This window comes from Nocardia pneumoniae NBRC 100136, assembly GCF_000308755.1.
GTDB classification, from domain to species: Bacteria; Actinomycetota; Actinomycetes; order Mycobacteriales; family Mycobacteriaceae; genus Nocardia; species Nocardia pneumoniae.
In genome coordinates this window covers 1-48112 of the sequence record NZ_BAGF01000019.1, presented here as the reverse complement: position 1 = coordinate 48112, position 48112 = coordinate 1, and the positions used below count along the sequence as shown (strand labels likewise).

General features: G+C 69.1%; 38 protein-coding genes and 2 pseudogenes. 19 read left to right on the top strand and 21 right to left on the bottom strand.

What is annotated here, in order from left to right; translation table 11 throughout:
* Window positions 1–657: 657 nt before the first annotated feature.
* Window positions 658–1287: a hypothetical protein gene (locus ON34_RS04975; protein ID WP_157172177.1), complete on the top strand. Its 630-nt coding sequence runs from the start codon at window positions 658–660 to the stop codon at window positions 1285–1287.
* A gap of 215 nt (window positions 1288–1502) precedes the next feature.
* On the opposite strand, the gene ON34_RS04970 is transcribed toward ON34_RS04975, so the two are convergent.
* On the bottom strand, window positions 1503–1922 hold the full coding sequence (locus ON34_RS04970) for a hypothetical protein (protein ID WP_157172176.1): 420 nt from the start codon (window positions 1920–1922) through the stop codon (window positions 1503–1505).
* Window positions 1923–2057: 135 nt separating this feature from the next.
* Between ON34_RS04970 and ON34_RS04965 the strand changes: the two genes are divergently transcribed.
* Complete coding sequence (locus ON34_RS04965; protein WP_505847544.1) at window positions 2058–3458, top strand: NsdA family TPR-like regulatory protein; 1401 nt, start codon at window positions 2058–2060, stop codon at window positions 3456–3458.
* 232 nt (window positions 3459–3690) lie between these two features.
* On the opposite strand, the gene ON34_RS04960 is transcribed toward ON34_RS04965, so the two are convergent.
* The 3 genes from ON34_RS04960 to ON34_RS04950 all read right to left on the bottom strand — a co-directional run bounded on the left by ON34_RS04960 (window position 3691) and on the right by ON34_RS04950 (window position 6693).
* Entirely contained in the window at window positions 3691–4557 is an 867-nt protein-coding gene (locus ON34_RS04960) for a TRADD-N-associated membrane domain-containing protein (RefSeq protein ID WP_157172175.1), read from the bottom strand.
* 64 nt (window positions 4558–4621) lie between these two features.
* Window positions 4622–5314 (bottom strand): RibD family protein, encoded by a 693-nt coding sequence (locus ON34_RS04955; protein WP_040774796.1) that lies wholly within the window; start codon window positions 5312–5314, stop codon window positions 4622–4624.
* Window positions 5311–6693, bottom strand: a complete 1383-nt coding sequence (locus ON34_RS04950; RefSeq protein WP_051022158.1) for a helix-turn-helix domain-containing protein — start codon at window positions 6691–6693, stop codon at window positions 5311–5313. Before ON34_RS04950 ends, ON34_RS04955 begins: the two co-directional genes overlap by 4 nt.
* A gap of 304 nt (window positions 6694–6997) precedes the next feature.
* Here ON34_RS04950 and ON34_RS04945 point away from each other — a divergent pair, with 304 nt between their 5' ends.
* Together ON34_RS04945 and ON34_RS04940 are read left to right on the top strand one after the other, a co-directional pair.
* On the top strand, window positions 6998–7177 hold the full coding sequence (locus ON34_RS04945) for a hypothetical protein (protein WP_040774795.1): 180 nt from the start codon (window positions 6998–7000) through the stop codon (window positions 7175–7177).
* Window positions 7178–7299: 122 nt separating this feature from the next.
* Entirely contained in the window at window positions 7300–8784 is a 1485-nt protein-coding gene (locus ON34_RS04940; protein WP_218003848.1) for a subtype B tannase, read from the top strand.
* Here ON34_RS04940 and ON34_RS04935 read toward each other — a convergent pair.
* Window positions 8774–9352, bottom strand: coding sequence for a TetR/AcrR family transcriptional regulator (locus ON34_RS04935; RefSeq protein WP_051022157.1), 579 nt, complete (start codon window positions 9350–9352; stop codon window positions 8774–8776). The two genes, ON34_RS04940 and ON34_RS04935, sit on opposite strands and share 11 nt — an antisense overlap.
* Window positions 9353–9434: 82 nt before the next feature.
* Between ON34_RS04935 and ON34_RS04930 the strand changes: the two genes are divergently transcribed.
* Window positions 9435–10061, top strand: coding sequence for a hypothetical protein (locus tag ON34_RS04930; RefSeq protein ID WP_040774794.1), 627 nt, complete (start codon window positions 9435–9437; stop codon window positions 10059–10061).
* Between the two features lie 142 nt (window positions 10062–10203).
* Here the strand turns inward: ON34_RS04930 and ON34_RS04925 are convergent, their stop codons facing one another.
* Window positions 10204–11427 (bottom strand): cytochrome P450 family protein, encoded by a 1224-nt coding sequence (locus tag ON34_RS04925; protein ID WP_040774793.1) that lies wholly within the window; start codon window positions 11425–11427, stop codon window positions 10204–10206.
* 40 nt (window positions 11428–11467) lie between these two features.
* Complete coding sequence (locus tag ON34_RS04920) at window positions 11468–12625, bottom strand: EstA family serine hydrolase (RefSeq protein WP_040774791.1); 1158 nt, start codon at window positions 12623–12625, stop codon at window positions 11468–11470.
* Window positions 12626–12868: 243 nt separating this feature from the next.
* On the opposite strand from ON34_RS04920, the gene ON34_RS04915 reads away from it, so the two are divergent.
* On the top strand, window positions 12869–13765 hold the full coding sequence (locus ON34_RS04915) for a sigma-70 family RNA polymerase sigma factor (RefSeq protein WP_040774789.1): 897 nt from the start codon (window positions 12869–12871) through the stop codon (window positions 13763–13765).
* Window positions 13766–13940: 175 nt separating this feature from the next.
* Here ON34_RS04915 and ON34_RS04910 read toward each other — a convergent pair whose 3' ends face one another.
* The gene (locus tag ON34_RS04910; RefSeq protein ID WP_040774788.1) at window positions 13941–17414 is read right to left on the bottom strand and encodes an indolepyruvate ferredoxin oxidoreductase family protein; all 3474 of its coding nucleotides are present in this window, start codon (window positions 17412–17414) and stop codon (window positions 13941–13943) included.
* Window positions 17415–17687: 273 nt separating this feature from the next.
* Here ON34_RS04910 and ON34_RS04905 point away from each other — a divergent pair, with 273 nt between their 5' ends.
* Both ON34_RS04905 and ON34_RS04900 read left to right on the top strand, forming a co-directional pair.
* On the top strand, window positions 17688–18170 hold the full coding sequence (locus ON34_RS04905) for a hypothetical protein (RefSeq protein WP_040774786.1): 483 nt from the start codon (window positions 17688–17690) through the stop codon (window positions 18168–18170).
* 374 nt (window positions 18171–18544) lie between these two features.
* Window positions 18545–19735 carry a lipase family protein gene (locus ON34_RS04900; RefSeq protein WP_444543827.1) on the top strand — a complete coding sequence of 397 codons (1191 nt, stop codon included), beginning with the start codon at window positions 18545–18547 and terminating at the stop codon, window positions 19733–19735.
* A 53-nt stretch (window positions 19736–19788) separates the two neighbouring features.
* Here the strand turns inward: ON34_RS04900 and ON34_RS04895 are convergent, their stop codons facing one another.
* The 3 genes from ON34_RS04895 to ON34_RS04885 all read right to left on the bottom strand — a co-directional run bounded on the left by ON34_RS04895 (window position 19789) and on the right by ON34_RS04885 (window position 22176).
* Window positions 19789–20625: an SDR family NAD(P)-dependent oxidoreductase gene (locus ON34_RS04895; protein ID WP_040774784.1), complete on the bottom strand. Its 837-nt coding sequence runs from the start codon at window positions 20623–20625 to the stop codon at window positions 19789–19791.
* Window positions 20622–21569, bottom strand: a complete 948-nt coding sequence (locus ON34_RS04890; protein WP_040774782.1) for a patatin-like phospholipase family protein — start codon at window positions 21567–21569, stop codon at window positions 20622–20624. Before ON34_RS04890 ends, ON34_RS04895 begins: the two co-directional genes overlap by 4 nt.
* Window positions 21570–21630: 61 nt before the next feature.
* Window positions 21631–22176 carry a histidine phosphatase family protein gene (locus ON34_RS04885; protein ID WP_040774780.1) on the bottom strand — a complete coding sequence of 182 codons (546 nt, stop codon included), beginning with the start codon at window positions 22174–22176 and terminating at the stop codon, window positions 21631–21633.
* A 105-nt stretch (window positions 22177–22281) separates the two neighbouring features.
* Here ON34_RS04885 and ON34_RS04880 point away from each other — a divergent pair.
* The 4 genes and pseudogenes from ON34_RS04880 to ON34_RS04870 form a co-directional block, all read left to right on the top strand.
* A pseudogene (locus ON34_RS04880) lies at window positions 22282–25923 on the top strand (ATP-dependent helicase); the annotation flags it as partial.
* 504 nt (window positions 25924–26427) lie between these two features.
* Window positions 26428–27432 (top strand): annotated as a pseudogene (locus tag ON34_RS38760) (Lhr family helicase); the annotation flags it as partial.
* 28 nt (window positions 27433–27460) lie between these two features.
* The gene (locus ON34_RS04875) at window positions 27461–28243 is read left to right on the top strand and encodes an Fpg/Nei family DNA glycosylase (RefSeq protein WP_040774778.1); all 783 of its coding nucleotides are present in this window, start codon (window positions 27461–27463) and stop codon (window positions 28241–28243) included.
* A gap of 333 nt (window positions 28244–28576) precedes the next feature.
* The gene (locus tag ON34_RS04870; protein WP_040774776.1) at window positions 28577–29428 is read left to right on the top strand and encodes an alpha/beta fold hydrolase; all 852 of its coding nucleotides are present in this window, start codon (window positions 28577–28579) and stop codon (window positions 29426–29428) included.
* Window positions 29429–29529: 101 nt separating this feature from the next.
* Here ON34_RS04870 and ON34_RS04865 read toward each other — a convergent pair whose 3' ends face one another.
* Complete coding sequence (locus tag ON34_RS04865) at window positions 29530–31263, bottom strand: glycerol-3-phosphate dehydrogenase/oxidase (RefSeq protein ID WP_040774774.1); 1734 nt, start codon at window positions 31261–31263, stop codon at window positions 29530–29532.
* A 195-nt stretch (window positions 31264–31458) separates the two neighbouring features.
* On the opposite strand from ON34_RS04865, the gene glpK reads away from it, so the two are divergent.
* Complete coding sequence (gene glpK, locus ON34_RS04860; RefSeq protein WP_040774772.1) at window positions 31459–32958, top strand: glycerol kinase GlpK; 1500 nt, start codon at window positions 31459–31461, stop codon at window positions 32956–32958.
* Between the two features lie 15 nt (window positions 32959–32973).
* Here glpK and ON34_RS04855 read toward each other — a convergent pair whose 3' ends face one another.
* From ON34_RS04855 to ON34_RS04840, 4 genes are all read right to left on the bottom strand, one after another.
* The gene (locus ON34_RS04855; protein WP_040774770.1) at window positions 32974–34149 is read right to left on the bottom strand and encodes an aminotransferase-like domain-containing protein; all 1176 of its coding nucleotides are present in this window, start codon (window positions 34147–34149) and stop codon (window positions 32974–32976) included.
* A gap of 99 nt (window positions 34150–34248) precedes the next feature.
* Window positions 34249–35262: a DUF8176 domain-containing protein gene (locus tag ON34_RS04850; protein WP_040774810.1), complete on the bottom strand. Its 1014-nt coding sequence runs from the start codon at window positions 35260–35262 to the stop codon at window positions 34249–34251.
* Window positions 35263–35335: 73 nt separating this feature from the next.
* Window positions 35336–36352, bottom strand: coding sequence for a hypothetical protein (locus tag ON34_RS04845; protein WP_245547888.1), 1017 nt, complete (start codon window positions 36350–36352; stop codon window positions 35336–35338).
* A gap of 303 nt (window positions 36353–36655) precedes the next feature.
* Window positions 36656–38059, bottom strand: a complete 1404-nt coding sequence (locus ON34_RS04840) for an NAD(P)H-quinone dehydrogenase (protein ID WP_040774768.1) — start codon at window positions 38057–38059, stop codon at window positions 36656–36658.
* Window positions 38060–38234: 175 nt separating this feature from the next.
* Between ON34_RS04840 and ON34_RS04835 the strand changes: the two genes are divergently transcribed.
* Window positions 38235–38711: a gamma-glutamylcyclotransferase family protein gene (locus ON34_RS04835; protein WP_040774806.1), complete on the top strand. Its 477-nt coding sequence runs from the start codon at window positions 38235–38237 to the stop codon at window positions 38709–38711.
* A 359-nt stretch (window positions 38712–39070) separates the two neighbouring features.
* On the opposite strand, the gene ON34_RS04830 is transcribed toward ON34_RS04835, so the two are convergent.
* The 3 genes from ON34_RS04830 to ON34_RS04820 all read right to left on the bottom strand — a co-directional run bounded on the left by ON34_RS04830 (window position 39071) and on the right by ON34_RS04820 (window position 42761).
* Entirely contained in the window at window positions 39071–40213 is a 1143-nt protein-coding gene (locus ON34_RS04830) for a M20 family metallopeptidase (RefSeq protein WP_373291861.1), read from the bottom strand.
* A 116-nt stretch (window positions 40214–40329) separates the two neighbouring features.
* A complete protein-coding gene (locus ON34_RS04825; protein ID WP_083889152.1) occupies window positions 40330–41574 on the bottom strand; it encodes a M20 family metallopeptidase in 1245 nt (414 codons plus the stop codon).
* 488 nt (window positions 41575–42062) lie between these two features.
* Window positions 42063–42761 (bottom strand): enoyl-CoA hydratase-related protein, encoded by a 699-nt coding sequence (locus ON34_RS04820; RefSeq protein ID WP_040774764.1) that lies wholly within the window; start codon window positions 42759–42761, stop codon window positions 42063–42065.
* A 125-nt stretch (window positions 42762–42886) separates the two neighbouring features.
* On the opposite strand from ON34_RS04820, the gene ON34_RS04815 reads away from it, so the two are divergent.
* Together ON34_RS04815 and ON34_RS04810 are read left to right on the top strand one after the other, a co-directional pair.
* A complete protein-coding gene (locus ON34_RS04815) occupies window positions 42887–43666 on the top strand; it encodes a purine-nucleoside phosphorylase (RefSeq protein ID WP_040774803.1) in 780 nt (259 codons plus the stop codon).
* Window positions 43667–45163, top strand: a complete 1497-nt coding sequence (locus ON34_RS04810) for a phospho-sugar mutase (protein ID WP_040774762.1) — start codon at window positions 43667–43669, stop codon at window positions 45161–45163.
* A gap of 36 nt (window positions 45164–45199) precedes the next feature.
* Here the strand turns inward: ON34_RS04810 and ON34_RS34355 are convergent, their stop codons facing one another.
* Together ON34_RS34355 and upp are read right to left on the bottom strand one after the other, a co-directional pair.
* Window positions 45200–45478, bottom strand: a complete 279-nt coding sequence (locus ON34_RS34355; RefSeq protein WP_373291859.1) for a uracil phosphoribosyltransferase — start codon at window positions 45476–45478, stop codon at window positions 45200–45202.
* 79 nt (window positions 45479–45557) lie between these two features.
* Window positions 45558–46181 carry a uracil phosphoribosyltransferase gene (upp, locus tag ON34_RS04805; RefSeq protein WP_040774761.1) on the bottom strand — a complete coding sequence of 208 codons (624 nt, stop codon included), beginning with the start codon at window positions 46179–46181 and terminating at the stop codon, window positions 45558–45560.
* A 153-nt stretch (window positions 46182–46334) separates the two neighbouring features.
* Between upp and ON34_RS04800 the strand changes: the two genes are divergently transcribed.
* From ON34_RS04800 to ON34_RS04790, 3 genes are read left to right on the top strand one after another with little or no spacing between them, the layout of a single operon-like run.
* On the top strand, window positions 46335–46646 hold the full coding sequence (locus ON34_RS04800) for a hypothetical protein (protein ID WP_245547887.1): 312 nt from the start codon (window positions 46335–46337) through the stop codon (window positions 46644–46646).
* A 4-nt stretch (window positions 46647–46650) separates the two neighbouring features.
* The gene (locus tag ON34_RS04795; protein ID WP_040774758.1) at window positions 46651–47763 is read left to right on the top strand and encodes a C40 family peptidase; all 1113 of its coding nucleotides are present in this window, start codon (window positions 46651–46653) and stop codon (window positions 47761–47763) included.
* A complete protein-coding gene (locus tag ON34_RS04790; protein ID WP_040774756.1) occupies window positions 47760–48101 on the top strand; it encodes a hypothetical protein in 342 nt (113 codons plus the stop codon). Before ON34_RS04795 ends, ON34_RS04790 begins: the two co-directional genes overlap by 4 nt.
* Window positions 48102–48112: the final 11 nt, after the last annotated feature.

Below are 48112 nucleotides of genomic sequence, written 5' to 3'. Positions count from 1 at the left end.
ACCGCACCGCACCGCACCGCACCGCACCGCACCGCACCGCACCGCACCGCACCGCACCGCACCGCACCGCACCGCACCGCACCGCACCGCACCGCACCGCACCGCACCGCACCGCACCGCCGGGATGGTGTCCGGCCGGGGCTGGTACAGCGCAGAACGATCGGATTCCGGCCCGGGACAGGCGCCGGGTCGGAGCGGTTCGCCGAACATCGGCGCTCAGCGGAGCGGTCCGAACGGGAGTCGGGTCGGCCCATGGGTGCAGAACCACCGAGCACCGTCGGAGACCGCGACAGTTCACTGGGCGATTTACATACTTAGGTATGTCGCGTTTCGCGACGTAGGTACTTACGCGGCGATTTATCTGTCTCCTGGCTCACACCCGGACCTTCGCGCGGAAACAGCCCGTCGCCGGACGCAGCGCAAACCGTTAGTTAAGAAATGGTTACAGCGCGGTCCTGGATTGGTGCCGCCGAGCCCACCGTGTCACGATACTTCCGAGTCGCACCCGGACTATTCATCCCGAAGCGTTTACCCAAAGGCAACGCCTGGTTCCCATCGGCGCACCGGCTTGTCTCCTTCGGCGTGTTCGTATGGATTCAATCGCCACTGTCGGCCCTCTCTGCGTGCAACGGCAAGAATCTGTGAGGAATGTTTCCCGTGAGTGATTTATGGAATGTGAGCACATCGTTGGCGTGCCTCAGCGTCGGCATTTCATTGTATGGTGTCATCGCCTATCTGGGCGGCATACTGGATGGTGACACGCGGCCGCGCATCGCATCGTGGGCGGCGTGGTGCACCGCGAACACCGTATTCGCGGTCGTGGCGTATATCGAGGGAGCACATCTCGCCGCCGGTATCAACGCCGCGGCGGCGGCCATGAATGCCGCGGTAATCGCCGTCGGCTTTACCCATGGGTCCGGTCTGCGACCGGGCGATAATATCGACTGGGCTTGCCTGATTTCTTCGATCGCGTGTGTCATGGTGACCGTCGGTGTGTCGGAGAAGGTTTTCGGTGCATTATTCGCCATTTGCGCCAATCTCATTGCCACCATCCCGACGGTCCGGCATGCGTGGTCCAAACCCCATGAAGAAACCTGGCAAACCTTCGCCGCGAATGCCTTCGCCAACAGCCTCGGCTTGATCGGCGTTCTCATGGTGAGCGGCGTCGAATTCACATCGATCGCCGGTCCGCTGGTTTCCACGGCGGGCAATGTCGGCTTGGTGACCCTTACCATTGGTCGTGGTCGATTCACCGAGGATTCTGTGGTTCCGGTGAAGGTTGGCTGACCACCGATGCGATCGATAATCTCCAATATAGGCGACTGCTTCGCCGACCCCGGCCCACTTACACCGGGCCAGGCCGAGCGCGCCCTCGAAATCCACAGCATCTGTTCCCCGCGCTGCCTTGTCTTGCGGCGGGCCAAACGCGTGCTCGATGTAGCCGACCGAGACGGACCGTCCATCCCCGTGCCGCACGGCGGTCGGTGACCGCCGCCCGAGCGTCACCGCATCTCACGTGAGGTGTCCGGAACCATGCGCCCGGCATCGATGAGCGTTTGCCGGGCCGCCGCTTTACGTGGGCACTGGTCGGCGCGACATCCCCTGTGGCGCTGCATGGTCCAGTGCGCTTCCGACACACTCAGCGCATGTTCTGGCGCTTCGTGTGGCCACCCGGTCGGCCACAGCCCGGCGTCCCCGGATTCGGCCCGCTCGGCCCGGAGACGCTCGCGGCGGCGCTCGGCACGCCACTCGGCCTGCACACGGTCGATGATCGCCTGCGGCGACGTTTCGTCCGGCTCGGCTTCCCGCCACCAATCGAACCCCACCATTTCACCCCTGTCGTATTCGTAGCCGTTAGAAGCGCCCGCCGCCGGGGTTGCCGATGCGCGGATCGGCATCAACCCGGCGGCGGGGCTGTGCACCAGCTTCCGGCCTGCGGGAGCCGGTCAGAATGCCTGGCGGCGAGCCGTTTTCGGGGAGATTCCGGGGAGGGTCGCCGATCCGGCGGTGCGGCGGCGGCCCGGCTGCGATGATTCCGCCGGAGAGGTTCGCCGAGCATGGATGGTGGGGCATTGCGAGAACCGAACAATCAGCTCAGTGCCGCTCGAAGGCGGATTCGCTCACACACCAGCGGACATCCGTTATCACGCGCGGAACTCGCGGAGTTGGTGAACGCCTGGGTCTTTCACGAACGCGGACAGATAGTCCAGTTCACCAGCAATTACATCGGGAAACTCGAACGGGGCGTGTTCCGCTGGCCCAGCAAGGATTGCCGCGCCGGGCTGCGTGCCGTTCTCGGCGTGGCGACGGACGCGGAACTCGGTTTTCGGCCTCCGGATCGCGGCGTCGGAGCCGCTACCATTGAGGCGGACCGCGATGCGCCGACTCTGCTTGCCGGAGAGGAGGTCGACGACGTGCTGCGACGTACCTTCCTACGCAACGCCTCGCTGACTGGCGTAGGCACAGCGCTCGGCCTCGAATTGACCAGGCACGGCCTCAATCAGCTCATGCCCGAAGGAGCGGCCACCGATCTCGCAGACTGGCACGACGTCGTCCGCGAGTACGGCGAGGTGTATCGCGATGGTGCGGTGGTGTTGAGCCGCCTGTCCGAGATGCTGGTGACAGACCTCCTGGGCCTGCAAGCAACGATAAGCCAGACCTCGAAGACCGGTCGGCGACTGGAGCTGTACAAGATCGGCGCGCTCCTCAGCCATTACATGGCTCAGACGGTCCGCGATCTGGGGCATCGGACAGAGGCAGCGCGGTGGTGGCGCACCGCCCGGTACGCCGCGGACTCTTCCGGCGATTCGCACATCATGCTCTACATCCGCGGGCGTGCGGCCATTCGCGACATCTATGATGGGCGACCACCGAACCTGATCATCGATGCGGTCAATGAGACCGAAGAACTGATGGCGAAAGGGCCGGTCGCTGGTCGGCCGAGTTTGCTGGCCGCTCGTGCGCAATCGTTCGCGATGCTGGGCCGCGCGGATGAGGCCGAAACCGATCTCGAGAAGCTACGCGACACCTTCGCGGCGCTGCCGCCGGACATGACCAGGGACCACGGCGCGCACTGCTGGGCATATCCAGAGGAGCGGATACGATTCACCGAGAGCTTCGTCTACTCGTATCTGGGGAATCTCGAGGCCGCCGAGCAGGCGCAGCAGACGGCGCTGCGACTGTATCCGCCGGTCAATACCGGTGGACGGCTCGGGATCGAACTGCAACGCGCGCTCTGCCATGTGCGGACCGGCGACTCCACCGAAGGCGCCCGTCATGCGACCGCGACCTTGGAGGTGTTTCCGGCCGAATCGCGGACCAGGTTCGAGATATGGCTGGGTGAGCAAGTTCTCGCGGCCATACCCCCGGATGAGCGCGGCCGAACTGCATCCGCCGAACTGCATGAGGCGATTCGATCAAACGTAACGGCCGATCGGCACAACGAAACGCAGTTATGAGCGGCACGCCATCATCGCTGCAGCTTGCACACTAGCGCCTCGTCCAGACAGCTTCCGCTGTAACCGCCCGGCATGGACGAGGCCGCGAGGGTAGTCGAATGGCGGTTGGCCACGGCGTATCGTGCCGCCATTTGACTAACCTCGTCGAGTTACTGAACTCGAATCCCAGCGAACCTGTCTGGGCTGGGCACTAGGACGGGCGGCTTGCGCTCTTCGGCGAAGGGCGCGGACCTTAAACCTGTTCTGGCGCAGCATGGTTCTTTACCACGAGGTCGTGGTCTACCGAGAGCAGTGTCATGGACAGCCTTGCCCGCACCGTGTCGCGGAGCTCGTCGTTTCCTATGCCCGCGGCGATCTCGCGTGCCGCGCTGAGGCGCCGATCCTCCTGGCTTTCCTCACGCAGGTGAGTGCCCTGTTGCGCCATGTCCCGCCGGGCTCGATTCGACTGCACGAAGAAAATCGAGGAGATGACGTTGGTGACTATCCCGGCGCACAGCGAAACGATACTGGCGTACTCCTGGCCATCGGGCGTGGACGCGTTGACGATGGCCAGGAAGACCCCGAACATGAGCAGGGCGGCGCCCGCGCTGGCGAAGACGATGCTGATCAGGAAACTGACCTTGGCCTGAGCCAGGCCCTGGGTGTACATCTCACGCAGAATCGCCTCTTGCTTCTCCAACGACGCGGACGCCCGCATCGTCCCGGCGTCCGAACCGAGCGAATCCACTCTGATCACGGCCTGATCAGAGGCGTTGATGACGAAGTTGGACGTCTGCGCCTGTGCGTCGACCCGGCTGCGGATCTGGTCGGCCTGCTGATCGAACACCTGACGGGTGAGCGGTCGCAGCACAACCAGCATCAGCACGAAGCCGAACGCAAGCAACGTGACACTGCTGATGTCATCGCCGACCGCCGCCATGACGACACCGGCGACGACCAAGCCAGTCGCCACCACGACAGCCGTGCCGGTGAACCACTTCACGCGACTGGTCACCGGGCTGGCGGGACCGCCGGGGATCGATCCCGCCGTCGATGACGGCGGGTCCGGGACCAATGGGATCTCGGTCGGATCGTGGTCCACATTCGCAGACGATCTCACCCGGAACAGGTTAGGTCGGCGACCGTCACGGCGGGCGAAATACGTTGCATACCGGCGGACTCGGTCATTGCCGAGTCTCCTTCGGTTGGTAGCGCAGCAGGGCGACGTCGCCGATCTGGGTGACATCGATCAACCGCATCCGGCGCGTGGAACCGCCCGGATACTCGCCCGCGTTGAGAAACCGCGGGGCGGCTGGGTCGCCGACCACCATGGGGCCTACCGCGTAGTGCAGTTCGTCCGCCAGACCGGCGGAGAGGATCGCCGTGTGGATGTGGCTGCCGCCCTCGATCATCAGCCGGCCGATGCCACGGTCGCCGAGGTCGTCCAGGACCGCTGCCCAGAAGTCGCGGTCCGCTCGGATCGGCACCACATCGGCGATGCCATCCAGCGCTCCGGCGAGCTTCTCGGCACCCGCAGGGGTCGTGTACACCACCGGACGGCCCGCCTCGACGCCGTGGTGAAACATGCGTGCACCCGGATCGATGTCACCGGTCCTGGTGACGGTCACCTTCAACGGATTCGCGGGCTTGCCCGCCGCGACCCGCGCTTGCCGACGTGCCGCGCTCTTGACCAGCAGGCGCGGGTTGTCCCGGCGAAGGGTCTCGGCACCGATCAGGATGGCGTCGGATTCGGCGCGCACCTGGTCGACACGATCGAAGTCGGCGTCGTTGGAGACCAGCAACCGTTCGTCGGTGGTGTCATCGATGTAGCCGTCGACGCTGGCCGCGACCGAGAGCAAAACGTACGGTCGGCTCATGCGGTGTCCTTCCGCCAACTTTCGAGGGCATCGCACAGCTCGGCGACGCCCGGTTGTCTGCTGCCGCGATCGATCACTCGGCCGAGTCGCTCGACCTCGTACAGGATCCTGGCGGACTCGGTGGCCAACCCGATCTGGAAGGCTTCCAGCGCCGCCGCCGCGGCCGGTTCGATTTCCCCCGCCGCGTGGTGAGCCAGGGCCTTCCGAGCGAGATACACACCCCGGTCGCGCGGATAGCCGGACCGCATGCTCGCGATGGCGGCGGTGTACTGGTCCGTCGCGGCCCGATGGTCGCCCGATGACGTGCGTCCCAGCGCCTGGTGGACGTCGATGTACGCCTCGTCGAGGAACATGCCCCAGGTCGGATCGAATTCGGCGTCGTCGAGAATCGCGCGGGCGTGGTCGAACGCCCGGTCGCTGTTGCCGCGATCGCCGCTCATCGCGTAGCCCAGACCGGCGTACGCGGCGGCCGCGACCGGAAAACGCGTCCCGGGCGGCGCGGCTCGCTCGGCGGCCCGTGCCAGTTCGACAGCCTCCGAGCCCTCGCCCATGTCGTCGGCCAACTGCGCCTGCCGGATCAGGGCGAGCGCGATGAAGTAGTCGTCGCCCAACTCGTGCGACCACCGCAACGCGCGGTCCGCCCAGTACTGGGCGCAGTCGAACCGCCGGCCGTCCTGATGCAGCCACGCCGCGACCTCGGCATAGAGGATCTGCGTCTGCAGCAGTCCCTTCGAATCACCGATCCCCGCCCGGCGCAGTTCACGCATGGCGCGCAAACTGTCCTCCATCATCGGCAAGGCACGCCGAGCACCGAACAGGTTGTCGTCCTCGATCAGCGTCATCCGCAGATTCCGGAAGTGGGTCACATGGTCGATACGCGAATTAGACAGGGCGGCAACCGTGTCCGCGACGGACCGAGCGGGCGGCACACCCGCGGCGGCGGCCAGCATTCCCGCACCGGCACCCAGCACGAACGTGCGACGCGGCAACGACACGACGACGACCTCTCCGGCGGCGGTCCGGGCCGGCACCCAGACCTGGTCAGCATCAACACCCAGCACGGTCGGCGTGAACTGATCAAGGGTGTCATTCGCCAGCGTAACCGGTGCGGGCACCGCGGGACCGGGTTCGTGTCGCCGCGATCCGATGTCGGCGAGGGTCTGCTCGAACCGCGCGACCACTTCCGGCGTCGCCGACGCCAGCGCGTTCTCGAGCAGTTCCCTGCTGGTCGGGCGTAGCCGTGCCTGGGCGCCCTTGGCCTCCCAGTTCGCCACTGTGCGCGCCGCGATGTTCAGCTTGGCGGCGAACTTGTCGACGCCGAGAAGCATGGCTTCGCGCAGTGCCTTCGATTCGATACCCGTCCAGCGATAGATGATCATCGGTCCAGCTCCAGCCCCTGCTCGTGCTGCCGTTGCGCAGCGAAAGCTACACCGCGCATACGCGTCCGCGCCGTCCGCATCCGACGGCGATGCAGTGAAAAGGCGTGGGAACTGCACCGTTAGTTCATGGTTGCTTCGCCCGGTCCAGGAGAAACTGAATCCAGCACACCGGCGTCGAACCGCGGGCGATCGCTCATCTCGTCTCGGATACGTGAACCGGCCATCTGGAGGTCGAAACTGGCTCCGGCCCTGGTTGGCCGGACCGGCGCCGGTGTGTCCTCGAACGTCGATCAGGGGAGCTGCCATGCAGATTTCGCAGGACACTCGGGACCTCTGGGCCACGCGCTACCGCGATTGCGCGGCCGAACCCACCGATCTCGACCTGGAGCGGGCCCGATTCATTCTCGGCGAGCACGCGGCCCACGGCGGCACCTGTCTGCCGTACCTCGCGGCCATGGCGTACTCCTTCGGATTCCAGGGATAGCCGAAGAACACCGATATCCTTTGCTGCCAGCACGCCGAATACCAGCTGATCCTTTCCAGCGAGAACTCCACCGACACCGTTGCGCCCGGGGCGATGAGTGGATCGCCACGAACGCGAAGGAGATGGCTGTGCAGCGCAGAGCGATGCTCAAAGGATGTGCCGCGGCGGTCGCCGTGCCGATAGTCGGTACCGCTTGTTCGCGCAACGCCGACGGGAAGCCGGTGGACGCCTTGGTCTTCGACCCGGACGGGTTCACGGTGGAGACGAAGACCGTGGCCACGTTCGAGCGCGACAAGAAGGTGACCTATCGCTTCTACCGGGGCATCGTCTACGTCGCGGAACCGGTGGACGAGGCGTATCAGAGTCTGAACATCAGTGTTCCCGTCGAAGTCGACGGAACGCCGGTCGACGCGAGCAAGGCGCCGATTCTGTTCAGCAACTCGGTCGGGGGATACCTTTCGTCGTCGGTGACCAGCAGCGAGCCGCAGGGCTCCGGCGACGGCGGCGATCGGTCCAGGAACACCGACCTCGCCTTGGTCGCGGGTTATGTCGTGGTGGAGTCCGGTGCTCGCGGGCGTGAGCTGGTCGCCGAGGACGGCACCTACTACGGTGTGGCGCCGGCCGCCATCGTCGACCTGAAGGCCGCCGTCCGGTACCTGCGGCACAATTCCGGTCGCGTGCCGGGAAACACCGACCGGATCGTCACCACCGGGGTCAGCGCGGGCGGCGCGCTGTCGGCCCTGGTGGGCGCGTCCGGCGACAGCCGGTTGTACGACCGGTACCTCGCTGAGCTGGGCGCGGCGGACGCCAGTGACGCCGTCTTCGCGAGCGCCTGCTACTGCCCGATCACCGATCTCGAGCACGCAGATATGGCCTACGAATGGAATTGGGGCGCCAACCCGCTGAGTTCCGGGGAGCTCGACCCGGCCGTCTCACGGGAATTGAGCAGAGCGTTCGTCGACTACCAGGCGTCACTCGGCCTTCAGGGCAAGGACGGATTCGGACCGATCACGGCCGACGACTACGGCCGATATCTCGTGCGGACCTACCTGCAACCGGCCGCCACCGCGTATCTCACGGAACTGGGCGCCGCCGAACGATCCAGCTACCTGGCCGACAACACGTGGATCACCTGGGCAGGCGACCGCGCGGAGTTCCCGTGGCAGGACTTTCTCGTGCACGTGGGGCAGCGAAAGAAGAACGCGCCCGCGTTCGACGCGTTCGACCTGTCGACCGGAGAGAACAACCTGTTCGGTGCGGGAACGACCAAGGCCAGGCATTTCACCCTGTACAGCGTGCGGCGCGCGACCGGCGACGCAGCCGCGCAACTGGACCGGGATCTGCCCGAGAAGATCACCATGATGAATCCGATGCAGTTCATCGGGCAGAAGAATCCCGCGCGGGCCAAGAACTGGTGGATTCGCGTCGGCACCAACGACACCGACACCTCGCTGACGATCGTGGGCAATCTCGCCGCCGGACTCGAGAACTTGGGCGACGCCGTCGACGCCGCCATGTACTGGGACGCGGGGCACGGCAGCAATGAAGACCCCGAGGACTTCATCGAGTGGATCGGCGAGGTGACCGGCTACTCGCTCACTCGGTAAGTGATGCGGAGAGCAGTGCCGCGGTCCCGGTGAGGAGTTCGTCGGTCTGGCGTGACGCGCCGGTCGCCAGTTCGGTGAGCGCGAAGTTCTGTGCCGCGCCGAGTAACAGCACGGCCGCGGTCGCGGGATCGATATCGCCACGGAGTCGGCCGATCGCCTGTTCGGCGCGCAGATAGTCGGCTACCCGTTCCACCGCCACTTGCGGGCCGGTCCCGCGCTGATCGGAGACGCGCTGATACTCGGCTCGCAAGACAGGGTCGCTGAGTAGGGTGCCCAGCAGCGGCAGTGCGTTGCGCTGGAACTCGATCAGCGTGAAGAGGAGGGCACGCAGATTCTCGCCCAGGTCACCGCTGCCGACCGGGGCGACCTTCTCCTCTATCGCGATTCTGGGCAGTTCCTCGCACAGCGCGGTGGCCAGTAGAGCGGACTTGCTGCCGAACTGCTTGAAGATATTGCCTTCCGAGCATCCGGCCTCGCGGGCTATCTGTGCGGTCGTGGTCTGGCCTCCGTGCTCACGGATGAGCTTGATGGCGGCGGCGATCAGGCGATCACGCGCGGTGGGCGGCATTCGTTCCCCTTGCCTGTGAGTGCGTACGCACCTACCATCCTAAGGTGAGTGCGCACGCACTCACCTTAGCCGGAGGAGAATCATGAACGCGTCCCATCTCGCCGCCGGAGCACATCGCTCACCGGCGGTTACCGAGGCCGCACGACCCGCCCGGGCCACCCCGCAGGCTCTCGGCTTCTCGGCGCTGACCGGCACGGTTTTCGCCGCTGCTTGGTTCGGCTACGCCGCGGTGCGCGCGGAAGACGGCCGTAACCCGGTCACCGACTGGCTCGACCCGATGCTGGCGGCCGCCACCATCACCCTGTTCGTGGTGCTGCAGGCCGTGGTCATTCTGCTGTGGTCGCAACTGCCCGTCGGCCGGTTCCGGGGCGCGATCGCCGCCGGTCTGGTCGCGGGACAATGGATGTACGTCGTCGGCGAAGTACTGTCCAACACGATCACCATCGGACAGCCGCCCGAGGACATCGGTTCCCTGTTCGAAATCACCGGCGGTTTCGTCACTCTCGCCGCGAGCCTGGCGCTCACCGTCGCCTGGGCTGGTCGATCACCACGCGGTCGAAGCACCTTCGCCGTTGGGGGCATCGCCGTCGCCGCGGCTCTCGGTACGGTCTGGTGGTTCACCCACGCCATCGATCAAGGGCAGCCTGGAGCACCCGACTGTGTGCCGGGAAATCCCGTCTACAACATCACGCACGGTCACAGCTGCTGACAACCGTGCGGTGCGGCGGCCGGGTCGAGGGCTTCGCGCAGACGGCCGCACGCCCGGTTGCTTGCGAGCCACCGATACCGCCTCCACCGGCAGCATTGCTGTCGGTGGAGGCGATCATCGTCCCGGTTGCCGAATGACTTGGCTAGCGCAGGCGCACGGGCAGCGTTTCGAGGCCGCGGAAGATGTCGGTGACGCCTCCGTATTTCCAGCGCAGGTCGTCCGACGGGCGGGCCAGCGCCAGGTCCGGGAACCGGTGCAGCAGTGTTCCTATGGCGATCTCCGCCTCGATGCGCCCGAGTGGGGCACCGAGGCAGTAGTGGATGCCATGGCCGAAGGCCACGTTGCCGTGGCCGGTGCGCGTGATGTCGAGTTCGTTCGCCGCGGGCGTGTGGCCGGGATCGTGGTTGGCCGAGGCCAGGGCGATGGAGACCACGCTGCCCGCCGGTATGGTCGTCTCGCCCACGTCGATATCCTCCGTCGCGTATCGCGGCGTCGCTCGTTCCACGGGGCCGTCATAGCGCAGCAACTCGTCGATGGCTCCTGGCAGCAGTTCCGGTTGCGCACGCAGCAGCGCCAGCTGGTCGGGATGGCGCAGCAAGGCCAGCATTCCGTTGCCGATCAGGTTGACGGTCGTCTCGTGTCCGGCGACGAGCAGCAATTGCAGCGTGCCGAGCAATTCCTGCTCGGAGAGCCGGTCGTGCTCATCGGCGGCGGCGACGAGGGCGCTCACCAGGTCGGGCTGGTCGTCGATGCGGAGGGCGGGTTCGGTCTGGGACCGCCTGCGGGCGATCAGATCGGTCAGGTAGCCGCCGATGTCCTGCCTGGCCTGCCGCATGGCCGCCAGGCCGTCGGGTGTGAGCGGCGGCGCGGTGAGCGCTTGGCTCCAGGCGCGGAAGGAGGCCCGATCCTGCGCCGGGACACCGAGGAGCTCGCAGATCACGATGATCGGCAGCGGGAACGCCAGGGCAGCGATGAGGTCGACCTCCGCGACCGGCATGGCGTCGATCAGCGTGTCGGTGATCTCCTGGACCCGTGGTCGCAGGTCGTCGATGCGACGGCGGGTGAATGCCTTGGCGACGAGCTTGCGCAGCCGGGTGTGCGTGGGCGGGTCGGCGGCGAGCATGTTGAGTCCCACTCGTCCGCCGTCCTCGGTGACGAGACCGAGATCGCGCATCCACGCCGGGGCATTGCGGGCATCCTTGGACAGTCGTGGGTCGTTGAGGGCGGCTCGCGCTTCCTCGTAGCGGGTGATCAACCACACCTCGACGCCCATCGGACCATGCACTTTGTGCACTGGTGAGTGCTCGCGCAGCCGCGCGTAGCCGGGATACGGGTTGTCTCGGAATTCTTCGGTGAACAGATCCATCTGTTGCCTTGCTCTCGGTCGGGACGACCATGTGGTCGCGCTAATGGGTGGCGGCGGCCGCGTGGTGGATCACGGCTGCGAGACGGTCGTTTTCGGGGGCGTTGAAGGCGAAGGCGGCGCGGCGGCGGGTGTAGCCGTAGGTGAGGCCGCTGTGCGGGTCGGCGAATCCGTCCGATCCCGCGGACCCGGTGTGGCCGAAGGCGTGGACGCCGAGGAACGGATGCATCAAGCCCTTCGCCTCGAAACCGACGGAGTAGGGGGCACGGTCGCCGCGAACCAGATCCGTTCCACCGGAATGGATGGTGGCGATCTCGGCGATGGTGTCCAGCTCGAGCAACGGTGGGCGCCCGTCGAGTCCGGAGATCGCCGCGGCGTACATGGCGGCCAGGCCCCGGGCGCTGCCCACCCCACCGCCGGAGCCCTGGCCGAGACGGCGCAGCCGAACATCGTTCGGCAGTGTCATGACGTCGGCGGGCGAGAATCCGCGGGCATTCAGGTTGTAGGCGATACCCGGAATACTATGCGGTCCAGGTGAATTCGCCGCGAACGCCGCCTCCATCTCCGGGGTCGCCGTCCAGGGCAGGACCTCCCGGTAACGGAAGTCCTGTTCTTCCGGTAGCCCGAGATAGACGTCGAGCCCGTACGGGCCACGGATACGGTCCTCGAACAGTTGCTGGAGGGTGCGGCCGGTGATCCGGCGCACCACCTCACCGACGATGGCGAAGGTGACGAAACCGCCGTAGCCTTGCCCGGTTCCCGGCTGGAAGTACGGCCGCTGTCCCGCCAGGCGCGCCACGATCGCCCGCTCGTCGGCGAGTTCGGCGACGCTGAATCCGCCGTCCACACCGATCACGCCCGCACGATGGGTCAGCACATCCCGCACGGTGATGCGCTGCTTTCCAGCCGCGCCGAATTCGGGCCAGTGCGCGGCGACGGGCTCGTCGAGATCGAGTACGCCGTCCTGTACCAGCAGCGCGACGGTCAGTGCGGAGGCGCCCTTGGTGGACGAGTGCAGACCGGTCAGCGTATCGCCGGTGATATCGGTTCCAGCCCAGAGATCGACGACCAGCCTGCCCCGCAGGAACGCCGCCAGCTGCGCGCCCGACGCACCGTTCTCCTCGGCTATGACGGCGGCGAATTCCGAACGCACGGCCTCGAATCCGTCGGCGACGGTGCCGTGTACCTCGATGCTGTTCATGGTTTTCAGCTCCTGATCTCATTCTCGACTACAGCTGTTCCCGCGCGGTCGGGTTCGTTGGGCGCGGCCGGGCACCCCTCATCGGCTCCTCGCCGGTACCCGCCGACTCGGATCGGTTCCACTGCACTGACGAACCGCCGACGACGGACGTAACCGCGGCCGAGCCGGGCGGCCCACGGTCACGATCGCCCGCGCTGATTCGTCAATATCTCGGAGACCGAAAAACGAGAGGCGTGAGCACAGGTGAACGAATCCGACTACCTCGCCGACCAGTTCGAGAAGCACCGGACACATCTGCAGGCGGTGGCCTACCGGATGCTCGGCTCACTGGCCGAAGCCGAGGACGCGGTACAAGAGGCATGGTTGCGGCTGGCGCGCTCGGATGCCGCCGATATCGGCAACCTCGGCGGCTGGCTGACGACCGTGGTCGGCCGGGTGTGCCTGGATGTGCTGCGCTCTCGTCGCGCACACCCGGTGGAATCGCTGGAGATCCAGCAGTTGCCCGACCCGGTGATCAGCCGCGACAACGACCCGGAACAACATGCGCTGCTCGCCGATTCGGTCGGCATGGCGCTGCTGGTGGTGCTCGAATCGCTCAGCCCCGCCGAGAGGCTGGCGTTCGTGCTCCATGACATGTTCGCCATGCCCTACGACCAGATCGCCCCGATCGTGGACCGCACCCCGAAGACCGTGAAGAAGCTCGCCAGCCAGGCTCGTCGCCGAGTGCAAGGCAAGGCGCCGATCCCCGATCCGGACCTGCCGCGCCAGCACCGCATCGTCGATGCCTTCCTCGCCGCCGCCCGCGATGGCAGCATCGAGGCACTGGTAGCGATCCTCGACCCTGATGTGGTCCTGCGCGCGGACGCCGGAGCAACCACCTCCGCCGGTGGCCTGCGCGTCATCCGCGGCGGCGCGGCAGTCGCCGGACAGGCCGAAACCTTCCAGCGCATGGCCACCACCTACACAACCCACACAGCCCTGGTCAACGGAGCCGCCGGATTGGTCAGCACCCTCGATGGCGTGCTGAAGTCGGTGATGAGTTTCACCGTTGTCGCAGGCCGGATCGCCGAGATCGACATTCTCGCCGACCCGGACCGGCTGGCCCGGCTGGACGTGGCCGCCATCACGGCAAGCCGGTAGTCACGGCAGGCATCCCGGGACCTCGACGAGCCACGACCAGGACCGTGGCCCCGCCGTCGTGTGGATCCGGCGGGGCCTGCGGCTATCCCTGGTCAGCTCGCCGAGGGCTGGCGGTCACGACGCCGAGCACGGGTCTGTCTCGGTTGGCGAGCGGCGCATCCGGGCTGCCGCCACGTCAGACCAGAGGCGGCTGGATGCCCAGCGCACGCAGGCGGTCGCAATAGAGCTCGACGTTGGCGAGTTTGATGTCCTCGTAGCCGCGCACCAGATCGGCCAGGCCCGCAGCCTCCACGGCGCGGTCGTAGTTCGCCGCGTCGAGCGTGTCGGCGAGGGTGGTCACCATCTCGAGGTAGTGGTCGCGCAGGGCGCGCTCGACGCGGCGCACGTGGGCGTAGCCGAACGGATCGAACTTGGTGCCCCGCAGTCTTTTGCCCCTGGCCAGTAGGCGCAGTGCGAAGTGGCCGCGCGGGCCGATGCCGATCTTCTTCTCGCGGCCCATCGCGCGCAGGATCGGCGGGTGCAGCCGGTAGGTCAGGTTCGCGCCGTCGGGCAGCTGGGCGGCGACGTCGTCCAGGAAGGCCGGGTCGGTGAGCCTGCGCGCCACCTCGTACTCGTCTTTGTACGCGGTGAACTTGTGCAACCCGCGCGCCACCTGCTCGCTGAACTCGGTGCGGTCGCCGACCCGGCCCTGTGCCTCCCAAACCCGTTGCACAGCGGCCACATACGCGCGAGCCAGCCGGGGGCTCTGGAATCCGATCAGCTCTTCGGCCCGCAGCTCGACCAGCCGCCGGGTCTCGCCCACCGCGGTGAATCCATCGAAAAGATCTGCCGGAACCGCGATTTCGGCCTTCGTTCGGCGCTGCCGTGTGGTGGCCGCGGCGAACTCCTCCGGCCGCGCCACCGCGACGCGGCCCCAGCGGAACGCGGCGATGTTCGCGGCGACCGCGACGCCGTTGATCTCGATCGCCTCCTCGATCGCCGCCGCGGGCAGCCGCAGGCCGCCGACCTGGTAGGCGGCGCCGACCAGGAGGAAGTTGGCGGCGGCGGTGTTGCCGAACAGCACGTCGGCGGCGGCCAGCGCGTCGAACGAGTGCACCGAGCGCGACACCTGCTCCAGGCGGTTGAGCAGCAACCGCTCGTCCGGATAGGACACCGACTTGTCGTAGACCATGTCGCCGGTCGGCGTCTTGCTGGTCGACGCCACGGCGACGGTGGCCGTCCGGGAGCCGTAGGCCAGGTTCTTGGTGTCGGTGGCGGCGAGCAGGTCGAAGGCGACGACGCAATCGGCGGAGGCGGGCGCCAGCCGGTTCGCCGGTTCCAGCTCGCCGAGCGCGAACCGCAGGTGGGACACCACCGGACCGGCCTTCTGACTCAAACCGATCTGATCCAGGCTCGCGACCTCGTACCCGGCGCGCATCGCCGCGGTGGCCAGCACCTGGTTGACGGTCACGATGCCGGTTCCGCCGATGCCCGCGAGGAAGACGTTCTGTGTCGAGGTCGGCGCCTCGCAGGGAAGGTCGGGGACGCGCGGCGGCTCGGGGCGGCGAACGCTCATGCGCTTCTTCGCCTTCCCCGGGTCGGGCAGCTCGACGGTGACGAACGACGGGCAGTCACCGTCCAGGCAGCTGTAGTCGGTGTTGCAGGAGGTCTGGTCGATCCTGGTCTTGCGGCCGAATTCGGTGTCCACCGGCTGGACCGAGAGGCAGTTGCTCCGCACCCCGCAGTCGCCGCAGCCCTCGCACACCGCCTCGTTGATGACCACCCTGGTGCGCCGCACCGGCAGCGTGCCGCGTTTGCGCTGCCGCCGGGCGTCGGCGGCGCAGTGCTGGTCGTAGATGAGCACCGTGACGCCGGGTACCTCGCGCAGGACGCGCTGGGCTTCGTCGAGCCGGTCCCGGTGCCAGAGCAGGGTGCCGGGGGCGAGATCGCGCTTGCGGTAGCGCTGGGGCTCGTCGGCGCAGACGATGATCCGGCGCACACCCTCGGTGGTGAGCTTGTGGGTGAGCATCGGCACGGTGAGCGCGCCCTCCGCGTGCTGCGCGCCGGTCATCGCGACGACCTCGTTGTGCAGCAGCTTGAAGGTGATGTTCACGCCCGCGGCGACGCACGCCTGCACGGCGAGCTGGCCGGAGTGGAAGTAGGTGCCGTCGCCGATGTTCTGGAACAGATGCCCGACGTCGGTGAACGGGGCCTGGCCGATCCATTGCGCGCCTTCGCCGCCCATCTGGGTCAGGCCGGTGACCTTGCTGTCGGCGCGACCCGACATGGTCACCATGGTGTGACAGCCGATGCCGCCGCCCGCCAGCGAGCCTTCGGGCACGGCGGTCGAGCGGTTGTGTGGGCAGCCGCTACAGAAGTAGGCCGCGCGCTTGGCAGGCAGCACGGCCAGCGACAACGGTTGCGGCAGCGGGCGTTTCAGTTCCAGGAAGCCGTCGAGCGCGCGGCGCAGCGGCGCGGCGATCCGCCCGGAGGTCAGCTCGCCGTCCTGGCCGAACAGCGGACGGCCCGACGCGTCACGCTTGCCGACGATGCCGGGGGCGCCGGGCGTGCCGTAGAGGATCTCCCGGATCTGCGTTTCGATGAACGCCGTCTTGTCCTCCACGACGATCAGCCGCGAGAGCCCGTCGGCGAACTCCCGGACACGCTCGGGCGCAATGGGGTACGGCATGCCGATGCGCAGCAGTCGAATGCCCGCGGCGCGCAGCGCGTCGTCGTCCGTGCCGAGGTCGATCAGCGCTTGCCGGACGGCGTCGAATGTCGTACCGGTGGCGGCGATTCCGACGGTGGCGTGGGCGGGGTTCACCTCGATCACGTCCAACCCGTTGCGCGTGCTGTAGGCCTTGACCAGTTCCCAGCGCGGGCCGTAGAGGTCCGCCTCCGCGAGCAGGCTGTCGGCGGGCGCGGCCATCGGACGCTGCAGGTAGCGGAACGGCCTTCCCTCCCAGTCGATCTCGGGCACCACGATGTCGATGTCGCCGACCGAACCGTCGACGGTCCAGGCGCCGTCGGCGACATCGGCGACGATCTTGAGCGCCACGAGGCATCCCGAGGCACGCGACAGGGCCACGCCGTGCAGGCCCATGGTGATGATCTCGCGGGCGTTGCGGGGGAACAGCACCGGGATGTTCATCGCCGCCAGCGAGCGCTCGCTCACCGCGGGCACGGTGGAGGACTTCGACGCCGGATCGTCGCCGACCAGCAGCAGCACGCCGCCGCGCGCGTTCGCGCCGTACATGTTGGCGTGGCGCAACGCGTCGGTCGCCCGGTCCAGCCCGGGCCCCTTGCCGTACCAGACACCGACGACGCCGTCGTGCGTGGCGGTGCCACCGGGCAGGTCGGCCTGGCTGCCCCAGACCGAGGTCGCGGCCAGTTCCTCGTTCAATCCGGGCACGAACGTGATGTCGTGTTCGGCGAGGACATCGGGCATTCCGGCCAGCATCTTGTCGACACCACCGAGCGGACTGCCCTGATACCCGGACACGAACGTGCCGACGCGCCGTCCGGCCCGCAGATCGCGCACGTGCTGCTCGACCAGCTGTCGCGCGATGGCCTGGACGCCGGTGAGGACAACCGTCCCCGCGCCGACGCGGTAACGGTCGGCAAGGTCATAGGGAGCTGCGATCAGGTCGCGGTCAGCGAGCTCGGTCATACAGATCCACCCGTCCGCTCAGCACCGGTCGGGCGCCTCGCATCGTTGTGCACTTGGTGCCGACATCGTGTCTCCAAAGATCTGAACGCACAACTGCTACGTCATAGATTGAGCATTCTGCACAATTCACAGCCTTGACAATGGGCACCGCCTATGCACAGTGCGAGGTAAATGTGATGACGCGCACAAGCATCTCCCGGCCAGGCGGAGTGCTGGCCACGCCACACCGCGTTGCTCCCCCACCCGACTCGGCACCTATGTGAAGGTGGAGAGATGGGTATGCGCAGCAGGCGCACGGCGGTCGTCGCGGCCGTCGCGCTGTGGGCGTTGACCGCGTGCGGGCAGCAGGCACCGGACGCGGCTTCGGGCGTCGCCTCCTCGCGGGACCCGACAGCCGCGGCGGGGGCACGCGCCGACGCGGGCTCGCGCAGCTACACAGGCGGAACGATGGTCGTGATCCCGCACGCGGCGGATCTGGAATCGAGTGCGGCGATGGCCTTCTCGGAGTACGACACAGAAGACGGCACGAACAAGCTCGCCATCCACATCCCGGGACCGGTCGGCTGCCCGAGCGTCGGTTTCACCGCGCGGGTCGAGGAATCGGCCGAGCTGGTGAGCGTGCGGCTGATCCGGGGGCTGCATCGCGGCATGCCGCCGTGCCAGGGCGCCAGTCCGGAGCAGAAACGCGAGTACGGCGTGGTCGTGGTCGACCTGGAACGCCCGCTGGGCAATCGCACGGTGCTCAGCCTCGCGTGAGCCGGGCCCGCCGATCATCTACCGGCCCGGCGGCGACCGCTCAATAGTGATCTTGTCGAACCCGGACCCGCGCGGGTTGTGAATTGTCCCTTTCGTCGTTTCTCTTTCGGCGCCACGCGCGGTTCGACGCTATTTTCGCAGCGGATGGTGCCGCCTCCGCGGCCACCGGCGGTCCCGGAGCAGAAGGAGGGTGCACCAGTTCGCCGCGATCGGCCCACAGCCGCACGCGGTGAATCCTTCTGTTCCTTCCCGTGGTGAACGAGGTGGTTCGCCACGGTTTTTCCGTGCAGTGCCGGTCCGTCCGAACCACCGACGCCGCGGCATGACCGCCGCGCGCCAGTGGGTCGGTGGCGGCTGACTTTCGAAGGAAAACCGTGTCCAGAATTCCGTTCCGGATCGCGATCTTGCTGGTGTTGAGCGTCGTCTCGGTGGGCCTGCTCGGCCTCCCCGCGACGGCTCAGCCGCTCTATCCCACTCCCGATCCCGATCCGTTCTACACCGCGCCGCCGGACCTGGCCGCGTTCGCGCCCGGCGACGTAGTGCGGACCCGCAGGATCGACACCGGTCTCTACGTGGGGACCGAGGGCTGGCAGGTGGCGTTCCGGTCGACCAACTCGCAGGACAAGCCGGTCATGGGGGTCACGACCGTCCTCCTGCCGGTCGGCGTCCAGAACCCGCCGCTGGTCTCCTATCAGGCGCTGATCAACTCCCTCGGCACCCAGTGCAACCCATCGCGTTCGCTGTTCAACGGCGAATTGCAGGACGCGGTCGGCGCGATGCTGCCCATCGGACGCGGTTGGGCGATCTCGCTGCCGGACTACCTCGGCCCCACCTCCGCCTACGGCGCGGCGCGGCTGGCCGGGATGATGACGCTCGACAGCGTCAAGGCCGTGCGCAAGGTCGCCGAGCTCGGTCTGTCCGCCTCCCCGGTGGCCATCGCGGGCTACTCCGGCGGCGGCATGGCCACCGCATGGGCCGCCGCGCTGCAACCCACCTACGCGCCGGATCTGCACCTCACCGCCGCCGTGGCGGGCGGCATCCCCGCCGACCTCGAGGAGATGGCGCTCGCGCTCGGCTTCAATCCGCACCCGGGATTCGGGCTCGCCTTCGCCGCGGCCATGGGACTGGAGCGGGAGTACCCGGACCGGCTGCCGGTCTCGGATCAGCTCAACCCGCACGGCTTGTGGTTCCGGGAATTCACGCACGACGCCTGCCGCCGGTTCCTGCTCTTCCACGGCGCTTTCCGCAGTGCCGAGCAGATGGCGGCGACCAAGAACCTGATGGACAGCGCCGAGGCGCATGCCGTGCTGCGCGAGAACAGCCTTCGCTACTTCGACGGCGTGCCGACCGTTCCCACCTATCTCTGGCAAGGGCGCTTCGACACGATGACCTTCTATGGACCCGTCGCCGAGGTCGCCGACCGATACTGCAAGGCCGGGGCGCCGGTGGAGTTCCACACCTATGACATCTCCGAGCACATGACCGCGGCGGTCGCCGGATTCGCGGACGCGTGGAACTACGTGGAGGCCAGGTTCCGCGGCGAACCCGCGACGACGAACTGCTGACCACGCGCGAGCAGCGGCCCGGGAGACGATCTCCCGGGCCGCTTTCGTTCGGATCAGCTGATGGAGCGAACCTGCCGCTCGTACTCCGCGCGGGTCTTCTCGTCGGCGGGATGCAGCGCGCGGTCGCCGTCGAACAGCCTGCGGACCAGGCGTACCGCGCGTTCCGGCGCGGCGGCCAGCGCGATGTCCACCGGACCGAGGTAATTCGGCACCGCCACTTCGGCTTTGCGCGTCGCGCAGGTGCGCACGATAGCGGCGGCGACGTCCTCCGGGTCGACGGTCGGCATGCCGTGGCCGAGCGCGAGCCCGGAGGAGAGGCGGGTGCGCACCGCCGACGGCAGGACACAGCTGACGCTGACGCCGTGTTCGGCGAACTCCAGACGCGTGGCCGCCGAGAGGCCGACGGCCGCGAACTTGCTCGCGTTGTAGACGGCGAGGCCGGGGATGGGGACCTTGCCCGCCAGCGAGGCGATGTTGACGATATGGCCGCGGCCGCGCTCGATCATGCCCGGCGCGGTGGCGCGCATGCCGTGGATGAGGCCCCACACGTTGATGTCCAGCGTGGCCTGGCCGACCACGTCCGGTTCGTCGAGGAACGCGCCCGCGGGCATGACGCCCGCGTTGTTGACGAGGATGTCGATCGCACCCACCGCGGCGATCATGGCGTCCCACTGGCCGCGCGAGCGCACATCCAGTTCGCAGGCGACCCCGCCGATCGCGGCGGCGGCCGCTTCGGCGGCGGCTTTGTCCACGTCCGCGAGCACGACCCGAGAGCCTTTGGCGGCGAACAGTTCCGCGGTGGCCCGGCCGATGCCGCGGCCGCCGCCGGTGATCAGGACCCTGGCCTCGCGCAGGTCGATGCCGGGGTAACCGGATCCGAGAATTCTCATTCGAAGGCTCCTTGTTCGAGCGCGCGACGGGTGCTGCGCAGGCTGTGTTCGAAGGTGGCGAGACGGCGGCGGCCGTCCATGAAATTGGCGCCCATCACCGCGAGGTCGTCGGCGGTGGCGCCCACGAAGAGGACCTTGGTGCCCGCGGCGCGCAACCGCGCGATCTCGGCGTCGAGCTCGGCGCTCATGCGATTGCGCAGCTGCCGCTCCAGGAGATGCCCCACGCCGGTCGCGGGAATCCGCTCCGCCGAGGCCATCGGGGCCAGCACGAGCACTTCGTCCAGCTTCTCGGGAACAAGCAGGTCCACCGACGCGGTCGACGCCGCTCCGCCGTCGACGAAACGACGACCGGCGATCGTGACCGGCGGGAACCAGCCGGGGATCGCCCACGACGCGCGCAGTGCCGCACCGATGGTCGCGTCGGGCGCGTCCGGCGAACCGAACGCCACCCGCTGCCCGGTTTCGTAGTCCATCGCCACCAACCAGGCCGCCGGATGCGGCACCCAGGAACGGCCCGGGTTGAGTCTCTCGGCTAATCGCCGCAACCAGCTGGAGTCGCCGCCGCCGATCGGCAGCAGCCCGCTGCCAGCGGCCAGCAGCGCCTGGCCCGACTGGTGGCGCCGCAGGGGCAGCCGCGGCGAGCCGAGTCGCGGGCGTGGCAACGGAGGAAAGCGGCCCGGTTCGGCGCGCCCGTGCTCGCGCAGGATCGGGTCGGTCGAGGTGCCGCGTTGCATGGCGACCAGTTCGTCGACCGAGACGCCGCTGCCGAGCATCGTCACCGCCTCCGCGCCCGCCGAGGTGCCGATCAGCACGTCCGCCGTGCGCGGATCCCAATCGAGCACGTCGCGGGCGGCGGCCAGCGCGGCGACGATCCACGCGGCCCCCACGGTGCCACCGCATCCGATGGCCAGGCCGCGCCGCTGCGGCCCATTGTTGTTACTCATAGTCTCAGACACTAGCCGGACCGCGCCGGAATGCCACCCGTCTCGGATCCATCCACCGGCGTCAGGCCGTGAAGTGCAGCGTCCATTCGCCGCGATAGTGCAGGCGGGTCACGCTTCCGGGTGGAATATCGATGCGCCAGAAGGATTTCGGCGGTGCGTCCAGGGTCACCAGCAGAGCGGCCCTGACGACCGCCGGGTGGGTGACCGCGATGGTGGACACCGCCTGCGCGGCGACCTCCGCCATCCAGACTCTGGTCCGCTCGATCACGTCCACCACCGATTCGCCGCCGTGCCCGCGGAACTCCGGATCGGTGAGCCACGCGTACAGCTCGTCCTGGGGTACCGACATGAGCTCCCCACCGCGCCAGGCGCCCGCGTCCAAGTCGCGCAACCGGCTGTCCTCCTTGCCCGGCAAGCCGAGCAGCGCGGCGGTCTCCACGGTCCGGCGTTCGGGCCCGGTCAGCACCCGGGGAGCGGTCAGCGGTCCGCATTCCGACACCGCCCGGCGACCTGCCTCGGTGAGCGATTCGTCGACCGGAAAACGTGCCTTGCGCATCGCCTCGGTCATGCCATGGCTGACCAGGTCGAGTCTGAGCACCTTTTGCACCTGTCGAAGCGTACGGCGCGGCGGCGACGGCCGTAGTTCGATTGCTCCCGCTTCGCTCCGCACCGGCCCGGGCGGCTTGTCGGTGGCGCGGTGCACACTGATGCCATGGCCCAGTTCTCCCGCGCGACCCAGGAGTGGTTCGACGGCGCCTTCCCCGCGCCTACGTCCGCCCAGCTGGGGGCATGGCGGGCGATCGCGGCGGGCGAGCACACCCTCGTCATCGCGCCGACCGGGTCGGGCAAGACGCTGTCCGCGTTCCTGTGGGCGATCGACCAGCTGGCTACCCGGGAGCGGACCGCCGAGTCCACCGGCACCTCGGTGCTGTACGTGTCGCCGCTGAAGGCGCTGGCCGTGGACGTGGAGCGCAATCTGCGGGCCCCGCTGGTCGGCATCACGCAGACCGCCAAACGGCTGGGCGTCGAGCCGCCGGAGATCACCGTCGGCGTCCGTTCCGGCGATACCAGCGCCGCCGACCGCCGGTCCATGCTGCGCACCCCGCCGGACATCTTGATCACCACGCCGGAATCGCTGTTCCTCATGCTCACCTCGGCCGCGCGCGACACGCTGCGCGACGTGCGCACGGTGATCGTGGACGAGGTGCACGCGATCGCCGGATCCAAACGCGGCGCGCACCTGGCACTGTCGCTGGCCCGGCTCGACCTGCTGACCGAGCGGCCCGCCCAGCGCATCGGCCTGTCCGCCACGGTCCGGCCGCCGGAGGAAGTCGGGCGATTCCTGGTCGGCAACGCGCCGATCACCCTGGTCGCGCCGCCCGCGCCGAAGACGTTCGACCTGTCGGTGCGGGTGCCGGTCGCGGACATGACCGAGCCGGGCGACTCCGACCAGCCCGGGTCGATCTGGCCGCACGTGGACGAGGCGATCGTCGATCTCGTCCTGGAGCACCGGTCCTCGATCGTGTTCGCCAACTCGCGCAGGCTGGCCGAGCGTCTCACCGCCCGGTTGAACGAGGCCTACGCGGCACGGCTCGGCGAGCCGGTGCAGACCGAGCACGAACCGCCTGCCCAGCTCGGGCCGTCCACCGAGGTGATCCACGGGGCGGGGCCGCTGCTGGCGCGGGCGCACCACGGTTCGGTCAGCAAAGAGCAGCGAGCGCTGATCGAAGACGATCTCAAAAGCGGGCGGCTGCGCTGCGTCGTCGCGACCAGCAGCCTGGAACTCGGCATCGACATGGGTGCGGTGGACCTCGTCGTGCAGGTGGAGGCGCCGCCCTCGGTAGCGAGCGGATTGCAGCGGATCGGACGCGCCGGACATCAGGTCGGCGAGATCTCCCGCGGAGTGATCTTCCCGAAACACCGCACCGACGTCATCCACTGCGCGGTGGCGTCGCGGCGGATGACCGCGGGGCAGATCGAGGCGATCCAGATACCGGCGCACCCGCTGGACATTCTCGCGCAGCAAACCATCGCCGCGTGCGCGCTCGACCCGATCGACGTCGACGCGTGGTTCGACGTCGTGCGCGGGACGGGAAGTTACGCGTCGCTGCCGCGCTCGGCCTACGAATCGGTGCTGGACCTGCTCTCCGGGCGCTACCCCTCCGACGAGTTCGCCGAACTGCGGCCCCGGCTGGTCTGGGACCGCGACGCCGGGACGCTCACCGGACGGCCCGGCGCGCAACGCCTGGCCGTGACCTCCGGCGGCGCGATCCCCGACCGGGGCCTGTTCGCGGTGTACATGGTGGGCGAGAAGGCCTCGCGCGTCGGCGAACTCGACGAGGAGATGGTCTACGAGTCGCGGGTCGGCGACGTGTTCGCGCTCGGGGCGACGAGCTGGCGGATCGAGGAGATCACCTTCGATCGGGTGCTGGTCACGCCCGCGTTCGGGCAGCCGGGCCGGTTGCCGTTCTGGCACGGCGATGGGCTCGGGCGGCCCGCGGAGCTCGGTGCGGCGCTGGGTGAGTTCGTGCGCACGGTCGGGCAGCGCCTCACATCCGAGCCGGACGCCGCGACCGGAACGCGGAAGGCAGTGCGGCGAAAGTCCGCCAGCGCCGAATCCCGCACGGACCCGGCGCAAGACGGCCTCGCACAGGTGCTGCGAGAGGCCGGTCTGGACGACAACGCGACCGCGAACCTGCTCACACTGCTGGACGACCAGCGCACCGCGACCGGGCATCTGCCCACCGACCGCACGCTGGTCGTGGAGCGTTTCCGCGACGAACTCGGCGACTGGCGACTGGTCCTGCACTCGCCCTACGGGCTGCCGGTGCACGCGCCATGGGCGCTGGCCGTCGGGGCCCGGCTGCGCGAGCGGTTCGGTGTGGAAGCGGCGTCGAACGCCTCCGACGACGGCATCGTCGTGCGGCTGCCCGACACCACCGATGATCCGCCCGGCGCCGAGCTGTTCGTGTTCGAGTCCGACGAGATCGACGACATCGTCACCGAGCAAGTGGGCGGCTCGGCGCTGTTCGCCTCCCGGTTCCGGGAATGTGCGGCACGCGCCCTGCTGCTGCCCCGCCGCGACCCCGGCAAGCGCGCCCCGCTGTGGCAGCAGCGCCAGCGCTCGGCCCAGTTGCTCGATGTGGCGCGCAAGTTTCCCGAGTTCCCGATCCTTTTGGAGACGGTGCGCGAATGCCTGCGCGACGTCTACGATCTGCCGTCGCTGCGCGAGTTGCTCGGCCGGGTGGCACGCCGCCAAGTGCGACTGGTCGAGGTGGAGACCGCGACGCCGTCGCCGTTCGCGAACGCCCTGCTGTTCGACTACATCGGCCAGTTCATGTACGACGGCGACAGCCCGCTGGCCGAGCGCCGCGCCGCCGCGCTGTCGCTCGACTCGGGTCTGCTCGCCGAGTTGCTCGGCCGGGTGGAGCTGCGCGAACTGCTCGACGCCGCGGTCATCGACCAGACCGAGCGAGAGCTGCAGCGGCTGACGCCGGAGCGGCGCGCGAGAGACGCCGAGGCCTTGGCGGATCTGCTGCGACTGCTCGGGCCGCTGACCGCCGCGGAAGCCGCCGAGCGCTGCGACGAGCATCCGGGGGAATGGTTCGCGAGCCTGGTGGCCGCGCGGCGGGCACTGGAGGTGTCGTTCGCGGGCCGGAACTGGTGGGTGGCGGTGGAGGACGCGGCCCGCCTGCGTGACGCGCTGGGGGTTCCGCTGCCGATCGGAACGCCCGCGGCGTTCATCGAGCCGGTGGCCGATCCGCTCGGTGACCTGATCGGCCGCTATGCCCGCACGCACGCGCCGTTCGGCACCGAGGCGGTCGCGGCCCGGTTCGGGCTCGGCACCGCCGTCGCCGCTTCCGCGCTGCACCGGCTCGTCGCCGAGAAACGCGTGGTGGAAGGCGAATTCACACCCGGAGCCGCCGGATCGGAATGGTGCGACGCGCAGGTGCTGCGCCGACTGCGCCGCCGGTCGCTCGCCGCCGCACGGCACGAGGTCGAGCCGGTCTCCACCGCCGCGTTCGGCCGCTTCCTCCCGTCCTGGCAGCACATCGGGACCGGTGAGCTGCGTGGCGTCGACGGCGTCGCGGCCGTCGTGGAGCAACTCGCGGGCGTGCCGATTCCGGCGTCGGCCTGGGAATCGCTGATCCTGCCCGCGCGAGTGCCGGACTACACCCCCGCCATGCTCGACGAGCTGATGGCGACCGGAGAGGTGATCTGGTCCGGACATGGCGCCATCACCGCGAAGGACGGCTGGATCGCCCTGCACCTGGCCGACCAAGCCCCGTTCACGCTCGCACCACCGGACGAGATCGATCTTTCGGACGTCCAGCTGCGGCTGCTCACGGCCATGGGGGCGACCTTCGTGCCGTGGACACCCCCCGGAACCGCCGATACCCCGGCAAGCCGGGAGCCGATACCGCTGGACGAGCCCGATCCCCCCGCGGTCGACGGTAGTGGCGCGCGTGGCAATTCGGCCAGGGGGCAATCCGCCGTACCGACAACACGGGTAAGCCGCGATGCGCCGATCGACGCCGATACCCCGGCAGACCGGACGTCCGCACCACTCGATGAGCCGAACCAGCCGAGCACCAAGAGTACTGATGCGCAGGGAGATTCGACCCGCGAACCATCTGGCGAGCGACCGACAGGCCACAGGGGCGAAGCTCCGATCGGAGCCGCCGATACCAGGGCGGACCGGGGACCAGCACCGCTGGATGGGCGGGATTCGTCGGCGGTCGAAAATGATGGTGCGCATGCGCATTCGACTGGCGGCGGGTCCACCGGGCGCGCAACACGCGTAGGCGGTGATGCGCGGGCGAGCACCGCGGCGCACACCGACTCCCGCGGGCAGTGGTCACCGATCGGCTTCGCTTCCCCGGCCGAGAGAGAACATCTCGGCGCAACACAGCGACTGACACCGGTGCCGCAAGGTGGCGGTGCGTTCTTCTTCCGGCAGCTGTCGGATGCCACGGGTCTCCTCGACGATTCCGCGGTGGTTACGGCGCTGTGGGAACTGGTCTGGGCGGGATTGGTTTCCGGCGACACGTTCGCCCCGGTCCGCGCGCTGCTGGCGGGAACGACGCGGACCACCACCGCCCATCGCACACCCCGGCGCGCTCCCCGCGGCCGCGCCTACCTACCGAGGCCGAGCATGCCGACTCGTTCCGGTCCTCCTTCGGTAGCCGGGCGGTGGTCGCTGTTGCCGGAGCGCGTCTCGGACAACACCGTGCGCGCGCACGCGACCGCTGATCTGCTTCTGGAGCGGTACGGGGTACTGACCAGAGGACCGGTGCAGAACGAGGGCGTCCCGGGCGGATTCGCGCTGATGTACCGGGTTCTGACCGAATTCGAGGACCGCGGCCGTTGCCGCCGCGGGTATTTCGTCGACTCGCTCGGCGGCGCCCAGTTCTCCACCACTGATGTGGTGGACCGACTGCGCTCCTTCGACACCGAGCGAGGCCGTCCCGAGTTCAGGCAGCCGACCGGCACGGTCCTGGCGCTGGCCGCCTGCGATCCCGCCAACCCGTACGGCGCTGCGCTGGCCTGGCCGAAGAGCGACGTCGATGGCGGGCATCGGCCCGGACGCAAAGCCGGAGCGCTGGTCGTGCTCGTGGACGGGGAACTGGTCCTCTACCTGGAACGGGGCGGCAAGACCCTCTTGACCTTCACCGAAGACCCCGACGCCCGCCGCGGGGCCGCGCAGGCCCTGGCCGACCTGGTGCGGAACCGTCGCGTGGACTCGCTGGTCATCGATCGCGTCAACGGAGACACCGTGCACGGCAACACGTTCGCCGGGTTCCTCACCGAGGCGGGCTTCTCCACCACGCCGCGCGGCTTGCGCCTGCGGAGCCGCCCATGAGTCCGGATACCGGCACCGGGGCCGCCTGATGCCCGAGGGCGACACCGTATTCCTCACCGCCAAGCGGCTTCGGGCCGCATTGGCGGGAAAAGAGCTGACCCGCAGCGACTTCCGAGTGCCGCGTTTCGCCACGCTCGACCTGCGCGGGCAAGTGGTCGAGAGCGTCGGCAGCTACGGCAAGCACTTGTTCATCCGTACGCCGACCGTCAGTGTCCACACGCACCTGAAGATGGAGGGCAGCTGGCGGGTATTCCACTGCGGACAGCGCTGGACCAAACCACGGGTCGCCGCGCGGGTCGTGCTGAGCACCGAGGAAGTGGAAGCGGTCGGGTTCTCGCTGGGCACCGTCGACGTGGTGCGGATCGGCGACGAACACCGGATCGTCGGCCATCTCGGGCCGGATCTACTCGGTCCGAATTGGGACGCGGCGCAGGCGGTCCGACGGCTGGAGCGGTATCCGAACCAGCCGGTCGGCGTCGCCCTGCTCGACCAGCGCAACCTCGCCGGCATCGGCAATATCTACCGCAGCGAGGTCTGTTTCCTCCGCCGCGTCCACCCCGCCACCCGAGTCGGCGACGTCCCTGATCTGCTCGCCCTGGTCAACGAGGCGCATCGGGTACTGACCGAAGCCGTGGACAAACCCCCACGACGCCCGCTGGCCTACGGCCGCACCCATCGTCCATGCCAACGCTGCGGTACACCGCTGAAGGCCGACCTGCTCGACTACACCGCACCCGATTACGACCGCGTAGTCCAGCGGGAACGCGGCATCTACTTCTGCCCGCGCTGCCAGCCCGTTCCGCCGACGTAGCCTGGCAAGCCACACCGAGGCCGCCGAACATGGCAATTCGCCCCGTGGCTTACTACGGTGCAGGCAAGTGCCGTCCGGCGGTGGTAACCGCATCCGTGGCTTTACCGACCATCGCATCGACTGTTCGTGTCGTTCGCCCTATCCCGCCGCTGTGTGAAAGAGCACGTCCGGGTCGACCTGCACCTCGGAGCAGGGCGGTGTGGCGCCAGTGAGTAGTAGCGCGGCGGCCGTCGAGCAGTCCGGCCTGCGCGAGCACGTTCATGGCAAGAATCTACCCAAGAATGTCTTTTCGGACTCTCGGCTGGGAGGTAGGCGTCCGGTCACAGTGGTCCCATGAGTGAAACCACAGAAACGGGAGTGTCGAGGAAGGCCGTTCGGGTCGATGGCGAAACGGCCAGCTACTTGACTGCGGGGCCGGGCGGCCCGGCGGTGTTGCTGCTGCACGGGACGTATTGGAGCCGGGTGTGGCTTCCGGTGCTCGGCCACCTCGCCCGGGCAGGGCTGCGACCCGTTGCGGTCGATTTTCCTGGACTGGGGCGCTCGGGAGGCGAGCTCACCGTGGAAACGGCCACGGTGCCGGCTCTCGCGGAATGGGTGGTGCGATTCGTGTCCGCGCTGAAGCTCTCCGGGCCGATCGCCGTGGCAGGTCATGACATCGGCGGAGCCGTCGCCCAGCATCTTCTCGCCTGTGATCGGCTGGCGGTGTCCCGGCTGGCCCTGGTCAACTCGGTCGCCTACGACTCCTGGCCCGCGCCCCACGTGACACGGTTCCAGGACCCGGAGGTCGTCGCGGCGACCACCGCCGACGGCTTTCTCACCGCCCGCCGACAAGCCGTCACCACGGACCTGGCCGGTGCCGCCACCGAGCAACGGATCGCCGACTACCTGGATCCGTGGATAGATCCGCGGGTCCGCCGCTCCTGGCTGGCCATGGTCGCCGCAGCCGACAGCCGTTACACCCTGGATCTCGTTCCCGCGCTGCGGCGTTCCACGACGCCCAAGCTACTGATCTGGGGTGCGGACGACCGCTTCGAAAAGGTCGAATACGCCGAAAAATTCGTCGCGCAGATCCCGTACAGCACACTCGTACGCATCCCGGAAGCCGCACACATCCCGACCGAGAACGCTCCCGACCAGGTCGCCCGCGCTCTCATTGATTTCTCCACGCCTGCCGGAGACAGCTGACGACAGTCGACACAAGTGAGCCGCACATGCGCGGCCCGGGTTCAGGCGGGTGCGGGATGTCCGATGCGCGAACCGAGCCCTGGATTCGGCGTGGACGAGCATCACCCCTCGGACGGCACCGGTTCCAGGATTTCCGGGCGGGGCTCGGGTGCCGCGATTCGCAGGGCGTCCGCGGAGGCGTCGTCGGGCTGGGTCTGCGAGCGGACTTCGGCCTCGACCCGCGCCTGATAGGTGCGGACCTCCCGGTCGATCTCCTCCTCGTCCCAGCCCAGGATCGGGGCGACCAGCCCGGCCACTTGCTCGGCGCAGTTGGCGCCGCGGTGCGAATACTCGATCGAGATCCGGGTCCGCCGGGCCAGGATGTCGTCCAGGTGCAGCGCGCCCTCGGCCGCCGCCGCGTAGACCGCCTCCACCTGCAAATAGGAGGGCGCGTCCGTAATCGGTTGCAGCAGTTCCGGCTTGTCCTCGGCCAGGGCCATGACCTCGTAGATCAGCGAGCCGTACCGGTCGAGCAGGTGCTTGATCCGGTAGGGATGCACACCGTAGGTCTCGGCCAGCTGCACCGTCTGGTTGACCAGCGCGAAGTAGCCGTCCGCGCCGAGCAGCGGCACCTTCGCGGTGATCGACGGGGAGACCCGGGCCGGAATGTCCTGCGCCGCTTCGTCCACGGCGTCGTAGGCCATCACGCGATAGGTGGTGTACTTGCCGCCCGCGATGCCGACCAAGCCGGGCGCGACCCGGGCCACGGCGTGCTCACGCGACAGCTTGGAGGTCTCGTCGCTCTCTCCCGCCAGCAGCGGGCGCAGCCCGGCGTACACGCCGTCGATGTCGTCGGGCGTGAGCGGCGTGACCAGCACCTGGTTCACCCGTTCGAGCAGGTAGTCGATGTCGGCCTTGGTGGCGGCCGGGTGCGCCAGGTCCAGGTTCCACTCGGTGTCGGTGGTGCCGATGATCCAGTGCGTGCCCCACGGGATGACGAACAGCACCGAGGTCGCGGTGCGCAGGATGATCGCGGTGTCGCTGACGATCCGATCGCGCGGCACCACGATGTGCACCCCTTTGGACGCCCGCACGTGGAACCGGCCCCGCTGATGCGACAAGGCCTGGACTTCGTCGGTCCACACGCCCGTCGCGTTGATCACCACGTGTCCGCGGACCTCTCCGGTGCGCCCGTCCTCGGTGTCGCGCACCTTGACGCCGACCACCCGGTCGGCCTCACGCAGGAATCCCACCACCTGGGTGGATGTGCGGATCACGGCGCCGTAGTGCGCGGCCGTGCGCGCCACCATCATGGTGTGACGCGCGTCGTCGACAACCGTGTCGTAGTAGCTGACGCCGCCGATCAGCGAGTCGCGCCGCAACCCCGGCGCCAGCCGCAACGCGCCCGCACGGGACAGGTGCCGTTGACCGGGAACGGTTTTCGACCCGCCCATGGTGTCGTAGAGGACCAGTCCGGCGGCCACGTACGGACGCTCCCAGGCGCGGCGGGTCAGCGGATAGAGAAAGCGCAGCGGCTTGACCAGATGCGGCGCCAGGGTGGACAGCGAGAGCTCGCGTTCCCGCAGCGCCTCGCGCACCAATCCGAACTCCAGCTGTTCCAGATACCGCAGTCCACCGTGGAACATCTTCGACGACCGGCTGGAGGTGCCCGAGGCGAGATCGCGAGCCTCGACCAGCGCGACGCCCAGACCCCTGGTCGCCGCGTCCAAGGCGATACCGGCCCCCACCACCCCGCCGCCGACGACGACCACGTCGAAATGATCCTTGTCGAAGCGCTCCCACGCCGTCGCGCGCTGCTCCGGGCCGAGGAACTGCGAATCCGGTTTGCTGGCCATGCTCGACTCCTCCCGCCGACGCGGATGTGTCCGACCTAGCCTTCCACACCAGGCTAGGCGAATCGGGAGTGTTTGTTCCCCAGCACCTCTAGCCGCGAACTGAAAATGATCAATTTCACCCTGACGGAGCGCCACCGCCCAGCCAGCAGGCCCAAAACCCGTTTTCGAGCATCACGAGACAAGTAACCTGCACGAATGCGTCGTTATGTGGCCGCCATCGACCAGGGCACGACCTCGAGTCGGTGCATCGTCTTCGACCGGCAGGGACGCGTCGTCGGCGTCGCGCAGCGCGAACACGAGCAGATCTTCCCGCAGCCGGGTTGGGTCGAGCACGATCCCGAAACGATTTGGCGCAATACCGAATTCGTGCTCGGCGACGTGCTGGAACGCACCGGGCTCGGCAGCGGCGACATCGCCGCGGTCGGGATCACCAATCAGCGCGAGACCACCGTGGTGTGGGATCGCAAGACCGGCGAACCGGTGCACAACGCCATCGTCTGGCAGGACACCCGCACCGACCGGCTGTGCGCCGACCTCGGCGGAGACCTGGGATCGACCCGCTACCAGGACCGCACCGGCCTTCCCCTGTCCACCTACTTCGCCGGGCCGAAGCTGCGCTGGATCCTGGACAACGTCCAGGGTGCGCGAGAGCGCGCGGAGGACGGTGAGCTGTGCTTCGGCACCGTGGACAGCTGGGTGCTGTGGAACCTCACCGGCGAGCACATCACCGACGTGACCAATGCCTCCCGCACCATGCTGCTGGATCTGCGCTCGCTGCAATGGGACTCGCAGATCTGCGCGGAGTTCGGCGTGCCGGAGTCGATGCTGCCGCGGATCGTGAGCTCCTCGGAGGTCTACGCGCCGATCAACTCGGGGCCGCTGGCCGGGGTGCCGGTCGCGGGCATCCTCGGCGACCAGCAGGCCGCCACCTTCGGTCAGGCGTGCCTGTCGCCGGGTGAGGCCAAGAACACCTACGGCACCGGTAACTTCATGCTGCTGAACACCGGAACCACGCCGGTGTTCAGCAAGCACGGCCTGCTCACCACGGTGTGCTACCGCCTCGGCGAGGCCGACCCGGTGTACGCGCTGGAAGGGTCCATCGCCGTCACCGGCGCGCTGGTGCAGTGGTTCCGCGACAACCTCGGCATCATCTCCGCCGCCGACGAGATCGAGCCGCTGGCCCGCAGCGTCCCCGACAACGGCGGCGCCTACATCGTGCCCGCCTTCTCCGGGCTGTTCGCGCCGCGCTGGCGGCCGGACGCACGCGGGGTGATCGCCGGGCTCACCCGGTTCGTCACCAAGGCGCATCTGGCGCGAGCGGTGCTGGAATCCACCGCGTTCCAGACCCGCGAGGTGGTCGACGCGATGCGCGCCGACGCCGAGGCCCAGCGGCTCGGCCTCGAGCTGACCACCCTGAAGGTGGACGGCGGCATGGTCGGCAACGACCTGCTCATGCAATTCCAGTCCGACATCCTCGACGTGCCCGTGGTACGTCCGGTGGTGAACGAGACCACCGCGCTCGGCGCGGCGTACGCGGCCGGGCTCGCTGTCGGCTACTGGGCGGGCACCGACGACATCCGGGCCAACTGGGCCGCCGACAAGACCTGGCACCCGGCCATGCCGGACGCGGACCGGGACGCGCACCTCGCGGCGTGGAACAAGGCGGTCGAGCGCACCTACGACTGGGTCGGCTGACCGTTGGGCGGCGCGCTACCCGACGGCGTCCGCCAGCCGGTCGACAGCCAGTTCCAGCGTCGCCGCGTCGGACGTGGTGAAGCACATACGCATCGAGTTGCGGTATCCGCCGTCGACCGCGAACGCCGACCCGGGAACGTAGGCGACCCCGGCTGCGAGCGCACGCGGCAGCAACTGGTCGGTGTCGGTGCCGTCGGTGAAATCGGCCCAGACGAACATGCCGCCCGCGGCATCAGTGCACCGCACGCGGTCGCCGAACCGGGTGCGCGTCGCGTGCACGAGCGCTTTCGCCCGTTCACCGTAGACCGCGCGGACCTGGTCGACATGACCGGCCAGCCACGTCGTGTCGGCGAGCAGGTCGGCGGCGATCTGCTGGGTGAGCGCCGACCCGCACAGGTCCGCCCCCTGTTTCAGCAGTTCGACCGCGCGGCAGACCGGTTCGGGCGCGACCATCCAGCCGACGCGCAGGCTCGGCGAGAGGATCTTCGACGCGCTCGACAGCCGGATGACGTTGCGTGAGTAGGACGCCACCGGTTCGGGCGCGGGGCTGTCGAACCACAGCTCACCGTAGGGATCGTCCTCGATCACCCAGAATCCGTGGCGCTCGGCGAGCTCGGCCAGTTCCGCGCGGCGCCGCGGGCTCATCGTCACGCCACCCGGATTGTGGAAATTGCTCACCGTGTGGACCACGGAGGGGCGCTCACCCCGCGCGATCAGCTCGGCGATGGCCTCGGTGCGCATGCCCTCGCCGTCCAGCGGCACCGCGGCGATACGCGCACCCGCGGCCCGGAAGACTTGCAGTGCACCGACATACGCCGGATCTTCGACGACGACCAGCGCGCCCGGGTCGAGCAGCACCTCGGACAGCAGCGACAATGCCTGCTGCGAACCGTGGGTCACGAACACCTCGGCGAGTTGGACCGGGCGGCCGAGTCTCGCCGACTCCCGGTGGGCGAGCACTTCGCGCAGCGGCGTCCACCCGGTCGACTCGGTGTATTGCAGGCAGCCGTTGTGGCTCAGCGCAGCGTCCGCCGCCGCGGCCAGGCGCTCACGCGGCATGAGCTCGGCGTCCGGCAGGCCGCCCGCCAGGCTCACGATGTCGGCACGCGAGGTCAGCTTCAGCAGATCACGGATCGCCGAACTCCGCAGGCCCTCCAGTTTGCCTGCCAGCGGTGGAATGGTCGGCGACATGGGATACCTCCGGGGAACGCCGCGGGACGCGATATCTCACTGTCGCACACCCGGACCAGAAGCTGAAATATTCATCCCATGATCTGGGAACCGCCCTGGTTACAGGCGGTCCCTGATCGCGTAGACCAAGATTTTGCCGTCCCGGCTCGCCGTGGTGACCGTCTGCTTGTACACCGTGGTGGTTCCGTCGGGTCGATGCTCGGTCAGGTCGACGTCGAAGGTGTCGGCGGCCGTCTCGGTGATCCGCAGGCAATGCGTGGTGCCGACCGGCACCTGCTCGTCGATGCCCTTCTGAATGACCTCCGCGGCCGAGACGTTCTCCGCGTCGGCGGCGACGAACCGCCTGGCCCGCTCACCGCTGCGCTCGACGTAGAAGGCGTACTGCAAGCCGAGGATGGCCCCGGGGCCGCTGCTGGTGTCGCCCGCGCCGTTGCCCACCGTGACCTTGCCGTCCTTGCTGGCCGGGCAGCTCAACGCCGCCGTGGTGGTGCCGATATCGGGAGCGGCGCCGGTGTCGCCGTTGTCGCGGGAGACCGCGATGATGGTCACCGTCAGCGCGATCAGCACCACAACCGCGGCGAGCGCCCCGAGCACCACCCATCGCGGCGAGGAGCCGGAGCGCCGCGCGGGCGCGGGCGTCGGGGGCACCCGCAACGCCAGCCGCATGGCGATCGGGTCCTCGGCCCAGGACAAGCCGGAGTCGGCCGGCGCAGGCGGCTTCGGCACGGCACCTTCGGCGGTCGGCTGCTTCCACCACGACTCCTGCTCGCCGCCCGTGGTCTGTGGACGCGCGGCCTCCGCGGCAGGCTGCTCGGGCTGGACAGGCGTCGTCGGCCGTTCGGTGTAGACCGCGGAATCCGGCGCACGATAGTGCGGGGCCGGTGGGGGCGTCGTCTGCGGCTCGCCCGCGGGACGCCAGATCAGTTCGGGGTGGTCGGTGGGCTGCTGCGGGACCTGCCAGCGCGGGCCGGTATCGGCGCCCATCGGTGGACCGAATTCCGAAACGGGCGGCCCGAATTCGGAAACCGGCGGCCCGAACTCCCCCAGCGGCGGACCGAACTCCGACCCGGACCGGTCGGATTCGTTCTCCCTCGCATCACCCTCGGAGGTCACACCCAATCCTTTCCCAGGACACACGAGTGGGGCGGTCGTGAACGACCGCCCCACCCGTCGAGATCAGCTCGTGTCAGTACTGGAGCGAGCCACCCCACTGGGCGGTGACGCCAGCCACGTCGACGGTCTGCGGAGCGATATCGCCCGACTGAAGCGGAAGCTTAACCTGTGCGGCGGCCTCCAGGGCGGCCGCGCCGCCCGGCTGCTCACGGATCCAATCCTCCACCGCGGCCTTGGCCATGTTCAGCTGGGTGGTGTCGAACACCGCGGTGGTGTTGTTGTCGGCCAGGCCCTCGCCACCGGTGTAGGTGGTGAGCTTGACGGTGTTCTTGTCGACGAACTCCACCGAGACGCCCGCTTCGCCCTGGCCGGTCGGCGTGCGGTAGCCGATCGTGCCGACGTAACCGGCCTCGTTGCTGAAGTGGTGAGTGTTCGCCACGTAGCCCGGCAACACGTTGTTGCCGTTGAGGTTCGCGCCGATCTCCGCATGCGGACCGGTCATCTCCACGACCGGAGCGGGCGGGGCGGCCTCCTGACGCGGGGCCTGCCAGCGCGGCTTCGGCTGCGCCAGCGTGGAGCTCTCCGGCTGCTGCGCGTCGGCGTTCTCGCCGCCTTGCGTGCCCGGCCGCGGGGCGGCCTGCTGACCAGGCTGCGGGGACGCCTGCTGGCCGGCCTCCGGGGCGGCCTGATCCGGCACCACCGCGGGCTGCGGCTCGCCCGGCTGCTGGCCGGGGACCGGCAGCGGCGCGACGCGCGGGGAGGTCACACCCGGCTGCGTCGGACTGGCCAGTCGCGGATCCTTCTGCTCGGGCGCGGCATGGTCGGAGTCCGGAGTGGTGACGCCGGGCTGGCTCGGCGTGGGCTTGCTCTCCGGCTTCTGCGGATCTTGCTTGGACTCCGGCTTGTTCGGTTCCGCCTGAGTGGTCTCCGGGGTGCTCGGCGACTCGGTGACGCCCGGCTGCGTCGGCTGATCGTTGGGAGCCGCCCCCGCCGGCGCCGCGAAGAGAGTGGCCACCGCGGCCGCTGTGGCCAGTGGCAACGAGGTGCTCGCCATCGCTCGCTGCGCCCTACTCGGCTTACGATGTTTCACTTGCAATTCCCTTCCCGGGTGCGGCTGGTCGGCCGCATTCAGTTGTCCCTGGGTGAGACGCCCGATCGTCGAACGACCCGAATCGTTCGCCGTGCCGATTTGGAAAGGAACCCATCCCCCCGCACCGAACCTCGCGACCGCCCTCCGATCGCATCTCTGTCGAGGAGTGAACCACATGTGCGCACAATGAGCAACGCAGCGAATAACCAAGGGTGGCAAGCCCACCGGGGCCGCATGCCAGCCCCGTGTTCCGGGGGCAGGATGTCCGATACCGGACACGGCACAGCGCGCGTCAGGACGACGTCAGTCCAGGTCGTCGTGCCGCATCAGCAAACGGGCCGCCTCGGTCACCGATCCGGTGAGCGACGGGTAGACCGAAAAGGTCTGGGCCAGGTCGTTCACCGTCAGGTTGTTCTGCACCGCAAGGGCGATCGGCAGAATCAGCTCCGAGGCGATCGGTGCCACGACCACGCCGCCGATCACCACGCCGGTCGCGGGGCGGCAGAAGATCTTGACGAAACCGCGTCGCAGACTGGACATCTTGGCGCGCGGATTGGTGTTCAGCGGCAGCATCACCGTGCGCGCGGGCACCTCGCCGTTGTCGATCGCGGTCTGGCTGACCCCGACGGTCGCGATCTCCGGCCGGGTGAACACCGCGGAGGCAACGGTCTTCAAGCGAATCGGGCTGACGCCCTCGCCGAGCGCGTGGTACATCGCGATGCGTCCCTGCATCGCCGCCACCGAAGCCAGCGGCAGCAGACCGGTGCAGTCCCCCGCGGCGTAGACGCCGGGCACCGACGTGCGCGACACCCGGTCCACCCGCAGATAGCCGCCGCGGTCGAGTTCGATGCCGACCCGGTCCAGCCCGAGCCCCGCGGTATTGGGTGTCGAGCCGACCGTCATCAGCGCGTGCGAGCCGGAAACCGTGCGCCCGTCGGACAACTTGACCACGATGCCCTCGGCGGTGCGCTCCACCGCGTCCGCGCGCGCGTGCTTGACCAGCTCGACGCCACGTTCGGCGAGCGCGTCCTCCAGCACGAGCGCCGCGTCGGCGTCCTCGCCGGGCAGCACGCGGTCGCGGCTGGAGACCAGCTTCACCCGCACGCCCATTTCGGTGTACGCGGAGACGAACTCGGCGCCCGTCACGCCGGAGCCGACCACCACCAAGGTCTCCGGCAGCTCCTCCAGGTCGTAGAGCTGACGCCAGTTGAGAATGCGCTCGCCGTCCGGTTCGGCGCCGGGCAGCACCCGGGGGCTGGCCCCGGTGGCGATCAGCACCACCTCGGCCTCGATGGTCTGCTGCGAGCCGTCGGCCAGCTTGGCGAGCACCCGGTGCGCGGCCAGCCCACTGGCGCGATCGATCAGCTCGCCGCGACCGGCCAGCACCGTCACCCCGACGGTCTGCAGCTTCGAGCGGATATCCGATGACTGCGCCAGCGCCAGCGCCTTCACGCGCGCGTTCACCTCGGGCAGCTGGACGTGCGCCTGATTCGGGTCGAGGGTGATCCCGAGATCCCGGGCGCGGCGCAGGTCGGTGCGCACCCCGGTCGAGGCGATGAACGTCTTGGAGGGGACGCAGTCCCACAGCACACACGCCCCGCCGATGCCGTCGGAATCGATCAGCGTCACCGACGCCCCGTGCTGGGCCGCCACCAGCGCCGCCTCGTAGCCGGCCGGTCCGCCACCGATGATCGCGATGCGGGTCATTGATACCTCCGCTCGTGCTTCGCGCCGGGATCTCCGGCCGCGATGTCCACGTTATCCGGCAACCACCTCGCACTTCTTACCGCGTTGCCGGTGCACGGCTGCTCCGCGCCGCGCGCCGCGCCGCAGGTGCGGCAATCGAACGCGGTCGGCGAAGGTTATTGGCTACCCTTTGCTGGTGCCGATCTATGCCGCCTACGGGTCCAACATGGACGCAACGCAGATGCTCGAGCGCTGTCCGCACTCACCCATGTCCGGGACGGGCTGGTTGGAGGGCTGGCGGCTCACCTTCGCCGGTGACGACATCGGCTGGGAAGGGCCTCTCGCGACGGTCGTCGAGGACCCGGGTTCCCGGGTGTTCGTCGTGCTCTACGACGTGTCCCCGGAGGACGAGCAGCGGCTGGACCGCTGGGAGGGTTCGGACTTCGGCATCCACAAGAAGATCCGCCTGCGGGTGACCCGCGACGCCGACGGCGACAGCGAGCCCACCCTGGCCTGGCTCTACGTGCTCGACGCGTACGAGGGCGGGCTGCCATCGGCCCGCTACCTCGGCGTGATCGCGGACGCGGCCGAAAAGGCAGGCGCGCCAGCGGATTACGTACACGAGCTACGTACCAGAAACAGCCGAAACGTGGGGCCGGGCAACTTCGGCTGACCACGCGGTCCACGCTGGACGACAGCGGAGTGGCCGAACTTCCGGTTCGGCCACTCCGCTATCCGATCAACACACTCCCACCCCGGTCGGGTGCGAGACCATCGAACACGTTCGCGGCACGGTTCTTATCCGGGTGTGCGAAGCGCATGCGAGGCAGGCCGCGAGTCCCGCCCGCACCGCTCACCCGATCACTACCGCGAATCCCACCCAGCCCCGCCGGGTGCGAGTCTTACGAGCACCGTTCGCGGCCCGTCTCGCGTCCGAGCGGGCGAAGCGCGTGCGCCGAAGGCGCGAGTCCCGCCCGCTCGGGCGCGAGACTTCCCGGGGCCGCGAACACCCAGCGCCGCAGGCGCGGCAAATCAAACACAGCCGAGGACGATATTGCTCAGCACCCGGACGCCGACCGCGAGCGCCCGCTCGTCGATGTCGAAGGTCGGCTGGTGCAGATCCAGCTGTTCGCCTTCGCCGGACCAGACACCGAGACGGGCCATCGCGCCCGGCACCTCTTCCAGGTACCAGGAGAAGTCCTCGCCGCCGCCGGACTGCATGGTGTCGGCCAGCGCGTCGGGGCCGAGCGCGCGGATCGCGTCCTCGAAAATGCGGGTGGAGTGCTCCTCGTTGACCACAGGAGGCACGCCGCGCCGGTAGTTGAGCTGGTAGCGCACGCCGGTCGGGGCCAGCAGCCCGTCGACGATCTCGCGCACCATCGGCTCCAGCAGCGACCAGGTGTCGTGATCGCCGGTGCGGATGGTGCCGGTGAGCATGCCGGTCTGCGGGATCGCGTTCGGCGCCTTGCCCGCGCTCACCGCGCCCCACACCATCACAGTGCTGGTGCGCGGGTCGATGCGGCGGCTCAGCAGGCCGGGCAGGCCGGTGATCACCGTGCCGATCGCGTAGACCAGGTCGCTGGTCAGGTGCGGGCGTGAGGTGTGGCCGCCCGGTGAGTCGAGCACCAGCTCGATGGTGTCGGCCGCCGAGGTGATCGCGCCGACGCGGATGCCGACCCGGCCCACCTCCAGCCGCGGATCACAGTGCAGCGCGAAGATCCGCTCGACGCCCGCCATCGCACCGGTGGCGACCACGTCGATCGCGCCGCCCGGCATGACCTCCTCGGCGGGCTGGAAGACCAGCCGCACACCGACCGGCAGCTCGGGCACCTCGGCCAGGGCCAGCGCCGTGCCGAGCAGGATCGTGGTGTGCGCGTCGTGGCCGCACGCGTGCGCCACGCCCGGCACGGTGGAGGCGAAGCTCAATCCGGTGAACTCCTGTAGCGGCAGCGCATCGATGTCGGCGCGCAGACCGATCCGGCGCCCCTCGGGACCGATATCGCAGATGAGACCGGTGCCGCCCGGTAGGACCTGCGGCGACAGGCCCGCCTTGGTCAGCCAGGCCGAGACGAACTCGGTGGTGCCGAACTCGGTGCGGGACAGTTCCGGGTTGGCGTGGATGTGCCTGCGCCACTGGATCAGGTCGACCGTGTGATCGGCCAGCCACGACTCCACCGCTACCCGCCCGGATATCAAGGTCTCCGGCAGCGCGGAGCTCCCGAGCCCTTCCGTGACCACGCGGGCGCCCGCTGTCGAACCCGTCGCCTGCGCCGCCGAACGGCCGGTTGTGCTCACCGAATGTCCTCCTGTCGTTGAACTAGCCGTTGCAACAACCTGTCTCTATGGATGTCATCGCGTGCGACCCCGATCGCGGTACGCGCGAGGGCGAGCGCACCATCGAGGACCGCGCGATCGGCCGAGGCGTTGACGCTCGCCGCGGCGAAGCCTGGCTGATGTGTCACCGCACCACCGGCATCGATGCCGATGACCGGGTGAATGCCCGGCATGACATTGGTCACGTTGCCCATGTCCGTGCTGCCCAGCGGCCGTTGCGCCTCGAGTTCCGGGGCGAGCGGCACGCGTCCCAATCCGATGATCTGCTCGCGATAGGCGAACAATAACTCCGGATCCGGGGTCAACTCGGTGTACGTCGGCGCGAGCGTCCGGATTTCGTGGGTGCAGCCGGTCGCGAGGGCGCCCGCCTCGAAGCACGCCGACGCTCGTCGCGTCAGGTCATCGAGGGATGCGGAGTCGACTGCGCGTAGGTAGTACAGCAGTTCCGCACGTCCGGGCACGATGTTGGGAGCTACGCCACCGTCGCCGACTATACCGTGCAGTTGCTGGCCGGGCAGGAGATGTTGTCGCAGCAACCCGAGGGCGACCTGCGCGACGGTGACCGCGTCACCCGCGTTGCGGCCCTGTTCGGGGGCCGCGCTGGCGTGCGCTTCGCGCCCGTGGAAGACCACCGACACGTCGGCCAGCGCCAGCGAGCGGGCCCCCACGATGTCGAGCGGACCCGGGTGCACCATCATCGCCATCGCGACGTCATCGAACACGCCGCGTTCGAGCATCAGCACCTTGCCGCCGCCGCTCTCCTCGGCGGGCGTGCCGAACACCAGCACGGTGATGCCGAGCGCGTCGGCGACCTCGGCCAAGCCGAGCGCCGCGCCCACCGAGGAAGCGGCGATGATGTTGTGGCCGCAGGCGTGCCCGATCTCCGGCAACGCGTCGTACTCGGCGCACAGGCCCACCGTGAGCGGCCCGCTGCCGTAGCTGGCGCGGAAGGCCGTCGGTAAGTCCGCCACCCCGGTCTCGATCAGGAAACCACGCTCGGCCAGCGGGGCGATGGTCTTGGCGACGCTGCGCGTCTCCTCGAACGCCAGCTCCGGTTCGGCGTGGATCGCGTGCGAGAGCGCGATCAGCTCGGCGGACGCAGCGGTGATCGCCGCGTCGCTGCGACCGGCCGCGTCGGCGTCCGAGCGCACAGCGTGGTCGTCGCGGTGCGATCGGTCGTGCCCGCTGCGCGGTGGTGGCATGCAACACAGTCTCGCAGCATTTGTTTTGCAGCGCCTGCGGCGCTGCGTGTTCGCGGCCCCCTTGTGGCTTGCGTCCGAGCGACCGCCGCTGGCGACTTCGTTGCGAACGCGTCGGCCACTCGGACGCGAGCCGGGCCGCAAACGGGCAATGCCAGGTCTCGCTCCGCTCGAAAACGAGGGTTGAACCGGTGTGGTCACGTGGGCCGAAATCGCACGACCTGGGTTTGGTGCGCCTCTGGCGGTCAATCAAGTACCGGACCGCTGCGACCACTCCGGGACTGCGCGGTGACCACATTCACCTACCACCACTGCGTGTGGGCCCGCGATGGGTGACGATTGCGCGCGAGGTCGGGTGGAACCGCACTCCACAGCTGGCGCCTCCGGCGCGGAGGTGTCGACCGTCCGTCCACGAGCTGGGGCTGGAACGGCGCCATTGACGCCATTGGCAAGGGGAACGCAGTCCGACGCGCGTGGTACGGCGGAGGCGGTCAGCCGAAGGCCAGGTTCTCCGGGGTGGTCGGCACGGCCAGTCCGGTCAGCGCCTTCGCGTGCAGCGCGCGCTTGATCACCGGCAGGTTGGGCTTGCGGTTGCCCGCCAGGGCGGCCGCCCGCTCGATCGCGGTCGGGAGCAACGCGGACGCGTCCGCCTTGGCGTCCACGATGCCCACGGCAATCGCCTCGTCGGCCGGGTAGCGGTGACCCGTCGTCATCGCCTGCACGCAGACCTGGTTGCTCAGCCGCTCGGTGAGCAGGGCGTTCATGCCGATGGTGAACGGCATGCCCAGGTGCACCTCGGGCAGGCAGTAGAAGCCGCGGTCGGCGCGCATCACCCGGAAGTCGTGCGAGGTGGCCAGCATCGCGCCCGCGCCGAAGGCGTGGCCGTTGATCGCCGCGACGGTCGGCAGCGGGAAGGCGAGCAGGCGGGTGTAGAGCGAGTGCACGCGGTCGAGGTAGCCGTGGATCTTGTCCATGTTGCCGAACAGCCAATCGGTGTCCAGGCCGTTGCTGTAGAACTTGCCGGTCGCGGTGGTCACCAGCGCGGCGGGCCCCTCGGAGCTCTCCACCTTGTCCAGCAGCGCGTGGACCTCGTCGATCCAGTCCGGGTGGAAGCGGTTCTCACTGTCGGTCTGTCCCTCGGCGCCGAGGTAGACGACGAAAACTTCCCCTTCACGTTCCAGATACGGCATGCGTGCAGCGTATCCGGCCGCCGGGGAAAGTCCTACTCGCGGGTAGGGCTCCAGTTACCGCCCGCGTGACGTCAGCTCCCCTGGACAACCGGTCCGCCCGCCGACCTGGCGCTAGAGTGACGATCATGCTTGCCCAAGAGGCCGCTGAGGCGATCGCCGAACGTACGGGAGTGCCACGCCATCGGGTCGCGGTGGTGCTGGGATCCGGCTGGCAGGACGCGGCCGCCGAGATCGGGACGCCGCGGGCGTCGGTGCCGATGCCGGAGCTGCCCGGTTTCGGGACGCCCACCGCGCAGGGCCATGTCGGCATGGTCCACACGGTCCAGGTGGACGACACCGCCGTGCTGCTGCTGATGGGGCGCCAGCATCTCTACGAGGGCTACCAACCCGCCGACGTGGTGCATCCGGTGACGGCGGCGATCGCCGCGGGCGCGGAGATCGTCGTGCTGACGAACGCCGCGGGCGGCATCCGTCCCGGCCTCCGGGTCGGCGATCCGGTCCTGATCAGCGACCACCTCAATCTGACCGGCCGAACGCCGCTGGCGGGCGCGACCTTCGTCGATCTGGTGGACGCCTGGGATCCCGAGTTGCGGGCCCTGACCCGAGAAGTCGACCCGAGCCTGACCGAGGGCGTGTACGCGGGGCTCACCGGCCCGCAGTACGAGACTCCCGCCGAGATCCGGATGCTGCGCACCATCGGCGCGGACCTGGTCGGCATGTCCACGGTGCTGGAGGCGATCGCCTGCCGCGCGCTCGGCGCGCGAGTGCTGGGCATCTCGCTGGTCACCAACCTGGCCGCAGGCGTCACGGGCGCGCATCTGTCCCACGCCGAGGTGCTCGCCGAAGGGCATGCCGCCGCGCCGCGCCTTGGCAAGCTGCTGCGCGGCGTGCTGGAACGGGTGTAGATGCTGCGCTTCGGCACGGCCGGGTTGCGCGGCCCGCTGCGCGACGGTCCGGACGGCATGAACGTCACCACGGTGACCAGGGCGACCGCCGGGATCGTGGACTGGCTGCGGGGCCGCTGTCTCGGCGGCGGCGCGGTGGTCGTCGGCCGCGACGCCAGGCACGGGTCCGCCGAGTTCGCCACGGCGACCGCGGAGATCTTCGCCGCGGCGGGTTTTCCGGTGACGCTGCTGCCGCGCCCTCTGCCCACGCCGGTGGTCGCGTACGCGGTGCGCGAGCTCGGCGCGGTCGCGGGCGTGCAGATCACCGCATCGCACAATCCGGCCACCGACAACGGCTACAAGGTCTACCTCGACGGCGGCTCGCAGTTGATCGCCCCGGCCGACACCGAGATCGAGCGCCGCATCGAGCAGGTCACCGAGCCGGTCGATCGTGCGCCGGTCGCCCCCGCGAGCGACGACATGGTGCGCCGCTACCTGCGGCGCGTCGCCGAGCTGCCCGCCCTGATCGGCGGTCCGGGCCAGCGCGCCGGCATCCGGATCGCGCTCACCCCGCTGCACGGCGTGGGCGGTGACCTCGCCGTCGAAGCGCTCACCGCCGCCGGTTACGCCGACATCCACGTCGTCGAGGAGCAGTTCGAGCCCGACCCCGACTTCCCCACCGTCGCGTTCCCGAATCCGGAGGAACCCGGCGCCACCGATCTGCTGCTCGCGCTGGCCGCCCGGGTCGGCGCCGACGTGGCGATCGCGCTCGACCCGGACGCGGACCGCTGCGCGGTGGGCGTTCCACTGGCGGACGGCACCTGGCGGATGCTGCGCGGCGACGAGACCGGCGTGCTGCTCGGGGACTGCGTGCTGCGCACCGCGGCGGACGGCGCGCTGGTGGCGACGACGATCGTGTCCTCGCGGCTGCTGTCCAAGCTGGCTCCGGCGCGCGGCGGCCGCTACGCGGAGACGCTCACCGGCTTCAAGTGGCTGGCCCGCGCGGGCGACGGCCTGGTGTACGCCTACGAGGAGGCGATCGGCCACTGCGTCGACCCGGCGAAGGTCCGGGACAAGGACGGCATCTCCGCCGCCGTGCTCGCGGCCGACCTGGTCGCCCGGCTGAAGGCGGCGGGCCGCACCCTGCACGACGAACTCGACGACTACGCGGTCGAATTCGGCCTGCACGCGGGCGAGCAAGTGGCGCTGCGACTGGCGTCGGCCGCCGACGCCGCCGCGGTGGTCGAGCGGTTGCGGGCGAACCCGCCGGACGAGATCGCGGGCGAACCGGTGAAATACACCGACCAACTCGAGGTGCGCGGCCGGATGCGGACCGACGCCCTGATCTTCGAGGGCGCCTCGTCCCGCTTGGTCGTGCGTCCTTCCGGCACCGAGCCGAAACTCAAGTGCTACTTGGAGGTGGTCGAACCAGTCGCCTCGCACGCCGACCTTCCGGCCGCGCGAACGTCTGCGCGCGAACGTCTTTCGGCACTGAAGGACTTCTGCATCACTCTCTGATTCCGCCCTGCGCGGGCCGGACCGCGATCGCCGACATCATCGAGACCGGGCACGATGCAGGCGTCCACGTTCAGTCTCACGTCGACGACCACGGCAAGCCGCCCGGCAGACCCGAGTCTTACAACGTCGCAACGGCTCCCGCGCCGGGTCAACGCGAGAGCGGAACTGCCGATCACCCGCGTCGCCAAGGCCGGGCTCGATGAAGGCGTTCTCGTTCAGCCCCGAGTCGACCACCGCCGTGACATGCGCACCGGCACACACACCCGAGCCTTCCACCGGCACAATACCTTCCGGGGCCGCGACGACGACGCGCACCGCGGTGGGTTGCTCGCACCGGAAACAAAGGATGCGAATCCCGCCACGCGGTGGCGTCGGTGCGCTTTCTCTCGCCGGGTCAGCGTGGGCCGAACTGCCTGTCCCCCGCGTCGCCGAGGCCCGGCACGATGAAGGCGTTCTCGTTCAGTCCGGCGTCGACCACCGCCGTGACCAGGCGCACCGGCAGGTCCGAGTCTTTCAGGGCCGCAACGCCTTCCGGGGCCGCGACGACGCACACCGCGGTGATGTCGGTGGCGCCGCGTGCCGCGAGCAGTTCGAGGGTGTAGCGCATCGAGCCGCCGGTGGCCAGCATCGGGTCGAGCACGAAGACCGGGAATCCGGCGAGGTCGGCGGGCAGCGATTCCATGTAGGGCACCGGCAGATGGGTGTTCTCGTCCCTGGCCAGGCCGACGAATCCGATCCTGGCGTCGGGAATCAACTCGGCGGCCGCGTCGACCATGCCGAGCCCGGCGCGCAGCACCGGAACCAGCAACGGCGGCCGCGCCAGCCGGACGCCCTCGGTGGCGGCGACCGGTGTGACGATCGGGAAACGCTCGACCGGCGCCTCGCGCAGCGCCTCGTAGATCAGGATGCCGGTCAGATCACGCAGTGCGGCACGGAAAGCCGGATTGGGCGTGCGCTCGTCCCGCATGATGGTGAGCAGGGCGGCGACGAGTGGATGGTCCACGGTGTGGGTGCGCATGAGGGAACGATAAGGTCGATCGGGGGCGCGCCGCCGGACTCGACCCGACTTTTTTCCGAAGCGGCGGAACCGAACCGGAACAGCGCGCGTCGAACCAAGTGGATGACGTACTCTGCCTGGGAACAACAGATGGGGGAAGCTCTGATGCGAAAGATGTCGGCGGACACGGAGGGCATCGCCGCCTACGGTGCCACCGCCCACGTCATGGCGGGCGAGATGGCGGCGGCGGGGGTCAGCGCGGCCGCGGCGGAGCCCGCGTTGCTAGGTCCGATCATGGGACTCGTCGGCGCCGACTTCATGGCGGCCTACACCGCGGCGCACGCCGGGCACGTCGCCGCGATCGGCCAGTTGTCCGCGGTGCTGACCAGCATGGGTGGCGCGGCCACCGGCGCGGCGACCGTCCTCACCGAGACCGACACCTCCGCCGCGAGCGCGCTGCGGAGCGCGGCCACCGACCTGGAGTGAGCCTGTGATCGATATCAACGCGCTGGCCAAACCGATCCTGGACCTGCTCGCCAGCTTCGGCTCCGGCGTACTGCCCGCCGGCGGTCCCACCGACGCGCTGCGCAGCACCTCGGCCGTGGTCGATCAGATCCACCAGATGGGCCGCGACAGCATCAACGGGATGAACGCCGCGTGGGACGGCCGCGCCGCCGACGCCGCCACCGCCAAGGCGCTACGGGTGCAGACCTCCGCGGCCACCATCTCCGATCGCGGCAACGAGATGGCCACCGTGGTGAACCAGGCCGCCGCCGAGGTGGAGACGGGCCAGAAAGAGCTCACCGATATCGCGCAGTCGTTCGTGAACACCGCGGCGAGCATGGGTCCGGCGTTGGCGACGCCGCAGGGGTTGACGGTGCTCGTCGGCTCGGCGATCGACCATCTCGGCCAAGCGCTCAACGTGGTCGGCCGGGTACAGAACGAGTTGCAGACGCACACCGCGTCGATGAACGACCTCACTCCGCCGCCGCCGACGCCTCCGCCCGCCGGACTGCCCGTCGCCGCCTCCGCCTCCAGCGCCCAGCAGCTGGTTTCCACCGCGTCCGGCGTGCTCACCGGCGCGGGACAGATGATGAGCACCGCGATGAGCTCACCCCGCCCGCACGGAACTCCCGGCACCACGCGAGGCACTCCGGGTCCGCACCAGCCCGACACCGGTTCGTCGGGGAATCCCGCCGACGGCAAGGGCGTGAAGATCACGCTGCCCGACGGCAGCGTCGTCGAGGCGCCGAACGAGCAGGCCGCCACGGCGGTCCGCTCGGCGATCGGCGCCGTCGGCACCCCCTACGTCTGGGGCGGCAACACCCCCGGCGCGGGACTGGACTGCAGCGGGCTCACCAAGTACGCCTACGGCGAGGCGGGCGTCGACCTGCCCCGGCTCGCGGCCGAGCAGGGCAACGGGGCCACACCGGTGTCCCCCGGCGACCTGATGCCCGGCGACCTCGCGATCTGGGATGGCCATGTGGCCATGGTGATCGGCAACGGGCAGTTCGTCGAGGCGGGTGACCCGGTCCAGATCAGCTCGATTCGAACGGAGAACTCAGGCATGGACTTCTACGGTTTCTACAGGCCGACAGCATGACCCAACCGCAAGTCCCCAACGTCACCGTCGCCGCCAGCAGCAACCGGTCGGGCACCATCTCGGTGCGAGCGACCGACCAGGGCATGCCGGTGGAGATCAAGTTCGAGCGCAGCGAATACCGTTACGGCGCACAGTCACTCGCCAACGAGATCCTGCGGCTCACCCAGCGCTCGGCCATCGCGGCGCGCGCCCGGCGGCGCGAACTGCTCGCCGAGGCGGGCATGCCCGCGGACATCCTCGACCGGCTCGGCCTGCCCACCCGCCAACAGGCGGTGGACGAACTCGACCGGATCGACGACGCGGACACGGGGCCGACGAGCTGGATGAGGCCGGTGTGAACGAGCAGAGC

What these genes read in the sequence shown, in the direction of transcription:
- ON34_RS04965 (WP_505847544.1), top strand. Translation starts at nt 2,058, where the DNA reads ATGGATGGTGGGGCATTGCGAGAACCGAACAATCAGCTCAGTGCCGCT.
- ON34_RS04955 (WP_040774796.1), bottom strand. Translation starts at nt 5,314, where the DNA reads ATGAGCCGACCGTACGTTTTGCTCTCGGTCGCGGCCAGCGTCGACGGC.
- ON34_RS04950 (WP_051022158.1), bottom strand. Translation starts at nt 6,693, where the DNA reads ATGATCATCTATCGCTGGACGGGTATCGAATCGAAGGCACTGCGCGAA.
- ON34_RS04945 (WP_040774795.1), top strand. Translation starts at nt 6,998, where the DNA reads ATGCAGATTTCGCAGGACACTCGGGACCTCTGGGCCACGCGCTACCGC.
- ON34_RS04940 (WP_218003848.1), top strand. Translation starts at nt 7,300, where the DNA reads ATGGCTGTGCAGCGCAGAGCGATGCTCAAAGGATGTGCCGCGGCGGTC.
- ON34_RS04935 (WP_051022157.1), bottom strand. Translation starts at nt 9,352, where the DNA reads ATGCCGCCCACCGCGCGTGATCGCCTGATCGCCGCCGCCATCAAGCTC.
- ON34_RS04930 (WP_040774794.1), top strand. Translation starts at nt 9,435, where the DNA reads ATGAACGCGTCCCATCTCGCCGCCGGAGCACATCGCTCACCGGCGGTT.
- ON34_RS04925 (WP_040774793.1), bottom strand. Translation starts at nt 11,427, where the DNA reads ATGGATCTGTTCACCGAAGAATTCCGAGACAACCCGTATCCCGGCTAC.
- ON34_RS04920 (WP_040774791.1), bottom strand. Translation starts at nt 12,625, where the DNA reads ATGAACAGCATCGAGGTACACGGCACCGTCGCCGACGGATTCGAGGCC.
- ON34_RS04910 (WP_040774788.1), bottom strand. Translation starts at nt 17,414, where the DNA reads ATGACCGAGCTCGCTGACCGCGACCTGATCGCAGCTCCCTATGACCTT.
- ON34_RS04905 (WP_040774786.1), top strand. Translation starts at nt 17,688, where the DNA reads ATGGGTATGCGCAGCAGGCGCACGGCGGTCGTCGCGGCCGTCGCGCTG.
- ON34_RS04895 (WP_040774784.1), bottom strand. Translation starts at nt 20,625, where the DNA reads ATGAGAATTCTCGGATCCGGTTACCCCGGCATCGACCTGCGCGAGGCC.
- ON34_RS04890 (WP_040774782.1), bottom strand. Translation starts at nt 21,569, where the DNA reads ATGAGTAACAACAATGGGCCGCAGCGGCGCGGCCTGGCCATCGGATGC.
- ON34_RS04875 (WP_040774778.1), top strand. Translation starts at nt 27,461, where the DNA reads ATGCCCGAGGGCGACACCGTATTCCTCACCGCCAAGCGGCTTCGGGCC.
- ON34_RS04870 (WP_040774776.1), top strand. Translation starts at nt 28,577, where the DNA reads ATGAGTGAAACCACAGAAACGGGAGTGTCGAGGAAGGCCGTTCGGGTC.
- ON34_RS04865 (WP_040774774.1), bottom strand. Translation starts at nt 31,263, where the DNA reads ATGGCCAGCAAACCGGATTCGCAGTTCCTCGGCCCGGAGCAGCGCGCG.
- glpK (WP_040774772.1), top strand. Translation starts at nt 31,459, where the DNA reads ATGCGTCGTTATGTGGCCGCCATCGACCAGGGCACGACCTCGAGTCGG.
- ON34_RS04855 (WP_040774770.1), bottom strand. Translation starts at nt 34,149, where the DNA reads ATGTCGCCGACCATTCCACCGCTGGCAGGCAAACTGGAGGGCCTGCGG.
- ON34_RS04840 (WP_040774768.1), bottom strand. Translation starts at nt 38,059, where the DNA reads ATGACCCGCATCGCGATCATCGGTGGCGGACCGGCCGGCTACGAGGCG.
- ON34_RS04825 (WP_083889152.1), bottom strand. Translation starts at nt 41,574, where the DNA reads ATGCCACCACCGCGCAGCGGGCACGACCGATCGCACCGCGACGACCAC.
- ON34_RS04820 (WP_040774764.1), bottom strand. Translation starts at nt 42,761, where the DNA reads ATGCCGTATCTGGAACGTGAAGGGGAAGTTTTCGTCGTCTACCTCGGC.
- ON34_RS04815 (WP_040774803.1), top strand. Translation starts at nt 42,887, where the DNA reads ATGCTTGCCCAAGAGGCCGCTGAGGCGATCGCCGAACGTACGGGAGTG.
- ON34_RS04810 (WP_040774762.1), top strand. Translation starts at nt 43,667, where the DNA reads ATGCTGCGCTTCGGCACGGCCGGGTTGCGCGGCCCGCTGCGCGACGGT.
- upp (WP_040774761.1), bottom strand. Translation starts at nt 46,181, where the DNA reads ATGCGCACCCACACCGTGGACCATCCACTCGTCGCCGCCCTGCTCACC.
- ON34_RS04800 (WP_245547887.1), top strand. Translation starts at nt 46,335, where the DNA reads ATGTCGGCGGACACGGAGGGCATCGCCGCCTACGGTGCCACCGCCCAC.
- ON34_RS04790 (WP_040774756.1), top strand. Translation starts at nt 47,760, where the DNA reads ATGACCCAACCGCAAGTCCCCAACGTCACCGTCGCCGCCAGCAGCAAC.